The organism is Rhizobium sp. 05L429 (assembly GCF_056397645.1).
The window spans coordinates 1-57,671 of sequence record NZ_JBFTNV010000028.1 but is presented as its reverse complement, the minus strand read 5'-3'; the positions used below and the strand labels follow the sequence as shown (position 1 = coordinate 57,671).

The 57,671-nt window shown below is 61.9% G+C and carries 53 protein-coding genes (1 of these 53 running past the window's edge); 37 read left to right on the top strand and 16 right to left on the bottom strand.

Features of this window, described 5'->3' with window-relative positions; genetic code table 11:
- Positions 1-282: the 3' portion of a blue-light-activated histidine kinase gene (gene lov / locus AC1DNW_RS25395; RefSeq protein WP_477854763.1), read on the top strand. 768 nt of this gene lie to the left of the window's left edge; the window shows 282 of its 1,050 coding nt (coding positions 769-1,050); its start codon lies off the left edge, out of view; it ends in the stop codon at positions 280-282.
- Positions 283-321: 39 nt separating this feature from the next.
- Entirely contained in the window at positions 322-918 is a 597-nt protein-coding gene (locus tag AC1DNW_RS25390; protein ID WP_477854725.1) for an alpha/beta hydrolase, read from the top strand.
- A gap of 374 nt (positions 919-1,292) precedes the next feature.
- Here the strand turns inward: AC1DNW_RS25390 and AC1DNW_RS25385 are convergent, their stop codons facing one another.
- The gene (locus AC1DNW_RS25385; RefSeq protein ID WP_477854724.1) at positions 1,293-2,243 is read right to left on the bottom strand and encodes an AraC family transcriptional regulator; all 951 of its coding nucleotides are present in this window, start codon (positions 2,241-2,243) and stop codon (positions 1,293-1,295) included.
- Between the two features lie 108 nt (positions 2,244-2,351).
- Between AC1DNW_RS25385 and AC1DNW_RS25380 the strand changes: the two genes are divergently transcribed.
- The 7 genes from AC1DNW_RS25380 (at position 2,352) to AC1DNW_RS25350 (ending at position 13,007) form a co-directional block, all read left to right on the top strand.
- Entirely contained in the window at positions 2,352-3,554 is a 1,203-nt protein-coding gene (locus AC1DNW_RS25380; protein WP_477854723.1) for an MFS transporter, read from the top strand.
- Positions 3,555-4,438: 884 nt separating this feature from the next.
- Positions 4,439-5,164 (top strand): polysaccharide biosynthesis GNAT family N-acetyltransferase UppQ, encoded by a 726-nt coding sequence (locus AC1DNW_RS25375; protein WP_477854722.1) that lies wholly within the window; start codon positions 4,439-4,441, stop codon positions 5,162-5,164.
- Between the two features lie 886 nt (positions 5,165-6,050).
- Positions 6,051-8,471 (top strand): penicillin-binding protein 1A, encoded by a 2,421-nt coding sequence (locus AC1DNW_RS25370; protein ID WP_477854721.1) that lies wholly within the window; start codon positions 6,051-6,053, stop codon positions 8,469-8,471.
- Positions 8,471-10,135 carry a peptidoglycan D,D-transpeptidase FtsI family protein gene (locus AC1DNW_RS25365; protein ID WP_477854720.1) on the top strand — a complete coding sequence of 555 codons (1,665 nt, stop codon included), beginning with the start codon at positions 8,471-8,473 and terminating at the stop codon, positions 10,133-10,135. The genes AC1DNW_RS25370 and AC1DNW_RS25365 overlap by 1 nt, the downstream gene beginning before the upstream one ends.
- Before the next feature lie 454 nt (positions 10,136-10,589).
- A complete protein-coding gene (locus AC1DNW_RS25360; RefSeq protein WP_477854762.1) occupies positions 10,590-11,492 on the top strand; it encodes a helix-turn-helix transcriptional regulator in 903 nt (300 codons plus the stop codon).
- 91 nt (positions 11,493-11,583) lie between these two features.
- Positions 11,584-12,291 carry a YbhB/YbcL family Raf kinase inhibitor-like protein gene (locus AC1DNW_RS25355; protein ID WP_477854719.1) on the top strand — a complete coding sequence of 236 codons (708 nt, stop codon included), beginning with the start codon at positions 11,584-11,586 and terminating at the stop codon, positions 12,289-12,291.
- 26 nt (positions 12,292-12,317) lie between these two features.
- Positions 12,318-13,007: a class I SAM-dependent methyltransferase gene (locus tag AC1DNW_RS25350; RefSeq protein ID WP_477854718.1), complete on the top strand. Its 690-nt coding sequence runs from the start codon at positions 12,318-12,320 to the stop codon at positions 13,005-13,007.
- A gap of 340 nt (positions 13,008-13,347) precedes the next feature.
- On the opposite strand, the gene AC1DNW_RS25345 is transcribed toward AC1DNW_RS25350, so the two are convergent.
- Complete coding sequence (locus AC1DNW_RS25345) at positions 13,348-14,286, bottom strand: sugar-binding transcriptional regulator (RefSeq protein WP_477854717.1); 939 nt, start codon at positions 14,284-14,286, stop codon at positions 13,348-13,350.
- Between the two features lie 84 nt (positions 14,287-14,370).
- On the opposite strand from AC1DNW_RS25345, the gene AC1DNW_RS25340 reads away from it, so the two are divergent.
- From AC1DNW_RS25340 to AC1DNW_RS25310, 7 genes are all read left to right on the top strand, one after another.
- Positions 14,371-15,084 carry an HAD family hydrolase gene (locus tag AC1DNW_RS25340; protein WP_477854716.1) on the top strand — a complete coding sequence of 238 codons (714 nt, stop codon included), beginning with the start codon at positions 14,371-14,373 and terminating at the stop codon, positions 15,082-15,084.
- A gap of 169 nt (positions 15,085-15,253) precedes the next feature.
- Complete coding sequence (locus AC1DNW_RS25335; RefSeq protein WP_477854715.1) at positions 15,254-16,888, top strand: ABC transporter substrate-binding protein; 1,635 nt, start codon at positions 15,254-15,256, stop codon at positions 16,886-16,888.
- A 76-nt stretch (positions 16,889-16,964) separates the two neighbouring features.
- Positions 16,965-17,981 (top strand): ABC transporter ATP-binding protein, encoded by a 1,017-nt coding sequence (locus AC1DNW_RS25330; RefSeq protein WP_477854714.1) that lies wholly within the window; start codon positions 16,965-16,967, stop codon positions 17,979-17,981.
- Positions 17,978-18,961 (top strand): ABC transporter ATP-binding protein, encoded by a 984-nt coding sequence (locus tag AC1DNW_RS25325; protein WP_477854713.1) that lies wholly within the window; start codon positions 17,978-17,980, stop codon positions 18,959-18,961. The genes AC1DNW_RS25330 and AC1DNW_RS25325 overlap by 4 nt, the downstream gene beginning before the upstream one ends.
- Positions 18,962-18,972: 11 nt before the next feature.
- Positions 18,973-19,902, top strand: a complete 930-nt coding sequence (locus tag AC1DNW_RS25320) for an ABC transporter permease (protein ID WP_115039051.1) — start codon at positions 18,973-18,975, stop codon at positions 19,900-19,902.
- Positions 19,903-19,913: 11 nt separating this feature from the next.
- A complete protein-coding gene (locus tag AC1DNW_RS25315; protein WP_477854712.1) occupies positions 19,914-20,792 on the top strand; it encodes an ABC transporter permease in 879 nt (292 codons plus the stop codon).
- 32 nt (positions 20,793-20,824) lie between these two features.
- Entirely contained in the window at positions 20,825-21,568 is a 744-nt protein-coding gene (locus AC1DNW_RS25310; protein WP_477854711.1) for a glycerophosphodiester phosphodiesterase family protein, read from the top strand.
- 141 nt (positions 21,569-21,709) lie between these two features.
- Here AC1DNW_RS25310 and AC1DNW_RS25305 read toward each other — a convergent pair whose 3' ends face one another.
- The 3 genes from AC1DNW_RS25305 to AC1DNW_RS25295 form a co-directional block, all read right to left on the bottom strand.
- On the bottom strand, positions 21,710-22,003 hold the full coding sequence (locus AC1DNW_RS25305; protein ID WP_477854710.1) for a hypothetical protein: 294 nt from the start codon (positions 22,001-22,003) through the stop codon (positions 21,710-21,712).
- Positions 22,004-22,135: 132 nt separating this feature from the next.
- Positions 22,136-22,330, bottom strand: a complete 195-nt coding sequence (locus tag AC1DNW_RS25300) for a hypothetical protein (protein WP_113310440.1) — start codon at positions 22,328-22,330, stop codon at positions 22,136-22,138.
- A 14-nt stretch (positions 22,331-22,344) separates the two neighbouring features.
- Complete coding sequence (locus AC1DNW_RS25295) at positions 22,345-22,542, bottom strand: hypothetical protein (RefSeq protein WP_477854709.1); 198 nt, start codon at positions 22,540-22,542, stop codon at positions 22,345-22,347.
- Positions 22,543-22,849: 307 nt separating this feature from the next.
- Here AC1DNW_RS25295 and AC1DNW_RS25290 point away from each other — a divergent pair, with 307 nt between their 5' ends.
- Positions 22,850-23,869, top strand: coding sequence for an MDR family NADP-dependent oxidoreductase (locus tag AC1DNW_RS25290; protein ID WP_113300551.1), 1,020 nt, complete (start codon positions 22,850-22,852; stop codon positions 23,867-23,869).
- Positions 23,870-23,982: 113 nt separating this feature from the next.
- Here AC1DNW_RS25290 and AC1DNW_RS25285 read toward each other — a convergent pair whose 3' ends face one another.
- Positions 23,983-25,077: a rhodanese-like domain-containing protein gene (locus AC1DNW_RS25285; protein ID WP_113335614.1), complete on the bottom strand. Its 1,095-nt coding sequence runs from the start codon at positions 25,075-25,077 to the stop codon at positions 23,983-23,985.
- Between the two features lie 240 nt (positions 25,078-25,317).
- Here AC1DNW_RS25285 and AC1DNW_RS25280 point away from each other — a divergent pair, with 240 nt between their 5' ends.
- The 12 genes from AC1DNW_RS25280 to AC1DNW_RS25225 all read left to right on the top strand — a co-directional run bounded on the left by AC1DNW_RS25280 (position 25,318) and on the right by AC1DNW_RS25225 (position 35,902).
- Positions 25,318-26,337, top strand: coding sequence for an ABC transporter substrate-binding protein (locus AC1DNW_RS25280; protein WP_477854708.1), 1,020 nt, complete (start codon positions 25,318-25,320; stop codon positions 26,335-26,337).
- Positions 26,337-27,236, top strand: coding sequence for an ABC transporter permease (locus tag AC1DNW_RS25275; protein WP_477854707.1), 900 nt, complete (start codon positions 26,337-26,339; stop codon positions 27,234-27,236). The genes AC1DNW_RS25280 and AC1DNW_RS25275 overlap by 1 nt, the downstream gene beginning before the upstream one ends.
- Positions 27,233-28,003: an ABC transporter ATP-binding protein gene (locus AC1DNW_RS25270; RefSeq protein WP_115039055.1), complete on the top strand. Its 771-nt coding sequence runs from the start codon at positions 27,233-27,235 to the stop codon at positions 28,001-28,003. Before AC1DNW_RS25275 ends, AC1DNW_RS25270 begins: the two co-directional genes overlap by 4 nt.
- 4 nt (positions 28,004-28,007) lie before the next feature.
- On the top strand, positions 28,008-29,261 hold the full coding sequence (locus AC1DNW_RS25265) for an acyl-CoA dehydrogenase family protein (protein WP_477854706.1): 1,254 nt from the start codon (positions 28,008-28,010) through the stop codon (positions 29,259-29,261).
- A 3-nt stretch (positions 29,262-29,264) separates the two neighbouring features.
- Complete coding sequence (locus tag AC1DNW_RS25260; protein ID WP_477854705.1) at positions 29,265-30,614, top strand: NtaA/DmoA family FMN-dependent monooxygenase; 1,350 nt, start codon at positions 29,265-29,267, stop codon at positions 30,612-30,614.
- A 185-nt stretch (positions 30,615-30,799) separates the two neighbouring features.
- Positions 30,800-31,360 carry an FMN reductase gene (msuE, locus tag AC1DNW_RS25255; RefSeq protein WP_477854704.1) on the top strand — a complete coding sequence of 187 codons (561 nt, stop codon included), beginning with the start codon at positions 30,800-30,802 and terminating at the stop codon, positions 31,358-31,360.
- Positions 31,361-31,367: 7 nt separating this feature from the next.
- Positions 31,368-31,556, top strand: coding sequence for a hypothetical protein (locus AC1DNW_RS25250; RefSeq protein WP_477854703.1), 189 nt, complete (start codon positions 31,368-31,370; stop codon positions 31,554-31,556).
- A gap of 203 nt (positions 31,557-31,759) precedes the next feature.
- Positions 31,760-31,900, top strand: a complete 141-nt coding sequence (locus AC1DNW_RS25245; protein ID WP_162747232.1) for a hypothetical protein — start codon at positions 31,760-31,762, stop codon at positions 31,898-31,900.
- 39 nt (positions 31,901-31,939) lie between these two features.
- Entirely contained in the window at positions 31,940-32,233 is a 294-nt protein-coding gene (locus AC1DNW_RS25240) for a hypothetical protein (RefSeq protein WP_477854702.1), read from the top strand.
- 82 nt (positions 32,234-32,315) lie between these two features.
- Positions 32,316-33,002 (top strand): gamma-glutamylcyclotransferase, encoded by a 687-nt coding sequence (locus tag AC1DNW_RS25235; RefSeq protein WP_113300553.1) that lies wholly within the window; start codon positions 32,316-32,318, stop codon positions 33,000-33,002.
- 136 nt (positions 33,003-33,138) lie between these two features.
- Complete coding sequence (locus AC1DNW_RS25230) at positions 33,139-34,074, top strand: amidohydrolase family protein (RefSeq protein ID WP_477854701.1); 936 nt, start codon at positions 33,139-33,141, stop codon at positions 34,072-34,074.
- Between the two features lie 220 nt (positions 34,075-34,294).
- Complete coding sequence (locus tag AC1DNW_RS25225) at positions 34,295-35,902, top strand: ABC transporter substrate-binding protein (RefSeq protein WP_477854700.1); 1,608 nt, start codon at positions 34,295-34,297, stop codon at positions 35,900-35,902.
- Positions 35,903-35,963: 61 nt separating this feature from the next.
- Here AC1DNW_RS25225 and AC1DNW_RS25220 read toward each other — a convergent pair whose 3' ends face one another.
- The 4 genes from AC1DNW_RS25220 to AC1DNW_RS25205 are packed head-to-tail and all read right to left on the bottom strand — an operon-like array spanning position 35,964 to position 41,000.
- Positions 35,964-37,124 (bottom strand): acyl-CoA dehydrogenase family protein, encoded by a 1,161-nt coding sequence (locus AC1DNW_RS25220; RefSeq protein ID WP_477854699.1) that lies wholly within the window; start codon positions 37,122-37,124, stop codon positions 35,964-35,966.
- Between the two features lie 14 nt (positions 37,125-37,138).
- On the bottom strand, positions 37,139-38,176 hold the full coding sequence (locus AC1DNW_RS25215; RefSeq protein ID WP_477854698.1) for an ABC transporter substrate-binding protein: 1,038 nt from the start codon (positions 38,174-38,176) through the stop codon (positions 37,139-37,141).
- An 11-nt stretch (positions 38,177-38,187) separates the two neighbouring features.
- The gene (locus tag AC1DNW_RS25210) at positions 38,188-39,366 is read right to left on the bottom strand and encodes an LLM class flavin-dependent oxidoreductase (RefSeq protein ID WP_477854697.1); all 1,179 of its coding nucleotides are present in this window, start codon (positions 39,364-39,366) and stop codon (positions 38,188-38,190) included.
- Between the two features lie 29 nt (positions 39,367-39,395).
- Positions 39,396-41,000 carry an ABC transporter substrate-binding protein gene (locus AC1DNW_RS25205; RefSeq protein WP_477854696.1) on the bottom strand — a complete coding sequence of 535 codons (1,605 nt, stop codon included), beginning with the start codon at positions 40,998-41,000 and terminating at the stop codon, positions 39,396-39,398.
- Positions 41,001-41,282: 282 nt separating this feature from the next.
- Here AC1DNW_RS25205 and AC1DNW_RS25200 point away from each other — a divergent pair, with 282 nt between their 5' ends.
- The 7 genes from AC1DNW_RS25200 (at position 41,283) to AC1DNW_RS25170 (ending at position 49,116) form a co-directional block, all read left to right on the top strand.
- Positions 41,283-42,272, top strand: a complete 990-nt coding sequence (locus AC1DNW_RS25200; RefSeq protein ID WP_113300525.1) for an ABC transporter permease — start codon at positions 41,283-41,285, stop codon at positions 42,270-42,272.
- Complete coding sequence (locus AC1DNW_RS25195) at positions 42,269-43,273, top strand: ABC transporter permease (RefSeq protein ID WP_477854695.1); 1,005 nt, start codon at positions 42,269-42,271, stop codon at positions 43,271-43,273. The genes AC1DNW_RS25200 and AC1DNW_RS25195 overlap by 4 nt, the downstream gene beginning before the upstream one ends.
- On the top strand, positions 43,273-44,268 hold the full coding sequence (locus AC1DNW_RS25190) for an ABC transporter ATP-binding protein (protein ID WP_113310425.1): 996 nt from the start codon (positions 43,273-43,275) through the stop codon (positions 44,266-44,268). The genes AC1DNW_RS25195 and AC1DNW_RS25190 overlap by 1 nt, the downstream gene beginning before the upstream one ends.
- Entirely contained in the window at positions 44,246-45,181 is a 936-nt protein-coding gene (locus tag AC1DNW_RS25185) for an ABC transporter ATP-binding protein (RefSeq protein ID WP_477854694.1), read from the top strand. The genes AC1DNW_RS25190 and AC1DNW_RS25185 overlap by 23 nt, the downstream gene beginning before the upstream one ends.
- Positions 45,182-45,193: 12 nt before the next feature.
- Entirely contained in the window at positions 45,194-46,252 is a 1,059-nt protein-coding gene (locus tag AC1DNW_RS25180) for an aldo/keto reductase (protein ID WP_477854693.1), read from the top strand.
- Between the two features lie 69 nt (positions 46,253-46,321).
- On the top strand, positions 46,322-47,566 hold the full coding sequence (locus AC1DNW_RS25175) for an acyl-CoA dehydrogenase family protein (RefSeq protein ID WP_477854692.1): 1,245 nt from the start codon (positions 46,322-46,324) through the stop codon (positions 47,564-47,566).
- 131 nt (positions 47,567-47,697) lie between these two features.
- Positions 47,698-49,116, top strand: a complete 1,419-nt coding sequence (locus tag AC1DNW_RS25170; RefSeq protein ID WP_477854691.1) for an FAD/NAD(P)-binding protein — start codon at positions 47,698-47,700, stop codon at positions 49,114-49,116.
- 91 nt (positions 49,117-49,207) lie between these two features.
- Here AC1DNW_RS25170 and AC1DNW_RS25165 read toward each other — a convergent pair whose 3' ends face one another.
- Together AC1DNW_RS25165 and AC1DNW_RS25160 are read right to left on the bottom strand one after the other, a co-directional pair.
- Positions 49,208-50,827 carry an ABC transporter substrate-binding protein gene (locus AC1DNW_RS25165; RefSeq protein ID WP_477854690.1) on the bottom strand — a complete coding sequence of 540 codons (1,620 nt, stop codon included), beginning with the start codon at positions 50,825-50,827 and terminating at the stop codon, positions 49,208-49,210.
- Between the two features lie 14 nt (positions 50,828-50,841).
- Positions 50,842-52,449 carry an ABC transporter substrate-binding protein gene (locus tag AC1DNW_RS25160; protein ID WP_477854689.1) on the bottom strand — a complete coding sequence of 536 codons (1,608 nt, stop codon included), beginning with the start codon at positions 52,447-52,449 and terminating at the stop codon, positions 50,842-50,844.
- A 298-nt stretch (positions 52,450-52,747) separates the two neighbouring features.
- On the opposite strand from AC1DNW_RS25160, the gene gcvA reads away from it, so the two are divergent.
- The gene (gcvA, locus tag AC1DNW_RS25155; protein ID WP_477854688.1) at positions 52,748-53,758 is read left to right on the top strand and encodes a transcriptional regulator GcvA; all 1,011 of its coding nucleotides are present in this window, start codon (positions 52,748-52,750) and stop codon (positions 53,756-53,758) included.
- Between the two features lie 34 nt (positions 53,759-53,792).
- On the opposite strand, the gene AC1DNW_RS25150 is transcribed toward gcvA, so the two are convergent.
- Genes AC1DNW_RS25150 through AC1DNW_RS25135 form a run of 4 tightly spaced genes read right to left on the bottom strand, consistent with a single transcriptional unit; the run spans position 53,793 to position 57,588 of the window.
- Positions 53,793-54,644 (bottom strand): NADPH-dependent oxidoreductase, encoded by an 852-nt coding sequence (locus AC1DNW_RS25150; RefSeq protein ID WP_477854687.1) that lies wholly within the window; start codon positions 54,642-54,644, stop codon positions 53,793-53,795.
- A gap of 35 nt (positions 54,645-54,679) precedes the next feature.
- On the bottom strand, positions 54,680-56,005 hold the full coding sequence (locus tag AC1DNW_RS25145) for an LLM class flavin-dependent oxidoreductase (RefSeq protein ID WP_477854686.1): 1,326 nt from the start codon (positions 56,003-56,005) through the stop codon (positions 54,680-54,682).
- Entirely contained in the window at positions 56,002-57,234 is a 1,233-nt protein-coding gene (locus AC1DNW_RS25140; RefSeq protein WP_477854685.1) for an acyl-CoA dehydrogenase family protein, read from the bottom strand. Before AC1DNW_RS25140 ends, AC1DNW_RS25145 begins: the two co-directional genes overlap by 4 nt.
- Before the next feature lie 12 nt (positions 57,235-57,246).
- Entirely contained in the window at positions 57,247-57,588 is a 342-nt protein-coding gene (locus AC1DNW_RS25135) for a DUF3088 domain-containing protein (protein ID WP_477854684.1), read from the bottom strand.
- Between the last annotated feature and the right edge of the window lie 83 nt (positions 57,589-57,671).

Sequence of the window (57,671 nt, the reverse complement as noted above, 5' to 3'; positions counted from 1 at the left end):
GCCAATGCCGCAGTTCATGGCTCGCTGTCGCGTCGCGGCGGCAGCCTCACGATCGACTGGAAAAGGGAAGGCGAAGGTCTCATCCTGATTTGGCACGAACGCGGAGGAACTGGGTCGAAGGCGACCCGGGGCAAGGGGTTCGGCAACGTGTTGCTCAGCGCGGTTCTCGAAAAGCAGCTCGGTGGCAAGATCGCCCGCGACTGGCGGAACGACGGCCTGCGGCTCGTTGTCGAGCTGCCGTCCCTCGACCGCGTTGGCCGAGGTCTGAAGGCTAAACCGTGAACGTCGAGCATCCTCTGTGTGTTTAGCGACAGGACCCGAATGCCAAGCAGATCATCGCTCGTCATCTTTCTCCATGGGATCGGCGCCTCCGGTGCGCAGCTTATGCCGCTTGTAGCCTCTTGGCGGGCGAGCCTTACGAATACCCGCTTCGCGGCCCCGGACGCACCGATCCACCATTGGCGCGGTCATCAATGGTTCTCGACGGAGGGCGACCCGTTGGATCCGGCGCGCATCCGTTTAGCGCGTGAGGCATTCGACGCGTTGATGAAAGACGTCGTTCATCGCGAAGGATTCTCCGACGCCCACGACAGGATTGCCTTCGTCGGCGTTTCCCAGGGCGCCATCGTCGCACTTGATGCAGTGGCCTCTGGGCGCTGGAAGATCGGCGCTCTCGTATCCTTCGCTGGGCTCCTGCCGCCGCAACGGATCTCGTCGGCGAGCAAGGCTACGCCGGTCCTTCTCGTTCACGGTCAGAACGACACGACGATTCCTTACATGGCTTCGACGCTTGCGGCTGCTCAGCTCGGGACCGCCGGCTTCAACGTCGAACTCGACGTTGAAGCCGGCGTGGGTCACACGATCTCATCGTCGGGAGCGGAAAAARCTCTCGCCTTCCTCAGACGAACGCTTGCATAGTGCGCAGTCTCGACTGCTTCTGCCCCTTGCGTGGCCATGATCGACAAGCCGCCTCCGGGAGACGCTTTCTTTCGCCTTCGACCGGATGGCGGTCGCGCGAATTCGCGAGGCGAGGGACTGAGGATGGGTTTCTATTTGCAAGCGCTGCCGGATCTACGATCGTGGTTCGTACTCGGACACCGTTTCACGAACAGTCGTCATCGAGGTTCGGCGACCCTCGCGAGGTGGAACGGTGGCAAGGCGGAAGGAGCCGGCAAACGACATCGCCTCTTTCACGCCAACATCGCTGAGCGATCATGAGCGCAATGCGTAACGGGCGGCGGGTGGAAGGTTCTTCGGGGCGTGGATACTATCGCTGCGGAACGGGTAGGAATTCAGGATGCGAGTTGACCTCGGAGCCGGGTCGCATCCAAGGCGCGCGCACGAAATGTTACAGGCGGAGCGCCGATGATGCGCTTGAAGGCTCGGCTGAAGGATGCCTCCGATTCGTAACCGAGTCGTTCGGCAATGGCGGCGACACGCTGTCCTTCGCGCAGCCACTGATGTGCTTGATGCATGCGCATTCGGGCGACGTAGCGGGCAGGCGTCTCTCCAACTGCCCTGGCGAAACGTTCGGCAAAACCGGATCGAGATGCTCCCATCTTCCGCGCGAGCTCGTCGACCGTCCAGTCATGCGCAGGATCGAGATGGATGGCTGCCAGAACGCGCCCGACCTCGGGATTGCGAACCGCCGTCAACCAGCCGGATGAGTCACCGCACCCGTGCTCCACCCATGCTCGAATGAGCGTGGCGGTAAGGACGTCGGCGAGGCGGGCCAGAATACCGCCGGCGCCAACGCGATTCATATCCACCTCGCGCATCATTGCATCGAGGAGCGGAGGGATAGAAGGTTCGCTGGCTGCGAGGTCGGCTGTGCGCATCACATTGGGCATCAGTTGCAACAGCGGATGTTGCTTGTCGACATTGAACCGCATGACGGCAAAGAACAGCAGGTTGCTTGCGTCCGCACAGGGACACTCTAGGTCGACGATCCCGTCGCAGACGGGTCTGCGCGGCATGCGTTCCACCGGCGTCGGCGCGATCCCGGGCTCGCTTGCAAGCACATGTGCATCGCCTCGTGGCAGAAGGACCGCATCGCCCGGATGCATCTCCATCCATTCCCCGTCCGGCGTCTGCACAAAAGCCTTTCCGGCAGCCAGGAAATGAAACTGCGCTTCATCCTTCATCGGAAACGCCGTCGCCCACGGCGCAGAAGGCTGACAGCGGCCGTAGTCGACCCCGTCAAGACGAAGTCCCCGCATCATCTCGGTTAATGCATCGCTCACGGCCAGCTTTCACTTTTTGGACGAATAGTCATGTCTTATAGATTTTGCAGCATAGAAACACCAGGGCGACCCGTCTAGCCTTTCCGTAGCAACTTTTGGAGACGGCATATGAACATCAGCCCCGACGCCGACGGCTTCCACAAGGAGATCCGAACAATGGATCCCGCCTGGGCTGGCGTCGTCTCTCTTTCGCTTGGCGTCTTCGGTCTTGTCACGGCCGAATTCCTGCCGGCCAGTCTGCTCACGCCGATCTCTCATGATCTCAATGTCAGCATCGGCGCTGCGGGTCAGTCCGTAACAATGACAGCTGTCGTCGGTGCTTTTGCCGGACCCGCCGTGGTCATCGGCACGCGCCGGATCGACCGCCGCATTACGCTTCTCGCCCTGACGAGCCTGCTGATCGTGTCAAGCTTGCTTGCAGCCTTTGCCGACGGGCTTACCGCGCTTCTCATTGCTCGCGCGCTGCTTGGTATCGCCCTCGGTGGCTTCTGGGCCTTGTCGCTTGCGCTTGCCATGCGGCTCGTTCCGGAGCAGTTGATGCCGCGAGCGATGGCAATCATCATGACTGGCGTATCCGTCGCGACGGTTTGCGCTGCGCCCGTCGGCGCATGGGTTGGGGAGGCCTATGGGTGGCGTTCCGCTTTCCTGATTGCCGCCGGCGTCGGCGGCCTTGCACTCATCGTCCAGATCCTCACCTTGCCCGCCATGCCAGCCACGGGCTCTGCCGGATTAGCCACAATGGCCGCGGTGCTGCGCCGTCCCTCGATCCGGCTTGGCCTGCTCACGGTGCTGCTGGTCGTGGCCGGTCATTTTGCAGGTTTCACATTCATACGGCCATTCCTGGAGACAGTTCCGCATCTAGGGGTCGAAGGCATCTCGGGCGTACTCTTGGCCTTCGGCATCGGCGGCTTTCTCGGCAATCTGTTCGGTGGCTTTGTCTCCGAACGCAGCACCCGCCTGTCAATCGTTATCGCAGCCGGCGGGATCGCCGCAACCACCTTGCTTCTCGCGCTCGCTGGCGTCCTCCCGGTCGTAGCTTTGATTGCCACTGCTCTTTGGGGTTTCGCGTTCGGGGCCCTGCCGGTGAGCGTTCAGAGTTTCGTGACGCAAGCGGCATCCGACGAGGCAGAAAGTGCTGGCGCTCTGATGCTGACGACTTTCCAGGTTGCTATTTCCAGCGGTGCTGCAATCGGCGGCCTGATCGTCGAGGCCCAAGGGCTTGAAGGGGTATTCGGCTTCGCTGCCGTGTCCGCACTCTGCGGAGCAGTCGTAATCGGTCTCCGCAGCCGAGGAACCGTGGAGACGGCATAAACTCCCGCGACCAGTTCCGCTGTCAAACGGATTGAGCCTTGTCCGCGTCTGCAAGGACGCGAATGGGTGCTGGCCACCAATGCAGGCAGCCGGGTCGCAAATTTTGCCTCGGGCTGCGAAAACTAGGACCTTCAGCTGATCGAAATTGCGGACACCCTGTCGGTAAAGTTCGATAGTGATTGCCGCGCTCCTTGATGTTTCTTCGTCACCGATCAGCAGGTCGCCGAGACGTCGCGGCCGATTGCCGTTGCGTCTGAACCGACAAAGAACGAACAAATCCGCGCCGCGCTTCTCAAGCGGCGGCCCACTCGTTGACATAACTGCACGCGCTTCGCAGTTCCCCTTGCGTGGATCGTCATATGCCGAGCAGGCACGAACGGACTTACGGTGAGCGGGGAACAGATGGCCGGYACTGGCGGAGATCTCCCAATTGCCAACGCCCTGGCATCGAAGTGACAGTGATTCCACGCGTCGTGTTCCCGCCGTCGAAGCCACTTTCCATTTGGCCAGGCGGCGCGAATGTGCGCATTCGTGACCGGATCACATGTTGAAGTTGGGGAGGGTGTTACTGTTTGCCCTGAACAGAATGGAATGGAATTCCGTTAGAAGTGAGGCCATCCAGCGTTTTGCCGATGCGCGCAACTGACGTCAGGCACTAGAAGACGATGATCTTGTTCCTCGCAACCCATCAATAAAAAGTAGCAGAAAATTAACCATTTACGCGTGGTAGCATGGAACATTCGATCTTGCTAATAAGTTGATGATCCGCAGATCCTCAACCTCTAGTCCCGCACTGGGCGGATGCGGATCGCAGGAGAGCGCGCGCCTCCTTCATTGTCATGTCGCCGGAACGTGTTCCRGCCAATTGGTCTTGGAGGACTTCAATGTTGTCTTATAAATTGGGCGTCGCCGTGACTGCCCTTGCGTGCGCAACCATTGGCATGTCGAATGCGGSAGTTGCACTCGATATCGGTGGACAGAACGGCATCAGTGTCGGCAGTAATGGCAGCGGCGGCCTCGGCGTATCCGTCGGGGGCCGCACTGGCGTTAACGGCAGTGTTGGAAGCAGACCGAGCGGCGCGCTCGGGGTCGACGCTTCCGTCGGCGGCTCGAGCGGCCTCAACAGCAACACCTCGGTCGGCGGCAGTAAGGGCGGGCTCGGCGTCGGGACGCGGGCAGGCATCGGTGGGTCGAACAATGTCCGTGCCACTGTGAACGCCACTMTCGGTGGATCGAGCCTCGCAACGACGAGAACCGATGCCACGGTCAATGGTTCTCGGGGCGTGGCGGCCGACGTTGACGCGACGGTCGGGGGAACAAGGCTTGGGAGCGCGCGTGCAACGGCCGGTTCCACTGGCACCACGCTTGCAGATATCCTGCTCGGCTCTCGCGACGCGAATGGCGGCAATGACACGGGCGAATCCGGCATTGCAAGCTCCAGCGGTTCGCGGATAGGCAATCCCGCAACGGAGCGTCAGGTCAGGGCGATCAGAGACATGTCTTCCCTTGAGCGCGCCAAGGCAAAGGTCCGATGCAAGGATGTGCTGCGTTCCGGTGGCTATGATGCGGGTCTGACAAGCCTCTGCAAGATAGTCGTCTCGATGCGGTGAGAGGCACGGCGAGCGCTGCGCTGCGGGTATGCCCGACCCTTGATCTCGAATGATAAGATGGGAGGTCCTTCGGACCTCCCTTTCCGTTGGGAAATGTGGACAGACCGTTGCCCCATTGGTGCTCGTGGGGGCATACATAGAGATAATCCTGTGAAAAGCGCATCGCCGAAAGGCGTCCCAGGGCCGGCGCTATAACGTCTCTCAATGGGCTGAATGAAGGCATGGCAGCGAATAGATATTCGCCCTTTGCGCCGATCGAGCTCACATTCCATAACAATCGGCCGACAATGATCATCCGCACTCAGACGCGGCGCGCGTCCTCATTCAGATATGGCCTCTGGACGATGGCGAGGAATTATCACCGCCGGCAAGGCCCGCGCCAATGCCCTCATTGGCGGGCCAGCCCTGAGGTGCTTCGACGGGTGATCCTGCGCGCCGCGAACGAAGCCGGGATCTCTGCTCTGTTGCTCGTCCATGACGCCCATCGCGAGAAGCCTCAGCCGACCCGCGTCCGTCGTTGTGTGGGCAATGACGGCGCAATCATCATAAAGTTCTGCCCAGCGCCTTTATCACGTCTTTAATGCTGCCACATGCCGGCCTGCTGAACAAATAGAGAACTTCAGCAAGGAGGGGCCCGCGATGCACGTGCGGACGGACCACGATGCCCTAACTGAATTTATGCCTGATACCAAATAACGTCGTTTGTGTGTGGTTTTGAAGAACTGTATCGAAGCTCGTCAGACCATGCCTGATGCCGTTCGGAGGCGTCGGTCATTCCAGCCAAGCATGAGATCAGGTCGCAGGTTCCGGTGCGTGCATCCGCGCGCCAGGGCATCCGTATCATGGCCAGGTCTCGTTGCTTGCAGGGGCAGCGGGAGTCCGGAACGTGCTAAGATTATTCACCTCGCTCTTGAATGTGCTCACCAATCTMGTGCTTGCCGCGGCCATCGTGGCATTCGTGCTGTTGCAGGGCGCGACGGCAAATTTGCCGGATTACCGGGCGCTTGCCGAATGGCAGCCGGCGCTGACCTCGCGGCTCTATGCGAGCGACGGCTCGGCACTTGCCGAGTTTGCCAGGGAAAAGCGGTTGTTCCAGCCGATCGGCTCCGTGCCGTTGCGAGTGAGGGGTGCATTTCTTTCCGCCGAGGACAAGAATTTCTACCAGCACGGCGGCATCGATGTCGAAAGCATTGCGCGCGCTTTGATGTCCAACATCGCCAAATCGGTCTCCGGCGACCGGCTCGTCGGCGCTTCCACCATTACCCAGCAGGTGGCGAAGAACTTTCTGCTGACATCTGATCGCACGGTGGAACGCAAGCTGAAGGAGGCGCTACTGGCGATCCGCCTCAACCAGAGTTTCAGCAAGGACCAGGTGCTCGAGCTTTATCTCAACGATATCTATTTCGGCTCGGGCGCCTATGGCCTGGCGCAGGCGGCGCTCACGTATTTCGGCAAGAGCGTCGGCGAACTCGATATAGCCGAAGCCGCCTATCTGGCAGCGCTTCCCAAGGGGCCGAACAATTACAATCCCATCCACTCCTATGAGAAGGCGCTGGCCCGGCGCAACTGGGTGATCGGCCAGATGCGCGAGAACGGCTTCATCAGTGCGGCGGAGGCCGGCAAGGCTGTCGATGAACCGCTGAAGGTGGTGCTGAAAGAGCGGCGGGTACAGATTGCCGAGAGCGAATTCTTCACGGAGGAGATCAGGCGTTTCCTTCTGGCCAGATATGGCGAGGAAGGACTCTACCCGGCTGGCCTGACGGTGCGCACCAGCCTCCATCCCGCCCTGCAGCGGGCTGCAATGAAGGCGCTGCGGCGCGGGCTTGTCGAATACGATCAGGCGAGGGGATATCGCGGGCCGGTGGCACAACTTGCTCTAGGCGAGAGTGCCGAACAGGTTTTCCAGAGGGTGCAGGGGCTTGCCGACGTTCCAGAGTGGCGGCCAGCGTTGGTGACAGGTGTGACGGCCGATGGGCTGGAGCTTCGGATCGATGGGCAAGCCGGTAAGTCGCTGCGCATGGATAAGGCGAATAGCTGGACGCTTTGCAAGATCTCCGAGGCCGGTCGGCGCTGCTTCAAGACGCCGGGCGAGGTGTTTGCCTCGGGCGATATCGTCTATGTCGAGGAGACGCCTGCGGGCCTCCGCCTGCGCCAACCGCCTGATGTCCAGGGCGCGCTGGTTTCGATGGAGCCGCGTACGGGCCGGGTCGTGGCGATCGCGGGCGGCTTTTCCTTTGCGCAGTCGCAGTTCAACCGGGCGACGCAGGCCTTCCGGCAGCCGGGCTCGGCCTTCAAACCATTTGTCTATGCGGCAGCGCTCGATACCGGCTATACGCCCTCGACACTGGTGCTCGATGAGCCGCTCGCCATTCCCGATGGCGCCGGCCATATCTGGAGCCCGAAGAACTACGATGGCAAATCCGACGGTCCGTCGACCTTGCGCGTCGGGCTTGAAAACAGCCGCAATCAGATGACCGTGCGGTTGGCGCGCGCGGTCGGCATGGAGGTCGTTGCCGATTACGGCGAGCGTTTTGGCCTTTACGACCAGCTGACACCTTATCTGCCGATGGCGCTCGGGGCGGGTGAGACCACGCTGATGCGGMTGGTGGCCGGCTATTCGGTCATCGCCAATGGCGGGCGGGAGGTGCGGCCCTCGATGATCGACCGGATCCAGGACCGGACGGGCCATACGGTTTTCCGGCAGGATGACCGGGGGTGCCCGGATTGCCGCGCCGCAAATTGGCAGGGCCAGGCCGAGCCGGGTGTCATCGACGACAAGGATTACGTTCTCGACCCGATGACTGCCTACCAGATTACCTCCATGTTGCAGGGCGTGGTTGAGCGGGGCACGGCGCACGGCGTCAGCGTGCTTGGCGTGCCTATTGCCGGCAAGACGGGCACAACGAATGACGAGAAGGACGTCTGGTTCGTCGGCTATACGCCCGATCTCGTGACCGGTGTGTTCATCGGCTACGATACGCCACGGCACCTCGGCTCGGGTGAGACGGGCGGCGGGCTTGCTGCGCCCATTTTCATCGATTTCATGAAGGTGGCGCTCGCCGGGCGTCCTGCTTCGAAGTTCATTCCGCCTAACGGTTTGATCTTCCACAGGGTCGACCGGAAAAGCGGGCAGGAGGTGGCCGATGGGGCCGGGATCTCCGAGGCCTTCAAGCCGGGCACGGCGCCCTGCAGGGGCGCCTGCGCGTTCATCGGCGATGAGGAGCAGGTAAATATTGCCAGCGATCCCGGCGGTCTCGACGATACGACGCGGGCCGAACTTCTGCGCAATACAGGCGGCCTCTACTGATGCGGCAGGCCTCCTTCCACGCGTCCAGGCGCACTGCCTCTGCGAGCTCTCGTATCCTCATCCTGATGATCGGCTTTTCCGTCGCTTTCTTCATCGTGGTGGGCCGGCTCTTCTATCTCGGCTTACAGGTGTTCCAAGAAGCGCAATGGATGCCGAAGGGCAATATCAACGGCCGGCCGGCCATTCTCGACCGTAACGGCGAGGCGCTGGCGATGGATATTCCGATTACCAGCGTTTATGCCTCGCCGAAACTGATCGTCGATGTGGACGAGGCGGTCGAGCGCATCACCGCCATTCTGCCAGAGCTTGACCGGCGTCAGCTCTATCAGCGGCTTTCTTCCGGCGCGCAGTTTGCCTGGATCAAGCGCCATATCAGGCCGCGCGAAGAGCAGGCGTTGTGGAATGCCGGCATTCCGGGCCTGAACTTCCAGAAGGAGAAGAAACGCTTCTATCCGAAGGGGACGCTGGCAGCGCATGTGCTCGGCGCCGTCAACATCGACAATATTGGCATTTCAGGCCTGGAAAAATGGATCGAGACCGATGGTCTGGCAAACCTGCGCCAGAGCGGCATGGAGCTTGCGAGCGAAGATCTCAGCCCCGTCGTGACGACGCTCGATATCAGGGTGCAACACGCGCTCGAAGACGAGATCGCCAAGGCGATCATTAAACATGATGCCAAGGCCGGGGCCGGCCTCGTGCTTGATGTCGAAAACGGCGAGGTTCTGGCGCTGGCATCGCTGCCGACATTCGATCCGAACGAGCCAGCCGATGCGCTGGAGCCCGACAGAATCAACCGTATCGTGGCGGCCGATTTCGAGATGGGATCGACCTTCAAGGCGCTGACGACGGCGATGGCGCTCGATTCCGGAATGTTTTCTATCCACTCGGTCATCGATGCCAGTAAGCCGCTCGCCTTCGGGCGGATGCGCATCCATGATTTCGAAGGCAAGTACCGGCCTCTCTCAGTGCCCGAGGCCTTCATTTACTCCTCGAATATCTCGATGGCGAAAATGGCGATCGCCGTCGGCAAGGAGCGCCAGCAGCAGTTTCTGCGTCAGTTCGGGCAGATGGACGCGCTTCGCACCGAACTGCCGGAGACAGCGATGCCGATCCTGCCGAGACGCTGGAACGAAGTCGAAACGGCGACCGTGTCCTTCGGGCATGGCATTGCCGTCACGCCACTGCAGGCGAGCATGGGCGTTGCCGCGCTTGTCAATGGCGGGCGGCTGATCCGGCCGACATTCGTGAAAGACACGCCGGTCGAGGCCCGCACATTTGCCGCCGGCCTGGTCGCGGCGCGGACGAGCCAGGCGATACGCTATCTGATGTCGCTGAATGCCACGGCAGGTTCGGCCAAAAAGGCCAGGGTCCCCGGCTATTTCATCGGCGGCAAGACCGGCTCGGCCGAAAAGGTGGTAGCCGGGCGCTATTCGAAGGAGCTGAACATCACTTCCTTTATGGGCATCGTGCCGGCCGACAATCCGCAATACCTACTGCTGACGCTGCTCGACGAGCCCAAGGGACTGCCGGAAACATACGGGTTTCGCACGTCGGGCTGGAATGCCGCGCCGCTCGGCGGGGCGGTGTTCAAGCGCGCGTTGCCGATGCTGGGTGAGCTCCCGTCTTTCGAGGCGCAGACCGACCCGTTTTCGGGTGTCCGCTGAAGCCCACGTGTCAGCGAAAGATCTTGCAAGGAAGCCTGAATGCCGATCGCATGCCAGGTCGTCAGAAAAGGCGTGAACCGTGCCGAGAGCGACGCCGCCTTCCTCACGATTTCGATGCCGCTTCATCATAAAACCGACATATGGTGCCGCCCGGTAGTCCGCAAACCCCGCCTTTACGCCTGACTTGAGCGCGAGAGAGTGGCCGTGATCGGGAAACATGTTCGTTTCCAGCGGGCGATCAGTCCGTCGATGTCGCCTGGCTGCCCGGTTGCGGACATCGACGGTTCGTCAACATCGAGAAGGCCTTGCTTCTCAAGGCGGCCGAAATGACGGATCGGTCCACAGACGGCAAAGGCATCAGTACGAGGGTCGCGGGCTGAATTTACGCGTGTGAACGGCTTTTCCTCGCCTTCCGCCAGCGTATAAAGGCCTGGAGAAACAGCGAGTGTTCGACATGACAGGTACACCAGGAGGCGCTTTGCGCAGTGCCGCTATCACCGCGAGGCTGTTGACGCTTGCTAAATGCGACACGCGGGCTGCGCCGCAGTGGCAACACCAGCCTCCTGTCATCTCTGCGTTCGTCGCCCGCAAACGTGAAACGATAACGCAGCTTGCCATGTCGACGACCGGTCTTGTCATCATCCTTGAGGGAGCAAAGGAGCTCACCTCCGGTGCAGAACGCCGGGTCTACAGGAGCGGCGACATCTTCGTTCTTTCGGCCAACGAACATTTCGACGTTGTCAATGAACCAGATGACAAGACGGGTTACTATCGGGCCTTGTTCATTCGCTTCGACCGCGCACTCATCATTGAGGCGGCCCGGCTGTGGCCGCAGTTCGTAAACCAGGAGACACGTTCGACGGAGCCTCGGATCACCGATGATCTGTGTTCAGCGATCCTTCATGCTGCGCAAGCATTAGCCCATCGCTTCCCGGTGTCGCGTCGGGTGGTCGAGCACCGCCTTCTCGAGGTGGTATTGGTGCTGGCCGAACAGGGAGTGCTTTCGCTCGCGCCCAAATACATTGAGGATTCGGTTGTGGCGGCGGTGCGTCTCCTGGTGCGGCATCGTCTTCATCTGAATTGGACCACGGCAGCGGTGGCTTCCGAATTCTCCATGTCTGAAGCAACACTGCGCCGGCGGCTTCGAGCGGAGGGCCATACGTTCCAAGGTCTACTGCTCGATGAGCGGATGAAGGCGGCCTTCATCATCCTGAAGGATCGTGACGCGGATGTCGCCGACGCGCTGGCGGCAACGGGATATCATTCGCGCTCGCACTTTTCGAGACAGTTCCAGGTGCGCTTTGGAGCAACGCCCAACGAGGTCCGTCTCGGTAGAGGAGCGCCGTCGAGCTCTTGATTGGAGTCGGCTCAAACCTGATCGGTATCGGATCATCTGCAGACATGATCGTCGCTATCCTCACCTCATCAACCGAGAAGGATAAATCGACATGCATCGATATTTACCGAGAGTGGGTACGGTTTGCGCCCTGGTATTTGCAACAACGGCGGCTGGATCCGACATCAAGAGTTTGAAGGTCGAGATCGAAGGAGTTGAGCAAGGCGGACGCCTGCCGGACAAGGCCGCCTTCTGTCCGCCATCCGCTACCACACAGAGAAACATTAGCCCTGCCATCACCTGGTCGTCAGGACCGCAAGGCACGAGATCTTATGCTCTGTTGATGACGGATCCAGATGTCCCCCGGGATTTCAGCCGGATCAACAAGGCAGCTGTAATGATCCGGCGCGACGACCCGCGAGTTTCGGTCTACCACTGGGTACTTGCCGACATTCCGCCTGACACGAAATCGCTCGCGGAAGGTGTTGAAAGCGAAGGGCTGGTTCCCCACGGAAAGCCTGTTGGCGAGACGGCACACGGACGCCGGGGGACGAATGTCTACTCAAGCTTCCTGGCATCTGATCCGGAAATGGCCGGGACCTATGGTGGCTATGATGGTCCTTGCCCTCCGACAAACGACGAGCGCCCGCACCGGTACGTTGTTCAGGTCTATGCGTTGGACGTCCCGTCACTCGGTCTGAACAGCACCTTCGACGGTTCGTCACTGGAGAACGCAATGCGGGGTCATGTTCTCTCGCAAGGGAACGCCATAGCCACTTATTCCCTCAATCCGAGTGTCACCAAACAGCTCGGCCAATGACAACAATCGCTCCGAGGAACTMTGAGATGACCACAAATGAAACTGCTGCATCCGTACTTTTTACCCGCGATGCTCGAGGTTACGACGATCTGCGCCGCCGCCTGATTCCCTCTTTCGATGAGTTCTACGGCACCGCCGTGAAGCTCATCCAGGAATGGCAATCGGGCGCAAATCTTGAGGTGCTGGATGTCGGCGCCGGGACCGGCCTCTTTTCGGCGATGGTTTTGGAAGCATGTCCGGTCGAGCGCCTCTGCCTGCTAGATGGATCCTCGGCGATGTTGGAGCAGGCCTGCGCACGTGTTGGGCCAAAAGTGGAGGTGGAGCTTCATCATGCTGACATGGCGGTTGCGGATTTGGRTGGGCCGTGGGATCTCATTGTATCGGCGCTGGCGATCCATCATCTTTCCGACGAAGGTAAGCGCTTACTCTATGGCCGCATCCGCCATGCCCTGAAGCCCGGCGGGCTGTTCGTCAACGCCGAACAGGTAGCCGGACCTGGAGCGGCCGCAGATCAACGCTACCAGAAGATATGGCTCGAAGGAATTCGCCGGCTCGGAGTTTCGGATCATGAGATCGATAAGGTTGCTGAGCGCATGCTACACGACAAATGCGCCTCCGTTGAAGATCAACTTCGCTGGCTCCGCGATGTGGGCTTTTCGGACGTCGACTGCAGCTTCAAAGCCTGGCGGTTCGCTGTAATCAGTGGCAGGGCATAGGAAAGCGCGAGGCTGGCAGCTGCGGTTGTTGTGCGCCATGAGGCTCAAGCATGGGCGACGCAACGGCATGGCGCGGTGTTTACGTCCCAAAATCTGTTGCGGCGACGTCCACTCTGACGAAGTATCTCGCGCGCTTCGATCTCCGGTTCGAAGACGTCAAGAAGAGATATCCGAGACGGAAGTAAGYGGGTCGGCGGTCTAAACCCACTCAACAGCTTTAAGATCGGTGCCTTTCGGGCGGCCGAAGGGGTGGAAGGCACACGTCCCACATTCCACCTACCATCCTCAAACCCTGCACGCAGGCCGGTCGCCTCCCATAGACGCAGGCACGCACCTCACCTCATCCACCCGCCAGCAACGCCCTTGCGCTCTCCTCGTCCGTAATCAGTGCGGTTGCGAGTCCGGCGCGTACGGTGGCGGTGAGGATGGCGTGTTTGTGGATGCCGCCCGAGGCGACGATGCGGCAGGGGATCTTGCGATAGTCGGTGAGGTCGGGGGCTAGCACCTGTGCGTTCAGCGGGTGGGCGACGGGGCGGCCCCCGGCATCGATATAGCGGCCGAGCAGGTCGCCGACGGCGCCGACGGCGATGAGGTCACCGACGTCGGTTCCGGCCGGCAGGCCGTAGCGCACCTGCAGGGATTGCCTGGTCACGTCGCCGACGCTCAGGTAGGAAATATCCACTTCGCAGGTCTGGCGGAAGATGCGCTCGAAGACCGATTGCGTGATGATCGCCTCGCGCGATTGCGGGCTCTCGGCATAGATCGGTGCCGCGAAATAGTGGCATTGCGCCTTCAAGACCTGCGCGAAGGCGCGCACGATCTCGAACGTGTTGATCTCCGAGCCGCGTGTCAGCCCGCCCATCATCGAGCGCAGCTCCATCCCGGGCTCGCTTGCCGGCGTCATGTTGGTGACGGTCTCGCGCAGCGTCGCGCCCCAGCCGACCCCGATGGAGCGGGGCTTGCGGGCCTGGATCAGCCGGTCGAGATAGGCGGCTGCGCCACGGCCGAGCGCCTGGTGCAGGAGCTGCGGATCGGCAGGGGTGGGCACGACGACTGCCGCCTCCAGGCCGAAACGTTCCTGCAGGCGCGATTCCAGCTCCATGCCGGCGGCAAGCGGCGAGGCGAAGCTCACCCTGACGATGCCTTCCTCAAGGGCTGCGGCCAGGAACTCGTTCACCCGGCGACGGGTGAGGTACATGCGCTCGGCGATCTGCGCCTGCGTCAGCCCCTCCACGTGATAGAGCCAGGCCGCCCGGATTTTCAGTTCATGCGATTCCATCAATCCCCATCCCCAACGTACCCTAAGTGCCTTGGCGTTACATATTTCACATTGGTGTAACATATGTAACGTAATGCCGTCTGCATGACGATAGAACTTCTGATCTTTGATTGTGACGGCGTATTGATCGACAGCGAGCCGGTGGCGAGCGGCACGCTGGCGCAGGCCCTGCAGCGCGCCGGCATTGCCTTGAGCCAGGCTGAGGTCCACCGTCGCTTCACCGGCCTTTCGGGGGAGGCGGCCGGCCGCCTCTGTCGCGAGGAACTCGGCCTTGCCGATCCGGACCGTGTCTTCGCCGATGCCAAAAGCGCGCTCTACGCGGAATTTTCCCGTTCGCTGCGGCCGATGGCCGGCATGGAAGAGCTGGTGCGGAATGTGAAGCAGCGCAAATGCGTCGCGTCCAACAGCGACATGGAGAGGCTGCGCCGCAGTCTCGGTCTTCTGGATTTGTGGGCTGAATTTGCCCCGCATATCTACAGTGCCGAGATGGTGGCGAGGCCCAAGCCTGCGCCTGACCTTTTCCGTCTCTGCTCCGAAAATCTCGGCGTGGCGCCGCATCGCTGCCTTGTCGTCGACGACAGCGCGCTCGGGATTACCGGTGCCGTGGCGGCCGGCATGGCGGCGATCGGCTTCGTCGACCCGGCCGATCCGCGCAGCGGACGGCACGAGGCGCTGAAGGCGGCAGGGGCTCTGCAAACGGTGGAGGGAGCGGGCGAACTGGCGCGGGCGCTCGACGCGTTTTCGGCGGGAACCGCCGCTTCTTCTGCAGGCAAACCGGCGGTTCAAGCCGCCGGCTGATCTCGTCGCACGGGGCCTTTCCTCGCGTGCTGGAACTGCTCTTCGCGGCATCCGCGACGGGCGCCTTTATTGAAAAATTCATGAAGCCGTCAATGCGGCGACATCTCGCTGATTTTAACAACACAGACCACGAGCGGGGGCTCGTCGGTCAAGACACAAGGAGTTTCCGATGATTTCGATCAATCGACGCGGCGCGCTCGGCCTTATCGGTGCCACCGCCGGCACGCTCGTTCTGCCACGCCTCGCTTTCAGCCAAGGCAAGCGCCCGTCTATCACCATCGCGGTGCAGAAGATCACCAACAACAACTCGCTCGACGTCTATCACGAGCAGTCCAACGTCGGCGAGCGCATCTTCTACCCCAACCTGTGGGAAGGTCTCATCCTGCGCGACTGGATGGGTAATCAGGGCCCGGTTCCGGGTCTTGCCACCGAGTGGAAGCGCATCGACGACAAGACGCTCGAGCTCAAGCTCCGCCAGGGCGTCAAGTTCCACAACGGCGATGAAATGACCGCCGAGGACGTCGCCTTCTCCTTCTCCAAGGAGCGCGTGTTCGGCAATACGGAACCGGCCGGTGGCAAGACCATCTTCGAATCCGATCACAAGCCTGCGACCGCCAAGGAACTGCCGGCAACCGTTCCCGGCGTCGGACGTCGCCTGTGGCCCGCACTCGCCGGCATCGAGATCGTCGACAAGTACACCGTGCGCCTGCACAACACGACGCCCGACGTGACGTTGGAAGGGCGCCTCTATTCCGGCGGCAGCCAGATCACCAACCGCCGCGCCTGGGATGAGGCCGCAAGCTTCACCGAATGGTCGCGAAAGCCGATCACGACCGGCCCCTACATGGTCGGCGAGTACAAGCCGGACGTTTCGCTGACCCTCGTTGCCTTCGACGAATATTGGGGCGGCCGCCCGCCGTTGGAGCAGATCCGCTTCGTGGAAGTTCCGGAAGTCGCCTCGCGCGTCAACGGCCTCTTGTCAGGCGAATATGACTTCGCCTGCGACCTGCCGCCGGATCAGATCGCCGCCGTTCAGGCCGCTCCGGGCTACGAGATCCAGAACTCGACGATCTGGAACCACCGCATTTCGGTCTTCAACACCCAGAACGAGATCCTCGCCAACCCGCTGGTTCGCCGTGCCATGACCCATGCCATCGACCGCCAGGCGATCGTCGATGCGCTCTGGGCCGGCAAGACGGTCATCCCGGCCGGCCTGCAGTTCGAATCCTTCCGCAACAGCGACATGTTCATCGATGGCTGGGCGCCCCCGGCCTACGATCCCAATCTCGCCAAGGACCTTCTGAAGCAGGCCAATTACAAGGGCGATGCGATCCCCTACCGCCTGCTCAACAACTACTACACGAACCAGACGGCCAACGGCCAGATCATGGTCGAGATGTGGAAGCAGGTCGGCCTCAACGTCGAGATCGAGATGAAGGAGAACTGGGCGCAGATCCACGATCCCCAGGGCATCAAGGGCGTGCGCGACTGGTCGGCTGGCAACTCGATCAATGACCCGATCACGCCGATGGTCGTGCAGTTCGGCCCGAATGGCGAAGTGCAGCAGAAGAAGGACTGGACGAACGCGGAGATGAACAAGCTCGCCGTCGTCATGGAAACCTCCACCGACCGGGCGCAGCGCAAAAAGGCGATTGCCCGCATGCTGGAAATCGCCGAGCGCGAAGACCCGGTCTATCAGGTCCTGCACCAGAATGCCGTCTTCACCGGCATGAAGTCGTCGCTGAAGTGGAAGGCCGCTCCGGCCTTCGCCATGGACTTCCGCGCCACCAACTGGTCGATCTGATCGGCTCCTCGGTCTCCGGCGGCTGAAGGGCTGCCGGAGATCCTGTTTTTGATGCAACAAAGAGCGGGGATGAAAGATGGGCACGACCGGCTCCAATCTCGTGGAACTGCGTGACCTGACGGTCGCCTTCGACGGCGTGCAGGTTCTCCACGGCATCGATCTCGATGTCGCCAAAGGCGAGGCGCTCGGCCTCGTCGGCGAATCCGGCTGCGGCAAGTCGGTCACGTGGCTTGCAGCCCTCGGTCTGCTGCCCGGCAAGGCGAGCGTTTCCGGCTCGGTGCAAATCGAAGGTCGCGAACTCATCGGTGGATCGCGCGCGGTGCTCGAAAGTGTGCGCGGCAACCGCATCGCCATGATCTTCCAGGACCCGTCCAGCTCGCTCAATCCGGTGCTGCGCATCGGCCGGCAGATTACCGAGGCGCTGTCGGTCCATCGCGGCCTGCGCGGCGAGGCGGCAAAGGCCGAGGCGCTGCGGCTGATCGATATGGTCGGCATTCCCGATTCGCGCCGCCGCTTCGATCTCTACCCGCACGAGTTTTCCGGCGGCCAGTGCCAGCGCCTGATGATCGCCATGGCGCTCGCCGGTCAGCCCGATCTTCTGATTGCCGACGAACCGACCACCGCGCTCGATGCAACGATCCAGGCGCAGATCCTCGATCTCTTGATCCGCCTGCGTGCCGAAACCGGCATGGCGACCGTTTTCATCAGCCATGATCTCGGCGCGGTCAGCCAAGTCTGCGAGCGCGTCTGCGTCATGTATGCCGGACGCATAGTGGAGGAGGGCAGTGTCGAACAGCTCTTCTCCGAGCCGCGCCACCCCTATACGCGCGGCCTGTTCGATGCCATTCCGCGCCTCGACGCCGGCCGTGAACGGCTGATCCCCATTCCCGGCACCGTTCCCAATCCGAAACATCTGCCGGAGGGCTGTTCCTTTTCGCCGCGCTGTCCGCGCGCCGTCGAGGCCTGTCGCAGCGAGCGCCCGCCGCTCGTTTCCCTCGATGGCGTCCGCAAGCTCGCCTGCACGCGCCCGGTGCCCGTCGCGGGTGCCATCGAGACCCGGTCGTCCCGTATCGCCGAAGGCCTGCTGCAATGACGCCGCTCATCGAAGTCCATGATCTCGTCCGCATTTATCAGATCCGTCGCGGTCTCTTCGGCCGCCCGACACCGGTGCGCGCCGTCGACGGCGTTTCGCTCTCGGTCATGCCGGGCGAAACACTCGGCATCGTCGGCGAATCCGGCTCCGGCAAATCGACGCTTGGGCGCATGCTGCTCGGCATAGATGACGCGGACCAAGGAAGCGTGCGCTTCCAGGGGCAGCCGATGCCGGCGCGCCATACCGCGGAATGGCGGGCACTGCGCGCCAAGATGCAACTCGTCTTCCAGGACCCGCTCGCAGCGCTCGACCGCCGCGTAACGATTGCGAAGCAGATCGCCGAGCCGCTTGATATCCACAAGCTCATTCCCAGGGAGCATCAGGGGTCGCGCGTGATGGAACTGATGCGGGCCGTCGGCCTGCGAGATGACCAGGCCGACCGCTATCCCCACGAACTTTCGGGCGGCCAGCGCCAGCGCACCGTGATCGCCCGGGCTCTGGCTTCGCGGCCAAAACTGCTCGTCTGCGACGAGCCGGTTTCCGCGCTCGACGTCTCCATCCAGGCGCAGGTCGTCAACATGATGCGCGACCTGCAGGAAAAGAACGGCATCGCCATGGTCTTCATCAGCCACGACCTGAAGGTGGTGCGCAACATCGCCGACCGTGTCGCGGTCATGTATCTCGGCCGCATCGTCGAGGAGGCTTCTTCCGACGTCATCTTCCGCGCCCCGCAGCATCCCTACACGAAGGCGCTGGTATCCAGCGTGCCCATTCCCGGCAAGCCGMTCGAAGGCCGCGTCATCCTGCAGGGCGAGCCGCCGAACCCGGCCAAGCGCCCTTCTGGCTGMGCCTTCCATCCGCGCTGTCCGCTGGTCCGCGACATCTGCCGTTCCGTAGTCCCGGAGCTCCAAGGGATCGACGAGTACCGCAGCGCCGCCTGCCATGTCGTGGCAGGCGAGACCACGCCGGTGGCGGCATAGGGGAGGGTTCCATGATCCGTTTTGTTCTCGTCCGCCTGTTCCGTGCGATGCTGACCATCATGGCGGTTGTCACCTTCGCCTTCGTGGTCCTGCGCATGTCGGGCGATCCCGCCATGGTGATGCTCGGGCCTGACGTGCCGCAGGAGTCGGTCGATGCCTTCCGCAAGGCATGGGGCCTCGACCAGCCGCTCTGGATCCAATATCTCGCGTATATCAAGTCGATCTTCACCGGTGATTTCGGCGTCTCGATGCGTGACAAGGCATCCGCAATCCAGCTGGTGCTGGAACGTGTGCCGGCGACACTGCAGCTGACGGTGCCGGCCCTCATCCTTAAGCTCGTTTTCGGCATTCCTGCCGGCGTCTACGCGGCGCTGCACCGGCAAAGCTTCTCCGATCGCGGCGTCATCCTGCTAGCCGTCCTCGGCTTCACCATTCCCTCCTTCGTCATGGGACTGCTGCTCGTGCTGCTCTTCTCGGTCATCCTCGGCTGGCTGCCATCGGGCGGGCAGGATACGTGGGTGCACGGCATTCTGCCGACGCTGACCATGAGCATCGGCGGCATCGGCATCCTCGCCCGCTTTTCGCGCAGTGCCATGATCGAGGTGATGGGCCAGCCCTATATCCGCACCGCCTCGGCCAAGGGGCTGACATGGCGCGACGTGGTCTGGAACCACGCGTTGCCCAATGCGGCAGTGCCGATCGTCACGATCGTCGGCTTCATGGTCGGCTCGCTGATTGCAGGCGCGGTCGTGGTGGAATCGATCTTTTCCTGGCCCGGCATCGGCCGCCTGCTGGTGGTCTCCGTCAGCAATCGCGACCTCGCCGTCGTTCAATGCATCCTGCTGATCATCGCCGCCGTCATGGTCGTATCGAACCTCGTCGTCGACCTGCTCTACGGCTGGCTCGATCCGCGCCTTCGCTCACACGCGGCCGGACATTGAGGAGAAAGCCAATGGCAACTGTCGATCTCGCTGGGACATCGGCTTCCGGAAAGCCGAACCGCCTCGCCTCGTTTCTGCGCCGCAACGTGCCGCTCTCGGTGGCATTCGGCATGCTGTGGCTCGCGGCAATGGTGCTGACCGCCATTTTCGCCGACTATATCCGCCCGTTCAACATCACGGCCATGGATCTCGGCAGCCGGCTTTCAGCGCCGGGCGGCCTCAAGCATCTGCTCGGCACGGACGAACTCGGCCGCGACGTGCTTTCGCGTCTCATCCAGTCGATCCGCGTCTCGCTCGTCATCGCCTTCGGTGCGACGATCCTGTCGGCACTCTTCGGCACGCTGCTCGGGTTCCTCGCGGCGCAGTTACGCGGTTTCGTGGAGCATCTTGTCCTGATGCTCGCCGATTTCCAGGCGGCACTTCCCTTTCTCATCATGTCGCTMGCGGTGCTCGCCTTCTTCGGTTCCTMCATGCTGTTGCTCGTCTGCCTCATGGGTTTTTACGGCTGGGAGCGCTATGCGCGCATCGCCCGGGGCCTTGCCATTGCCGCCGGCGCTCAGGGCTATGCTGCCGCGGTGGTGCAGCTTGGTGCCACACCTTCGCGCGTCTACCTGCATCATATCCTGCCGAACGTCGCCTCGACGCTGATCGTTTCCATGACCCTCACTTTCCCGGAAATCATCCTGATGGAAAGCGGGCTCTCCTTCCTTGGCCTCGGCGTGCAGCCGCCAGAAACCAGCCTCGGCAACATGGTGGGCTTCGGGCGCGAATATCTGACGCGCGCGCCCTGGATCATGCTGGCGCCCGCCGCCGTCATCATGCTGACGACGCTTTCGATCTCGCTCGTCGGCGACTGGCTGCGCGACAAGCTCGACCCGACGATCCGCTAATACTGTCAAATCGATTTACTGAAGGATATTCCATGACGCTGATCACCGGCCACCGCGGCGCCCGCAACCTCTGGCCCGAAAACTCGCTCGCCGGCTTCCGCAATGCGATCACGCTCGGCGTCGACGCCATCGAATTCGATGTGCACCTGACGCGCTCGGGCGAACTCGTCGTCATCCACGACGCGACGCTGGAACGCACCGCCGAAGGTGTCGGCCCGGTGCAGGACCTGTCGGTGGAAGCCCGCAGGTCCGTCAGGTTGAAAGGCACGGACGAGGCCATTCCGACGCTCGCCGATGTGCTCGATGTGCTTGCGGTCAACAAGGGCATCGACCTACATGTCGAGATCAAGATCGACGAGACGGGTACGCCCTATCCTGACATTGCCGCGCGCGTCGCAGCCGAGCTTTTTCGCTTTGGTGTCGACGAACGCTCCTACCTGACCTCCTTCGATACGTCGGTGCTGGAGGAGTGCCGCCTTCACGCGCCAGATGTTTCCCGCCTCGTCTCCGTCAACGCCGCCTGGGCCGAGAAGCAGGGTGGGCTCGCCGCCTTCATTGACCGCCTGGACGGGCTGGTGGAGATCGTTGCCATTCATCACGAGCTGATGGAAGCCGAATGGGACTTGATCCGCAGCCGGCTGCCGCTCGACCGCCTCTGTGTCTGGACCCTCAACGACGAGCCCGGCATCCGCCACTGGCTGGAGCGCGGTATCGGCAGCCTGACCTCGGACAGCCCGGATCTGGCGCTGAAACTTCGCGCCGGTATTGCTGCGTGAGCTATGGATTTGCCTCTGCGCCCTAGCGGGGGAACGGCCCGTTAAGCCTGTGCCATTGGATCAGTGGCGCGGTCATGGCGCTGTGATTTCTGCTGGTCGGCTTGGACACCATGCGAAATGGTCGACGGCCAGCTTTCGTCCTCATATCGAAAGCGGTACCACCGATGACATCATCAGCGCGCTTGCTGCGCCAATGGCCACCGCGTCATCAGCGGCACGGCCGGCGATATCGCCGACGATCTGGCGGCTTGGTTTACGGCGGGTGCCGCCGATGGTTTCGTGCTGATCCCCGCATGGTTCCCAGGCGGCCTGGAAGACTTCATCGACGCAGTGGTACCGGAATTGCAAAAGCGCGGACTGTTCCGCACTGCCTATGAGGGGCAAAACCTGCGCGAGAACCTCGGCCTTCGCGGCCGGCCCTCGACAGGGCATCATGCGGTCAGCTGCGTTCGTCTCGTAATATAAGGCAGGCGGCGGGCGAACGGCGCGGCGCGTCAGCCAGTTGCAGGACGGACGCGGTGTCCGCCGCGATCGGCTTGAGGATCTCGGTCCGCGGTCGTTACATGCTCATCGCCAGCGAAACCGGCGCTCCAGGGCAGAAATCTCGTCGCCGACTTCACGAAGGCTTGTCCGCATGTCCGCCTGCGCGGTTGCTTCGTCGAAATCATCGAGAAACAGACTTCGAAACTCGTTGATGACAAGAGCCCTTTCGAGCTCGTTATGGCGTGCGGACAATCGAAGCATGCGTCGCAGTCGGCCCATCGGACATGTCCCTGTCAGGCTGCCCGTCCCGGCAGCTTCATGCCGGGTGCCATCAAAGCGTGGATGGCACGCAGAACATCCGGCGCGGATGCAAAGCGCTGTTCGTCGAGATCATAGACCTCGTATTTGACGGCAACGAACCGCACACCGGCTCCGTCCGTGACAATGATGCCGACCTGTATTCCGGCATATTCGATAACCTGCTTGGCCATGGCTGCCTCCGATGAGCATCGATAGTTCCGAGCGGGACAAGGTTCATACTCGAGCCGCCGATATCGATAATAGTCTATTAATTTAGTAGATTATATCGTCGATAAGGTGGGAAAGAAATTCCTGCCTGTGCTAGAATTTCCTTCTGAGGTGATAAATCCTTCTAATGTGGGAGGCCGGTTCGACGATCGGGCGTGGGCTATAAGAACCGGCTTCCGTCGGTGCGCTGTGGTCGCACCGTTGGGATGGCCCGGCTGGAAAAGTCGGCGCTTTGCGACTGTTCGATAGGTGACAAGAAGGGAGATCGATATGGCGACCGGAAAACGAATAGTTCTTGCAAGCAGACCGCAGGGGGCTCCGACTTTGGACAATTTTCGCGTCGAGACTTTCGATCTGCCGGAGATCAAGGAAGGCGAGGTCGGTCTGCGCGTGATCTATCTATCGCTTGACCCCTATATGCGCGGCCGCATGAGCGACGCCAAATCTTATGCTGCACCGGTCCCGGTCGATGGGACAATGGAAGGCGAGACCATAGGCGAGGTGACGCATTCGCGGCATTCGGATTTCAAGCCCGGCGACATGGTCCGTGGACGCACCGGTTGGTGCACCGATGCCGTCATCAAGGGTGATGCCATTCGCCACTTTGACACGCATGGCGCCCCCCTCACGTCAGCCCTTGGCGCCCTTGGGATGCCGGGCTTTACCGCCTATGCCGGCATGAAGGTGATCGGTCAGCCCCAGGAGGGCAACACGGTCGTCGTTGCGGCTGCCTCCGGACCGGTCGGCTCGATGGTTGGCCAGCTCGCGAGACTGGCTGGCGCAAGGGCTGTCGGCATTGCCGGCGGGGCGGACAAATGCGCCTATGTCCGCGACGAGCTTGGCTTCGACGCCGTCGTCGATCATCGTTCCGGAACCTTCGCCGACGATCTCAGGCTGGCCTGCCCCGACGGTATCGACGTTTATTTCGAAAATGTCGGGGGCCATGTTTGGGACGCGGTGCTTCCGCTCCTCAATCCGTATGCGCGCGTTCCAGTCTGTGGCCTCGTCGCGACCTATAATGGCGAAAATGCTGCCGGCCATGACCGGCTCGCCGGCACGATGTCGGCGATCCTCCGCCGGAGCCTCAGGGTGCGTGGCTTCATCCAATCCGAGTTCGTGGGCGAACACTACGCTGACTTCCAGACTAAAATCGGCCCCCTCGTCGCATCAGGCAAGATCCGCTACCGCGAGGATATTGTCGACGGCCTGGACAATGCGCCGGAGGCCTTCATCGGCATGCTGAAGGGCCGCAATTTCGGCAAGCTTTTGGTGCGGGTTAAGGAGCTGTGACCGGTCTGATGGTTGCGACCCGACGACTATATGGGCCAGTCGGCCCATATTTCTGGTGTCGTCGGTAGTTCGAGCCTATCTAAACGCCGTCATGGACTGCGCGGGCCTTGGTCTCAGGCTACATTGCTCAATTCCTGCGAATTAAAATCGACAAGCAGGATGGCGATTTCATAGCCGCGCCGTTGCAGCCAATGGGCGACGATGCGCGCGCGTGCGCCAAGAAGATCATCGATGAGGACGATGCGTGCCCCTCTGACCGCGATCGTGCGATAGGCGACGCCGAGCAACTGGCCGCCCTCCGAAGACAGGCTATCCTTGAGATGGCCGCTTTCGAATTCTTCCGGTGTGCGCACGTCGAGCAGGTAGGTGGTGCGGTCGGGGTCGGCAGCCCATGTCCTTGCCGTTTCGATGTCGATCTCGGGGAACCGGTCGGCACTGCCCAAGACCTCGATCTGCCGACGGGCAAATTCGACGGCCGTTTGGCTGACCTCGCCATAGGTGCGCGTCTTGCCGGTCTCCAGGCTGAGGCCGGCCGCAGTCCATGCCTTCGTGCCGTCGTGGAGATAGGAGACCTTGTTGGGAACCTTGGCGTCGATCAGTGTCTGCGCCCCAAGGATGGCGCGTGGCAAACCGGCGCAGGAGACGACGACCCGCGTCTTTTCGGAGGGCACCACATCCTTGAAACGCAGCACCAGTTCTGCACCGGGAACGCTGATGGCGCCTGGCACGTGTTCGCGCGCAAATTCAGGCACGGTGCGGGTATCGATGACGATAAGATCCTCCCCTTCATCGCGAAGCCGCTTCAACTCTTCGGCCGACGTCACCGGCGTGCCCTTCTCGTCCTTGACCGCGAGAGTGAAATCGACCCCGGGCGTATCGAATGTCGGCAGGGCGATGCCGTCGCCGCCCGCCGTCCAGGCCGGAATGCCGCCCTCGAGCGCAAAGACGTTCGGCCAGCCGGCATCGGCAAGGTCTGCCGCAAGGCGCTCGGCAGCACCGTCGCCACCATCGGCAAGCACGGTGCGTACGACCTTGCGGGGTACGAAGCGCGACAGGTCGCCTGTAACCTTCTCGGCCGGCAGGTTGGTGGCAAAGAGCGGCGAGGCGTAACCGACGACGTCGGGGGCTCTAATGTCGAGAACGGCGAGTTCGCTTCCGTCTGCAAGCCACTCCTTGAACGTGTCGCGGGAAATCGTCTTCTGGCTCATCGTCAGTCTCCTTGTTCACGGTGGGTCATGGCGCAAGACTAGCGGCAGGACGAGGTGCTTTCGAAGTCGCTCGATGCGGTGAGGGCCCCGGATCGGGAAAAGCAATTCCATTATCTATAAAATCTATAGAGATTATTTTCTTATCTCTGTTTCTGCGCTCTCGTAGGCTTCCTGCCGTCATTGAAGGACGCCACGTCAATCTACGCGGGGCCAGGCCGCTCGGCCAGGAGGGAAGAAATTATGAAGTTCAGCAGCATTACCGGGCTCATTCATCGCGCCGGCATCGGCATTGCCCTTGCGGGCTTGTTCGCGACAGTATCACTGGCGCAAAGCGGCCCTGATCTTTCGAACCTCACGCTGACGGTCGGCACGCCCAACAAGACCGGGCTGCATCGGCAGCTGATTGCCGCAAACGAGATCGAAAACCTTCCCTACAAGATCAAATGGGCCGATTTCGATTCCACCCCGCCTCTCGTCGAGGCGCTGCGTGCCGGTCACGTCGATATCGCCGCCGGAGGGGACACCGGCGTGCTTGCGGCGATCGCCAACGGGGTCAAGGTGACGATCCTTGCCGCCACCCTTGAGCGCAAGGAGAGTGGCAGCGCCATACTGGTGCGCGGCGATTCAACGCTGCAAAGCGTCGCTGATCTCAAGGGGCACAAGGTCGCCTTGCCGTATTTCACCAAGCAGCACTATCAGTTCGCCAAGGCGCTCGAAGCGGCCGGTATCGCCTTTGACGGCAAGCTGATCTTGAACCTCAACACGACGGACGGACTGTCGGCGCTGGTCAACAGCCAGGTCGACGCCTTCGTCGTCTGGGATCCGAACACGGCCATCGCCCAGCAGCAGCACGGCGCGCGCATCCTGCAATCTCTCAGCAAGGTGATCGACACGGCAGGCGTGCTCTATGCGCCGACGTCCTCCGTCGAGGACCCGGCCCGCAAGGCAGCGCTCCAGGACCTGACACGCCGCATTATCAGGGCCCAGGCCTGGGTAAATGCCCATCCGGCCGAGTGGGCCGAACAGGTCGCCAAGCTGTCGCAGATCTCGCCGGACGCAGCCAAGCTGCAGGCGAGCCGCTCGCGGGTGGAATATGTTGCCGCGACCGATAGCGACGTGCTCGCCGGCTGGCAGAAGGAGGTCGCCTATTTTCATGGGACCGGCCAGTTCAAGCGCGAATTCAAGGTCGACGACTATGTCGTCAAGGACTTCGGCGACCTGATCGGCGACGAGAACAAGAAGCTGGCAAAGACGAACTGATGGCGACGGTCACGCGGTTTTCAAACGCGCATCCGGTCGTTCCCGCAAGGGGAGCGGCTCCACCGCAGCCGCTCCTTTTCGGCCTGGAGCGCATCGTCCCGGCGGGGAGGAGCAGGGCCGGCAGGAAAAAGAGTAGCAGTGTCCCGCGCGGTCTTGGCAAGTGCCTCGGCCCCGCGGCGCTCATTGTCCTCTGGTGGCTCAGCATCCGCTACGGCCTGGTTTCCGAGGACCTGCTTCCAGGTCCGGCGACACTCTTTGCGACATTGCTCGAGATGATTTCAAGCGGCGAACTTGCAGAAGCGCTTCTCCTGTCGCTCCAGCGCGTCGTGATCGGCTTCGGCATCGGCTTCGTTACCGGCGTCGGTCTTGCCATCATCTCCGGTCTGTTGCGCCTTGGTGAGGATATGATCGACGCGCCGATGCAGATGGCGCGAACGCTTCCCTGGGCCGGCCTCGTGCCGCTGCTGATCATCTGGCTCGGGATAGACGAGACGCCCAAGGTCACGCTCGTCGCCTTTGCCGTCACGTTTCCCCTCTACATCAACACCTTCGCGGGCATCCGCAATGTCGACAAGACCCTGGTCGAGGCTGCGCGCACGCTATCCTTCGGCCGTGCAGCGCTGATCCTAGAGGTCATCCTGCCGGGTGCCTTGCCCAACCTGCTTGTGGGGCTGCGCTATTCACTCGGATCGGCCTGGCTGGCGCTCGTCTTTGCCGAGACCGTCAACGCTCAGGGCGGCCTCGGCTACCTGATCACCCATGCGCGCGAGGTCTATCGCGTCGACATCATCATTCTTTGCCTTGCCATCTACGCGCTTCTCGGCCTCGGCGCGGACCTCGTCGTCCGGCTCCTGGAACGTTTCCTGCTCAGCTKGCGCCAGAGTTTCGACGGAGCATGAACATGTCGCTTCCCGCTTCGACCCCGACGGGGCTTTCGGTCAGTGTGCGCGGGCTGGTGCGCCGTTTCGGAAAGCGCAACGTCATCGATCGTCTCGATCTCGATATCCGTCGGGGAGAATTCGTTGCCCTGCTCGGGGCAAGCGGCTGCGGCAAGAGCACACTTTTGCGGATCCTCGCCGATCTTGACCACGACATCGAGGGTGACGTCTTCGTTTCACCGCGTCGCGGCGTGGCCTTCCAGTCGCCTCGGCTGTTTCCCTGGAAACGGGTCTGGAGCAATGTCGTTGCCGGACTCCCACGCGGCGCTGACCGGGCAAGTGCAAATGCGGCGCTCGAGGAGGTCGGACTGACCCACCGCGGCGATGCCTGGCCGAAGGATCTTTCGGGCGGGGAAGCGCAGCGGGCGTCGCTGGCGCGCGCACTCGTGCGCAACCCGGATCTCCTGCTGCTCGACGAGCCGTTCGGAGCGCTCGACGCCCTGACCCGCCTCAAGGCCCAGGCGCTTGTCGCCGATCTCTGGCAGAAACATCGCCAGGCCGTGCTGCTCGTTACCCACGATGTCGACGAGGCGCTTCTGCTTGCAGACAGGGTTCTCGTGATGCGTGACGGCGTGCTGGCCCATGAGGTCGTTGTCGACCTGTCGCGGCCACGCTCGCCCGGCGATGCGAACGTCAACCGCCTGCGCGTGCAACTGCTGGACTGGCTCGGCGTGATCGAGCCGGCTGTAAAATCAACATCAGAGCAATCGATGACAGTGAGAAAGTAGACCCATGACCAGGATCGATGAAGGCTGGGGTCGCGGCCCTTCGGCGCGCTACGAGGAGATCGCGGGGCCGTTCCGTCCCATCTTCCGTGAGATAGGGCAGGCTGCGATCGAGAGGGATCAGCAACGGCGCCTGCCTTTCGAGGAGGTCCGGTGGCTGCGGGATGCCGGCTTCGGCGCCCTGCGGATACCGTCGACCCATGGTGGCTTCGAACTCACCTTGCCGGAGCTTTTCGGCCTGCTGATCGAACTTTCCGCCGCCGATCCGAACATCACCAACATCTTCCGCAGCCAGCTCGGCTTTACCGAAGACCTGCTCAATGCGCCGAAGGGTGATTGGCGCGACGAATGGCTGACCCGCCTCGGTCGCGGCGAGATGATCGGCAGCGGATTTTCCGAGCTTTCCACCGTCAAGGTCGGCGATCATTCGACGACGATCCTGAATGATGGAAACGGTTATCGCCTGAACGGCCAGAAATTCTATACGACCGGTTCGATCTACGCGGACTGGATCAATCTCGCCGCCGTCGACGGATCAGGTTCTCCCATCGCCGCTCTCGTGCCGACCCGGGCGCCAGGCGTCGATATCCTCGACGATTGGGACGGTTTTGGACAGGCTATGAGTGGCAGCGGCACGGCGCGGTTCAAGGATGTCAGGCTGGAGCCCGACCATATCAAGCCGGACGCAGCCCGCTTTCCCTATACGCCGGCCTTCTTCCAGCTCGTGCATCTGGCAAGCCTTGCCGGGATCGSCCGGGCCGCCGCCGGCGAGCTTGCCCAGCATGTCGGCGCCCGGGCACGCATCTATCCGCGCGGCAACGGCGCGACCAGCGCCGACGACCCACAGGTGCTCGAAGTGGTCGGGCGCGTCAGGGGGCGAGCCTATTCGGCCGGCGCGATCGTGCTGAACGTCGCCGAGGCTTTGCAGCGCTCCTTCGAAGCCAATGTTTCGGGCATCGACCCGGAGCAGACGAATCTTCATCTCCTCGCAGACATCGAAACGAGCCAGTCCGTCACGGTCGTCTCGACACTGATCCTCGAGGCGACGACGATCCTTTTTGACGCCCTCGGGGCCTCCGCCGCCAAACGTGCCACCGCGCTCGATCGCCATTGGCGCAACGCCCGCACGATCACCTCGCATAATCCGCGCATCTATCACGACCGTGTGGTCGGTGAATACGCGGTTTCCGGAAAGAAGCCGGCGGCCGTCGGCTACCGCAAGATCATCACGCCTTTCGGCACCACGAGCGAGGTTGCCTGAGCCATGACGTCCATCAACCGCAAACTCAATCTGAATGTCGGCATCAACACGACCGGTTATCTCGCCAATGCCTGGAAATACAGAAGCGGCAGCCGCCATGACATCAACGATCCGGACTATTATCGCCGGCTGACCGAGCTCGCACATAGGGGACGTTTCGATGCAGTGTTCTTTTCAGACCATCCTGCACTGATGACCGATCCGGCGAGCCGGCCCTTCCACACGATCGATCCTCTGATCCTCTGTACCGCGCTTTCGGCACAGGTTCCCGATATCGGTTTCGTTGTCACCATGTCCTCGACCTACAATTCGCCGTATAATTTCGCACGGCGCGTGCAATCGACCGATATCATCTCGGGAGGCCGGTTGATCGTTAACGTCGTGTCTTCCTTCAACCCGAATGTCGCCGCCAATTTCGGCTCCGAGCCGTTGCCGCCACGAGCCGAACGCTACGCCAAGGCCTCCGAGTTTCTCGATGTCGCCAAGGAGCTCTGGGCGAGCTGGGATCCGGCGCGCGACGGAGAGGTGCCGGAAAACCGCTTCTGGAATGCAGCAAGCGCCCACCCGATTGAACATCAGGGTGCCTACTTCTCCGTCAGAGGGCCGCTCAATGTGCCAAAAGGACCGCAGGGCCACCCGGTCATTGCACAGGCCGGCGCATCCGAGGGGGGCATCGAGCTTGCCGCACGCCACGGCGAAATCATCTACTGCAACATCCTTTCACGCGGTGCCGGCCGGGTCTTCGGCGCGAAGGTGAGGGATCGCGCGGCCGCGGTCGGCCGCGATCCCTCCGGCATCCGCATCGTCCCTGGTCTTGTTGTGATCCTCGGCGAAAGCCGGGAGGAAGCGTTGCGCAAGCACGAGCTTTATAGCGGCGCCGGCTCGGAAGACGGATTGCTTGCACGCTTCGCCAAAGAGCATGGCATCGATCCGGAGGGGTTCGATCCGGACGCTGTGCTGGATGCCGAACGCTTCATTCCAGATCCCAATCGCCTCCAGGCTGTCGGTATGGGGCTTGGCCTTTCCGATCTGCTGACACATGAGAAGCTCACCGCAAGACAGGCGGTACGCCGGTCGGAAGGGCACCATCGCTTGCTGCTTGGGACTCCGGAACAGGTGGCCGACGATATCATCGATCTCTGGGCGGATGGGACCGTGGATGGCTATACGCTCCAGCCACCCCGCGCGCCCGACGATATCGAGGAATTTGTCGAGAAGGTCGTTCCGATCCTGCAGGATCGCGGCGTCTATCGCCGGGAATATGACGGCAAGACGGTTCGCGATCGATACGGACTGCCTTATCCAGTCGAAACGTTCGAGGGGATTGCCGAACGTCAGGTGCAAGCAGGCTAAGACTGCGGATGATGGTGGCGCATGAGGCTTGGTGCATGGGTTCCCGCCGCGTCCGTGGCCTGTTCGGTGTTGGCGGTCGAGTTTTAACGCAGCAAAGTTTTTTCCGCATGCCTGCGATTGCGAACCGTCATTCCTTTAGTCCACTAAATTTATAGACAATACTGCCTCAGATGAAAGGAAGACCCATGGCCGTTCCCAGACTTGTTGGTATTGCAGGCAGCTTCAACCGTCCGTCCAAGACCCTGGCCCTCGTCAGCCACATCGCCCGCATTGCGAGCGATAGACACGGCTTCGCCACCAAGGTCTACGATATGCTCGATGTCGGCCCTTCGCTCGGTGAAGCCACATGGCGCAAGGATCTGAATGAACAGGCCGAAACCGTCGTTTCCGAGATCGTCAATGCGGATCTGCTGATCATCGGCTCGCCCACCTATAAGGGCTCCTATCCAGGGCTCTTCAAACACCTGATCGATCTGATCGAACCGCATGAACTGCGGGCCAAGCCGATCATCATCACCGCAACGGGCGGCGGTGACCGACACGCGCTAATGGTCGAACATCAATTGCGCCCCCTGTTCGGGTTCTTCATGTCCCACACCCTGCCAACTGCAATCTATGCGTCGGATCGGGATTTTGCCGACTACACCGTTTCCTCCGAGCAGCTTTCACGACGCGTCGACGAAGTCATCGGCGAGATCGACGCATTTTTCCCGCACTCCCGGCCGGCGCTCAGCGCGGCAGAATAGAGCGGCCATGTATCAGAGCTTGCAGGAAAAGACTGAAGCCAAGCCGGTGGGCGAGGAATTCTGGAACGTCTCTGACTTCGCGCGGCGCTATCGCCTAGCAAAGTCCGAGGAKAACCGTCTGCTGACCCTGTTTGGAACGACGGCATCGCCTCGCGACCTGTTGTTGAGCGCCAGGCGAGCGGAACTGTTTTCCTAGCGCAGATAATCAAAGAGGCTCGCCATGAAACGACGCATGCTTCGGCTTTTGGCCACAGGACTTAGCCGATTTCGCAACGGGCGAGGGATTAGGCAGATGATCGCGCCGGGCGTTCTTGCGGGCGACGACCGCCAGACGGCTCTCGACTACGAACTGTCCTTTTGGCGAGCAGCAGCTCCGATCTGGTACTAGTGGAGGCGACAATGGCAATTGCCAACGATCATCAGCGTTTCCTGCCCCGACATCATGGCAGTTGGCTTACTCCCCTCTGTCTGCGCCTGCATCAGGCCGCGGCAGCCGGTTCGTTTGCCTTCATTCTGGCACTTGTCCTCGGACTGGTTTGATCGACGGCGATGAAGCGGCGGGCCATGATGGATGGGGACTTGGAAGACACGGTCCTGGACGCGGCGGGCGATCCGCCTGCAGGTCAGGTGCGTCGCCGCGAAATCATCGGCGAGATTGTGAGAACGCTCGGCGCTCTTGCCGAGGGGCTGGAAGGCCAAAACGAGGTGTCCCGGGACTCGGTCGGACGCCTGATCGGAATTCTCCAGACCATGTCGGGCAGTATCGCATCGGCCGACGATGCGACCTTCACCGCAATCATGCGTGAGGCGGGCTTGCTCATCCGGGCAGTGCGTGAGCGACAAACCTATTTCAGCCAGTTCACGGTCCATTAGGATGCAGGTGCTCTTGTCGACGGTCTCATCGATCCAGGAGGCGGGCTCGGAAGAAAAGGGCCATCCTGCGGGCTTACGGACGATGGCGCTGACGGCCGATCTCGTTTCACTCAGCTTGAGGCTGGAAGCCGACCCCGGACCGGATCCCCATCGTGTTCCGCTGAGCGACGAGGAACTTCAGACGCTCTCGGAGCGACTGTTTCATGAAGCGGCGGGCGAGCCACTGTGGGTCTTTGCCTATGGCTCGCTGATCTGGAAGCCGGACTTCGACGCGGTGGAATGGTGCCGCGCCCGAGCCCACGGGTGGCACAGGTCCTTTTGTCTGCAGATGACGCGATGGCGGGCAACCGATGCCGTACCGGGCCTGATGATGGCGCTTGAGAAGGGTGGACAATGCAACGGCGTCGCCTACAGGCTCTCGGAGGAGGACCGCATGGGGCAGATCCGTCGCATGATCCGCAGGGAGATCGGCACGATCACCGACTCGTCCTTCATCCGCTGGGTAGTGATCGAAACTCCACAGGGGCCTTTGCGCGCCCTGGCGTTCTGGGCCGGGCCGAGAGGCAAGCGTGTGCTGCGCAGGCTACCGCTCGAAAGCGTCGCGCAGGTCCTGGCAAGGGCTTGCGGACATATGGGATCGTGCGCCGAATATCTCTATCTCACCGTCAAGCATCTCGAAGAGAAGGGTATCCGCGATCGCAATCTCTGGCGGCTCCAGGCCCTGGTCGCCGAGGAGATCAGGCGTATCCACGGGCTTGAGGCCGCTTAGAAGCATGGGGCCTGCTCATCGCCCGCAAGTTCTTCAGCCTCGTCTTTGAGATCCATCATCGCACGAGGCTCCCAAGAGCCCGAGGCCGGAACACAATCTACCACTGAGAATCGTTATTCAAGGAGAGCGGCAGCATATGAGCAATGAACTGGATATCGTCGACATTCATACACATCTCTGGCCCGCAGAATGGGGTGCTGATGGCAGCAGGCGTATATCCGCCGGGCTTGCAGATACCGTGTTGAAGAAGATTGTCGATCCGGCCTCCCTAATCGACGAGTTTTCCTCGGCCGGTGTCTCGCTAGCCGTTCTGAGCACGACCATCGAAAGTCTGTTCGGGATGGAGGGCGCTGCCGATCCGCATGTGATCGCCGAGGTCAACGACTGGCTTGCCGGACTGGTCAAGGCCCATCCCGATCGCTTGGCCGCGCTGGCGACGATCGATCCCTTTTCCGGTGAGGCAGGCGCGCGCGAGGCGGAGAGGGCGCTTGGCGAGCTCGGATTGGCGGGCCTCGTCGTCGATTCCTACCGGGACGGCAAGTTCATCGGAGATCCGGTTGCCCGACCCGCGCTCGCGGTTGCTGCCCGTCTCGGAAAGCCGGTATTCGTGCATCCCGTCAATGCGCCGCAAGCCGACATTCTCATTGCCGGCGCCGGCAAGCTCGGCAATTCCCTCGGCCGCGGGCTGATGAATGGCGTGGCGTTTCTGTCGGTTCTGGAAAACGGTCTGCTGGACGAATTTCCGGATCTGAACTTCGTCTTCGCAACCCTTGGCCTCGGGGCGGTCGTGCAGGCTGCGCGCGGCGGCCATTACTCACGGCAAAACCGCGCAGCTGGGCACCGTCCGAACGTCTATTTCGATACGATGGGCGACGATCCGTCGATCATCGCCATACTTGTGGAGTTCTTCGGCGCGGAGCGCATTCTTGCCGGAACGGACTGGCCGATCCTATCCGCCCTTTCGCAGCAGGCTCTGGCCCAGAATCTCGCGGCCGCCGGTCTGGACGCTCCGGCGCGGTCCCTTGTCGCCKGCGGCAACGCGCGCCGGCTTTTAGGTCACCTCGGTCGATAGACCTCTTATTTCAGCAATCACTGTCGTCGCGCACGTCCGCTGTCACTTGCAGCGGACGCAATTGACGTTCGAACTTGACGCTCCTCCGTGACAAGCTTTGCTTCTCCGCGCGGATAGAAAATCTGCCTTTGCTTCAGCGGGTCGCAAAGGGATCATTCTGGCAGCGGGGCATGGGGCTCCGTGCACGCTTTTTCGAGCGTCACCGCCTTAGGAGCCTTCAATGTCGATCAATCGCCGCCAGTTCAATCGATTCCTCCTTGCGGGTTCAGCCGGGCTTGCATTGGGAGGCGTTCCCCAGTTTGCCGCTGCCGCAGCAACCGAGACGCCAGTCAGAGGCGGTACGCTCAACTGGGCCTACTATCCCGATCCAAGCGCCCTGATCGCCATMAATACGTCCTCGGGCACGGGGCAGGCGATCGGACCGAAGATCAACGAAGGCCTCTTCGACTTCGACTATGATCTCAATCCCATCCCGCTTCTCGCAACGGAGTGGTCCGTCAGCGACGATCAATTGCGTTATACGTTCAAGTTGCGCGAGGGTGTCAAATGGCATGACGGCGCCGACTTCACATCGGCGGATGTCGCCTTCACCATTTTCCGACTGAAGGAAGCTCATCCGCGCGGCCGGATCACCTATCAGAATGTGACGGCCGTCGAGACGCCCGATCCGCGTACCGCAATCGTGGTTCTCACCAAGCCYGCTCCCTACCTCATCACGGCGCTCTCCAGCTCGGAATCGCCGATCGTGCCAAAACATGTCTACGAAACCTTCAAGCCGCAGGAGCAGCCCAAGCTTGCCCAGACGATCGGAACAGGCCCCTTTCTTCTGAAGGAATGGGTTCCGGGCAGCCATCTGATCTTCGAGCGCAACCCGAATTACTGGGACACAGGAAAGCCCTATCTGGATCGTGTCATCCTGCGTGTCATCCTCGATCCGTCCGCTCGCGCTGCAGCACTCGAGACCGGCGAGATCGACATCGGGGCCAATCCGGTTCCATTGGCCGACATCGAGCGCCTCAAGGCCAATCCCAATCTGGTGGTGGACACGACGACCTATGCCTATTCCGGGCCTCAGCAGCAGCTGTTCTTCAACTACGAAAACGAAATTCTCACCAAGCGCAATGTCCGCCTGGCGATCGCGCATGCCATCGACCTGCAGAAGCTCGTCGATATCGCGCTCTTCGGCTATGCGAATGTCTCACCGAGCCCGATCAGCACGGCATTGCCGAAATGGTATGATCCGAGCATCAAGGCGCGCGAGYCGGACGCCAAGCTTTCCGAAAAGCTGCTCGATGAGGCGGGTTACCCACGCGGGGCAGACGGCGTGCGCTTCAAGCTGCGCCTTGCCTATAATTCCTTTCTGCAGCCCTCCTATGCCGATTTCATCCGCCAGTCGCTGGCGGCCGTCGGCATCGACGCGGAGATCCTCAAATTCGACCTCGCGACCTTCCTGAAGACTGTTTACACGGATCGCGCCTTCGATCTGGTGATTGAATCGCTGTCCAATACCTTCGATCCGACGCTCGGCGTGCAGCGCGCCTACTGGTCGAAGAACTTCAAGATCGGCCTCGTGTTTTCAAACGCCAGCCACTATGCCAACCCGGAGGTCGACAGGCTGCTCGAAGCCGCCGCCGTCGAGCCCGACGAGGCCAAGCGGCGCGATTTCTGGTACCAGTTCCAGCGCATCATTCACGAGGATGTCGTGTCGGTCGATCTCGTAGCCGCCGGGGCGCAGATCGTCGCCAGCAAGAAGGTCAGGAATTTCGCGCCCGGAGCGCAGGGTATCAACAACAGTTTCGGCCAGATCTGGCTGAGCCCGGATGCCTGATTTTTCCGGATGCCCGGCCAGTTCAGTGCGCTGGCCGGGCGCTCCCGTCTCGTGTTGAGTTTCAGATACGCCCCGCCTCCAGACGGGCGAGGGCGTTTTTCGCAGCGATCGCCCGGACCATGTGGTTCTGTGGTGCATGCGAGCGGCCGGTGATGGCATCGCGATGCTGGCGCTCCAGCCCGAAATCCCTGTTGAGCCCGGGATTGCCGGCAAGATCGAGCGCCAGACTGGTGACGGCCACCGCATTGTCGATCACCACATGGCGCACGGCCATGGCGTCGACGCCGACGGGCCTGCCGGCATCGACATCGTCGCCGAGCGAGCGCAACAACCTGGCGTTCGTCGACAGGCGGACCTCGATCTCGCCAAGACCATCCTGGATGCGGGGCACGGTCGCAATCGGCGCCCCGAGGCTTGCCGGTGCATGGTGTGCCGAAAAGGCGAGCACCTTGTCGCGGGCCGATAGCGCCACCCCATGGTAGACGGCGCCGATCAGCGAGAAGAAGAAGGCCGTCGCATGCTCCTCGCGCCGGATCGGCTCTGAAGCGGGTTGCGCTTCGATCAGGTCTTCGAAGGGGATGGTGACGTCCTCAAGAATAATGTCGTCGCTGGCGGTCGCGTGCATCCCGGTGGCGTTCCAGGTCTTCTCGATCGTCAAGCCGGGGCTGTCGGTCGGCACGAGGAAGGAGGCAAGCCGTGGCTCGGCTTCATCGGTCAACGCCAGAAGCGACACCCATTTGAGGATCGGAATGCCGGTCACATAGGTCTTGCGACCGGTGATACGCCAACTGTTGCCCGCGCGCCTTGCAATCGTCTCGGGCAAGGCGCCGTGGGCGGGAGAGCCGATACGCGGCTCGGCCTGAGCGGCATTGATCAGGGCTGGCCCCTGCCGGTTGGCGAGAAGCACCCGTTCGGCAAGGTGGGCCGGCCATTTTCCGAACCGTCGCAGCGTATAGTGGCTGTTATAGTGCATGGCGAGTACCAGCGCCGTCGATGGCTCGCMGCGGGCGATCTCGCTGATCACTGCCTGCGCATCCGCAAGGCCGCCGCCATGACCGCCATGCTCGGATGCCGTCACCAATCCGAGCAGGCCGGCCTCGTAGAGCCTGGTGAAATTCTCGAAGGGAAATTCGCCGCTTGCATCGAAATGGTCGGCGCGTTCGGAAAAATCCTTGGCAAGTCTTCGTGCCCTGTCGAGGGGATCAATCTTTTCCTGCAGCATGATTGCACCTCCTATCAGGCGACGGCGCGGGCATCGAAGCCGTCGATATGACGGCGGTCGACCCAACTGGCGATGTCGAAATCGGCCGCGAGGAAGCCGAAGTCGCGCAGGAAGTCCTTGTAGTGGCCGACCGCTTCGACCAGTTCGGGCTCCAGGCCGAGGCCAAGATGGCGGTGGATCTCAAGCCCGTTTGCCGCCAGCACCTGCTCCTCGGTTGCGCCGGCCTCGCGTGCAACGAAGCGGCGCGTTTCGTCCGGATGGGCTTGCGCCCAGTCGGCCGCCTTGTAGATCGCTTCCAGAAGCCGGTGGACGAGATCAGGGCGCTMGTCCGCCAGGAGTTCGTCGACTGTCAGAATTCGGGGTGAACCGGAATTGATGCGGATCTTCGGGTCGGGGTGAAAACCGAACTCCGCCACCTGAACGGCGCCAATCAGATTGGCGACATTTATGCCGGCCGTCCCCTTCACATAGATCGCATCCACCTCGCCGCGAACGAGGGCGGCGATCTCCTCGCCATAGGCCTGACGGCGCTTCAGGCCAAAGAGCGACGGCCCTTCCTGGTTGGCGAGCACGGAATCGGCAAGCGCGATGTCGATGATCTCGACGTCGTCGAGCGCCAGGCCTTCCAGCGACAGAGCCGACAGGAGACCTTTCAAGGCCGTCGCGCGCATGAAATCGACGATGCCTTCCGGCCGTCGCGCGATGCCGAAGCGGCGTCCCTTCAGATCCCTGGTCGTGTTGATTCCGGCTCCCGGCAAGGTGATGATCGCCTGAAACTCATCTGTCCAGGTGATGCCGACGAGCCTTGTCCTTCGGCCTTCCGAGCGGGCGCGGATCGGCGGCACATTGCCGCCGTGGCGGAAGGACCAGTCGAGCGTATGGTTGAAATGGCTTTGGCGGATGGCGCGGTCGGGAGAGTCGATGATCGACTTCAGCGTCACGCCTTCCTTGCGGAAGCCTTCCTCGAGATAGCCGAGCTGGGCGGCAAGCCCGACCGGCGTTGGCACCGGGCAGCGCGTATACCAGATTTCGGAAATGGCATTGCTGGTCATGATCATCCCTTTCAGTGGCGCAGGCCGGCCTGCTTCATCAGCGGCAGCACGTCGGTGCCGAAGAATTCGAGCTCGTCACGGAAATCGAAGAAGCTGAGCTGCAATCCGTCGATACCGGCGGCTTTCAGTTTCAGGAACTGGTCGACCACGCTTTCGGGCGAGCCGATGACGCGGATATTGCCGCCGACGAAGCGGTAGGGATCYTGCGGATCGCGGCCTTTCCAGGCATGCGCATCCGAGTTCAGTGACGAAAATCCCTGCGGCGAGCGCTGGTCGCCATGGGCGACGATCCGGTCGGCAAGCTCCCAGGCCTCCTTGTCGGTCGGCCGGCAGATGACCATCGGATTGAGCAGAGTGCGCACCGTGCGTCCGACGTCCCTGGCCGCATCCTTCACTCTTTTCGTGTGGGCCGGCAGCGATTGAAGCGCGCTGTTGATATCGGCGCCCGTCGGACTGGTGATGAAGACAATGTCCGAATAGCGGCCGGCGAAGGCAATGCCGGCATCCGAACCCGTGGCGTTGACGAGGATCGGCCGGCCGAAATTCGGCTTGGGCGTCACGAACCCCCCACCGAGCTTCCAGCTGCTCTCGCCCTCGAAGGAGAAATTCTCGGTATCGCTCCAAAGACGCTGGACGACTTCGAGGAATTCGGCCGCCAGTTCGTAGCGCCTGTCGTGCTCGATGCGTGGCCAGCCGAACATTTCATGCTCGACGGCACGGTGACCCGTCACGACATTGATCCCCCAGCGGCCACCGGTGATGTGGTCGAGCGTCGCACCGAATTTTGCCAGATGCAGCGGATGCCACGGCCCGTAAAGAACATGCATGGTGGAGATCAGCATGATCTTCTTGGTCAGGCCGGCAAGCGCTGCCGTCGTCGTGAAACTGTMGAGCGCCTGACCGTTGAAGACACCGCCGTAACCGCCTTTCGGCAGCCATTGCGACAGGGCGAAAACCAGATCGAAGCCGAGTTCTTCGGCCTTCAGCGTCAGCGCCTTGTTGTAATCGAAGCTCCAATCCGTGGATCGCTCGAGCGTGGATTGCGTCCAGCCGCCGGCCTGGATCGGCAGGAACAGGCCGAGCAGCACCGGCTGCTTGAGCGCCTGCGACAGTGGGCTTTCGGCAAAGTCGGTGGGGGCGGAGAACTTCGGGAGACCCACGATAGAGCCGGGAGGGTGTTGAATGGACATGACGGATCCGTGTTCCTTTTCCTCTTGGCTCAGGCTGTGGCGAGATAAGCGTAGGCAAGGCTGCCCGAGACGCCTTCTCCACCCACAGTGTGGTCGGCGATGCGCTTGTTGTAGATGGTCAGCTCCGGCTGGCTGGCGATGTCGATCGCCGGCAGGTCCTCGACAAGGATCTGCTGGATCTCGCGCCATTGATCGACACGCTTCTTGGCATCGACCTCGATTGCCGCGGCCTCGAGCAAGGCATCGACCTTCGGATTGCTGTAGGCCGAGCCGTTGGAGAAGGGCACGCCCGGCTTGAAGTTCTTGCTCCAGTAGAGGCGCTGAACGCCGACGGTCGGATCGAAGAGGTTGCTCATTCCCTCGAAGGCGAAATCGAAATCGCGATCAGTATAGATGCGCTTGGTATAGGTGGCGAAGTCCTGGCTGCKCACCGTTGCATCGACGCCGACCTTAGCAAGCGCCTGGCGGATATATTCGGAGCCACGCGGATAGGTTTCGCCGCTCGGCACATAGTCGAGATTGATGCGGATGCGCACGCCGTCGCTGCCGCGCGGATAGCCTGCCTCGTCGAGCAGCTTCTCGGCGGCGGCAAGATCGATCGGATAGGTCTTCAGGTCGCCATCATACCATTTGGCAAGATTGGGGTTGATGGGGCCGGGAATGGCTGCGCCGTAGCCGTAGTTGATGGTGTTGAGGATCACCTTGCGGTCGATCACATGGGCGAAGGCCTGGCGAACGCGGATGTCCTTGAAGAAGGGCCGTTCGAGGTTGAACTCGATACGGCTGACACCGTTTGCATATTGATAGCCGCGCTCCTCGAAGGCGATGCCGGGGACCGTCTTCAAACGTTCCAGATCGCTGAGCGGAACAGGTGTCGAGGGCGCAAGATCGATTTCGCCGGTTTCGATTGCAATCGAGCGCGCCGCCGCGTCGGGAATGAAGCGGACGATGAGCTGGTCGAGATAGGGACGCGGCTGGTCCCAGTAATCGGGGTTGCGCTCATAGACGAGGTGGCTGCCGCGGACCCATTCCTTGAACTTGAAGGGACCTGTGCCGATCGGCGCGAGATTTGCAGGATTTTCGGCAACCTTCGTCCCCTCATAGATGTGACGCGCTACGATCGGCGTCTCCGAGGAGGCAAGGGCGGTGATGAGATAGGGCGCCGGCTTGGAGAGTTTCAGGATCGCCGTCAGCGGATCCGGCGTTTCGACGTCGACGAGGTTGAGGAACGTGTTGCGGCCACGCGGATGAACCTCCTTCAGCGTCTTGATMGAGAAAGCAACGTCGGCCGAGGTAAAGGCCTGGCCGTCATGCCATTTTACGCCGTCGCGCAGGTGGAACGTGTAGACGAGCCCATCCGGGCTCACCGACCATTCTTTGGCCAGTAGCGGCTGCGGGTTCAGCTCGAAATCATAAGTCAGAAGGCCTTCAATGACCTTCGGCGAGACATAGACGGAATTGAAGGCAGTGTTCGCAATGGTCGTCAGCACCGGCGGCTCAGCCGACAGGAGCAGCGTCGCTGTGCCGCCGCGCACCGGAGCGGCAAAGGCCGGCAGGCGTGTTGCCGACGCCACGGTGAGCGCAACGGAAGCAAGAAGGAAATTGCGGCGTGTCGGAGCAGGAAATGCTGGCATGGTCGGTCCCTCGATGATTGTGCGTGCCCGTTGCCGGGCGTTCTGGGTTCGCCTTTCCATACTTCGGCGCAGCCGTAGAGTTTTTTACCCAATTCCGGACCTGCTTCGGTAAGAAATTCGAATGTATGCTCATGTGGCGTTAAATAATTTCAAAAGACTTCGATATTCGATCTCTTCTTGGAATTATTTACTAATATGGATTTGACAAAACCCACAGATTTAGTCAACTACTATCGCAACGCAACACGATGAAATTCTTCCGGCGACGCGAGGTGGAAATCCATGTCGGCACTCAAGCGGGTCGCCCGCACGATCAGAAAGACCGTCATTCAGGCCGTGCCGACCATGCTCGGCATCGTCATACTGAGTTTCTTCCTGCTCAAACTCGCGCCGGGCGATGCAGCCGACGTGATGGCGGCGGAATCCGGTTCGGCCACTGAGGAAACCATGGCGGCTCTGCGCCAGCGTTTCGGGCTCGACAATCCTCTTCTCGTGCAGCTCGCCAACTATCTGGACAACCTGGCGCATTTCAGCCTCGGCTTTTCACCGCGCTACGGGATGCCGGTTGCCGATCTCATCGGTCAGCGGCTGCCCGGAACACTGACGCTGATGCTGGCCGCGCTGCTGATCGCCATTGCCGTCGGTCTGCTGCTCGGCGCGTTGATGGCAACCTTTTCCGGCAGGCTTGCCGACCGGGTGATATCGGTCGTCTCGCTGTTGTTTTATTCCATTCCCGGCTTCTGGATTGGCCTAATGCTGATTCTGTTTTTTTCCGTCAAGCTCGGGTGGCTGCCGAGCGGCGGCGACAGCACGATCGGATCGCGGCTCACCGGGCTACCGGCACTCCTCGACCGGATCCGCTACATGGTGTTGCCGGCAACCTCGCTCTCCCTCTTTTATCTGGCAATCTATGCGCGACTGACGCGCGCGGCGATGCTGGAGGTCAAGTCGCAGGATTTCGTCCGCACCGCCCGCGCCAAGGGCGTGTCGCCATTCTTCCTGACCACGCGTCACGTGCTGCGCAATGCGCTGATMCCGATCACGACAATGGCCGGCATGCATTTCGGTGGTATGCTTGGCGGAGCTGTCGTGGTCGAGACCGTCTATAGCTGGCCGGGACTCGGCCGGCTTGCCTTCGAAGCCGTGATGGCCCGCGATTTTTCCGTGCTGCTCGGCATCCTGCTCTTGTCCTCCTTCCTGGTGATCGTCGCCAACGCGGCCGTCGATCTGCTGCAGGCATGGATTGATCCCAGAATCGGAGCCAGCCGATGACCAGTCAGAAGCTTCATACCTATGCCGGCAGCGCAATCGATCTGGCCGAGCACGACAGCGACGCCTCGCGGCCACTGTCCGAAAAACCAGCCGAGCCGCGCTGGACGCATATCCATGCGCCTGACGTGCGCGCCGCCGCCGTACCCGGGATTGCCTGGCGCGGTCTGCGCCGTGAGCTCAAGGTCTTTCTGTCCAACCCCACCGCATTATTCGGCGTCCTGTTCCTGATCGCCACCGCACTCGCAGCCCTTCTTGCCCCCGTCTTTTATCCAGGCGATCCGATGGAGATGGTGGCGCGACCGTTCCTCTGGCCGGGCCAAAACCCGTCCTATCCGCTCGGTACGGATTCGATGGGACGCGATGTTCTCGCAGGCATCCTGCACGGGGCGCGCATTTCGCTTACGGTCGGAATCGCGGCGACCGCCCTCGGGCTTTCTGCCGGCATCACGATCGGCGCGATGGCGGGATATTTCGGCGGGATCGTCGACGACATCCTGGTGAAAGTCATCGAGATTTTCCAGACAATCCCGAGCTTCGTGCTGCTCGTGGTGCTGGTCGCCATCGCCCAGCCGACGACCTCGACCGTCACCATCGCAATCGCCATTGTCAGCTGGCCGACGGTAGCGCGCCTGACGCGGGCCGAGTTCCGCTCCATCCGCGAGAAGGACTATGTGCTTGCGGCGCGAAGCCTCGGCTTCGGCCATGCACGCATCATCTTTCGCGAAATCCTGCCGAACGCCCTGCCGCCGCTGATCGTCACCTCTTCGGTCATGGTCGCCAGTGCCATCCTGATGGAATCGGCGCTATCCTTCATGGGGCTCGGTGATCCCAATCGCGTCTCCTGGGGATCGATGATCGGTGCCGGTCGCGACGTGATCCGCACAGCCTGGTACMTGACGGCGCTGCCGGGCCTCGCGATCGTCTTTACTGTACTGGCACTCAATCTTTTGGGCGACGGTCTCAACGATGCGCTCAATCCGCGCTTTTCGGAGGAACGCTGATGAGCCATCTTCTCGAAGTCCGCGATCTCTCCGTCCGCTTTGCGACCGCAGAGCCGGTCAAGGGCGTCAGCTTTAACGCCAATCCCGGAGAGATGCTGGCGATCGTCGGCGAATCCGGCTCCGGAAAATCGCTGACGGCCCTTGCCCTGATGGGCCTCCTGCCACGGCACGCCCGGGCGGGCGGCGAGATCCTGTTTGACGGTCGCAGCCTGCTGACGCTATCGGAACGGCAATTGCGGAAGGTTCGCGGGCGCGACATCGCAATGATCTTCCAGGAGCCGATGACTTCGCTGAATCCGGTTCTGTCGATCGGTGACCAGATCATCGAGGTACTGCGGATCCATGAGGATCTCAGCCGCCGCCAGGCGCGTGCCCGGGCGATCGAGCTTCTGGACCTCGTCAGTATTCCGGAGCCGGCCCGCCGCATTGACGACTATCCCCATCAGTTGTCGGGCGGCATGCGCCAGCGCGTGATGATCGCGATTGCCGTTGCCTGCAACCCGAAACTTCTGATCGCCGACGAGGCGACGACCGCGCTCGACGTGACCATCCAGGCGCAGGTCCTGCAGCTTCTCGATAATCTGCGCGCCAAGCTGAATATGGCGGTCATCCTCATCACCCACGATCTTGGCATCGTGGCGCAATGGGCCGATCGTGTCGTCGTCATGTATGCCGGCCGCAAGATCGAGGAGGGGCTTCCCGGCCCGGTCTTCGACACGCCTTATCATCCCTATACACGCGGCCTGCTGGCGGCCTCGCCGCGGCTGACGGCCGATTATCATTATCGCGATGGGCCGCTAGCCGAAATTCCGGGCTCCATCGTCTCGGCCGCCGGCGAGAAGGGCTGTTCCTTCCGCCCGCGCTGTCCGGTCGCCCGTCCCGCCTGCGCCCAGGCGGTGCCGACGCTGTTTTCCATCTCAGCGGGCCGCGAAGTCGCTTGCCCCTATGTTTCAGTCCATGCGGAGGTCGCTCATGTCGCTCCTGTCGGTCGATAGGCTCTCCACCCACTATCCAGGCAGCGCCGGCACGGTGCGTGCCGTCGATGGCGTGTCACTGGAAATCGCTGAAGGCGAGACAGTTGCGCTTGTCGGCGAATCCGGTTGCGGCAAGTCGACGCTCGGCAAGTCGCTGACGCGCCTCGTCACGCCGTCTTCCGGGCAGGTCCGCTTTCGCGGCCGCGACGTTACGGCCATGTCGAACAGAGAGCTGCAGTCGATMCGCCGCAGCATCMAGATGATCTTCCAGGACCCCTTCGCCTCGCTCAATCCGCGTCAAACCATTCGCACGATATTGACGGCGCCGCTTGCCGTGCATGGCATTGGCGATCGCAGGAAACGCGATGCGATCGCTGCAGGAATGGTCGAGCATGTCGGCCTGCCACGCGATTCCCTGGAGCGCTATCCGCACGAATTTTCCGGCGGCCAGCGCCAGCGCATCGGCATTGCCCGGGCTTTGATTTTGCAGCCCGAGCTCGTCATCTGCGATGAACCGGTCTCGGCACTTGACCTGTCGATCCAGGCCCAGATCCTCAACCTTCTGGTCGAGATGAAGACAGAGCTGTCGCTTTCCTATCTCTTCATTTCGCATGATCTGTCCGTCGTTCGTTATTTCGCCGACCGTGTCCTCGTCATGTATCTCGGGCGTATCGTCGAAAGCGCCTCGACCGCCGACCTCTGGAACGGCGCCAAGCATCCCTATACGCAGGCCCTGCTTGCCGCCGTGCCCGACCCGTCGCGCCGCAAACAGGCCGCCCCGATCACGGGCGACCTGCCAAGTCCGCACAATCCACCGTCCGGCTGTCGCTTCAACACGCGCTGTCCGTTTGCCACCGATATTTGCCGGGCCGAGGATCCGGCATTCCGCCAGTTCGGCGCCGGCCATGCCGTCGCCTGTCACCACGCTCAATGAATGGAGAATGAAATGGTCGATTATCGCTATCTTGGGCGCAGCGCGCTCAAAGTGTCACCGCTCAGCCTTGGAACCATGATGTTCGGCGGGCCGACGCCCGATGAGGTCGCCTTCCGCATCATCGACAAGGCCCGCGACCAGGGGATCAACTTCATCGACACGGCCGATGTMTATCACGACGGCAAGTCGGAAGAGGTTGTCGGCCGCGGCATCAAGTCAAGCCGCGATCATTGGGTATTGGCGACCAAGTTCGTAAACTCGCACACCAAGGGCCCGAACCTTGGCGGCCACTCGCGCAAATGGGTGATCGAGACGGTGGAGAATTCGCTGCGCCGCCTGAACACCGACTATATCGACATCCTCTATTTCCACCGCGCTGTCTTCGACGCGCCGCTCGAAGAGCCGGTGCGTGCCATTGCCGACCTTATCCGCGCTGGCAAGCTTCGTTACTTCGGGGTCTCGAATTTCCGCGGCTGGCGCATCGCCGAGATCGCCCATCTTGCCGATCAGCTCGGCATCGACCGACCGGTCGCAAGCCAGCCACTCTACAACATCGTCAACCGCACGGCCGAAGCCGAACAACTGCCGGCCGCCCACCATTACGGCCTCGGCGTTGTCTCCTATTCGCCGCTCGCCCGCGGCGTGCTGACCGGCAAATATGAGCCGGGTAAGGAACCGGGTGCCGATACGCGTGCAGGCCGTGGCGACAAGCGCATCCTCGAAACCGAATGGCGTCCGGAATCGATTGCGATCGCCAAGGAGATCGCTGCCCATGCCAACCGCAAGGGCATTACGCCGACTGAGTTCGCGCTCGCCTGGGTGCTGAACAACAAGCTGATCTCGGCCGCCATCACCGGTCCGCGCACCGAAGAGCATTGGGATAGCTACATCCGCGCGCTCGACGTCAAGCTCGATGCCGAGKACGAGGCCCTGGTCGATAGGCTGGTGACGGCCGGTCATCYGTCGACGCCGGGCTTCAACGATCCAAGCCATCCGGTCGAAGGGCGCGTTCCGCGTGTCAGCGAAGTAGGGACCGACAATGTCGTGTCGCTGACGCGCGCCGTCGCCTGAGGCCGTCAGGGAGGATCCGCTCGCGTGGATCCTCCCCATTCTCAAAAATCCGCCGTTGAAAGCTTGACCATGGCCACTCCGACCTCTTCCGTGCTGTTATCTGCAGGTGGATCAACGCCCGATTCCGATCTTGCAGCCCTGCTTTCGACAGTACCGGCGCTCGCAGCCGAAATCGGCAAGGAAGCGGCACGGCGCGATCTCGATCGCGAGCTTCCGTTTGAGGCTTTCCGCCTGTTCAAGCAGGCCGGTCTCGGAGCGTTGCGCATTCCCGTCTCGCTTGGCGGACCGGGCGGCAGTGTCCTCGACTATATCGAGACAATCATGGCGATCGGTGCGGCCGATTCCAATGTCGCACATGCGCTTCGCAGCCATTTCAATTTCACCGAGAGCCTCATTCTCAATTCGAATACTGCGCTCGATCGCACACAGCTTGCCAGAGTGCTTGCCGGCAAGCTGTTCGGCGGCGCTCACACGGAACAGGGCACAAAGCGGCCCGGCGAGGTGACAACAAGGCTTTCGAAATCCGGCGACAGCTACCGCCTCAACGGCCGCAAATGGTATGCGACGGGCACGGCCTTTTCCGATTTCGCTTCCTTCAGCGCGAAAGGTGACGAGGACCAACTCGTCAGCGTTCTCTTGCCGGTCGACCGCAAGGGCATCACCATTCTCGACGACTGGGACGGCATGGGCCAGCGGCTGACCGCAAGCGGCGGCGTGTTGCTTGAGGACGTCGAGGTCCTGCGCCACGAGATTTCCACGCGCGGCCTCAATTCGCTTGTCGGGCGCCATACATCGACCCTGCGTCAACTCCACCTTGCCGCCTCCATGGCCGGTGCGGTGCGCGGCGCAGTGGCGGAAGGTACCGATTACGTGCGCAGGCAGGCGCGTTCGGCCGCCCATAGTGCGGCCGAGACGGCCAATGCCGACCCCTTTGTGCAGAAAATCCTGGGCGAGATCGCCAGCGGCTCCTTTGCGGTCGATACGCTGATCCGCGAGGCGGCCCGTGCGCTTGACCGTTCCGTCGCGGCGTTTGGCGCAGGAGATCCGGAAAGCTTGGAAGCGGCTCTTGTCGAAAGCGCCCTGACGACGGCGCGTACGCAGATCGTTGCCTCTCAGATCGCGCTTTCTGCCGCAACCAACGTCTTCGAGCTCGGCGGCGGTTCGGCGACATCGAGACATCTCAACCTTGACCGCCACTGGCGCAATATCCGCACCGTGCTCAACCATAATCCGCTTTTACACAAGGCGCGTGTGGTCGGCGATTTCTACATCAACGGAACGACGACGCATCTGGAGGAAGGCAAGGTCTTCTAGAACCCGGCCCGTCGCGTCGCTTCCATTTATCACTTGAGGTCATCCTGATGTCCGGCCGCCGCGCCGACAGGAGATCTGTGCGCCTTTCTTGCTGTCATCCCCCGGATCTGTGTGACGGGGAGGKAGGTCTCATGCATTTCGATCCAAAGCCAGGCCATTCCGTCATCATTATCGGCGGCGGCTTCGCCGGCGCGTTGACGGCGCTCAAACTGCTTGACCGGACGACGGTGGGGCTGTCGATCACCATCATCGAGCCACGTACCGAGCTCGGTCGCGGCGTTGCCTATAGCACCAGCGACCCGGCCCATCTCGTCAACGGACCGGCCGAGATCTTCTCGCTCTATCCCGAGGATATGGGTCATCTGGCCCGTTGGCTTGCCGAAAACGGCCCCGCCAACGGCTGGCAGCCGCCCGCAGACGTTGCCGCAAGCAGCCCGCCGCGCCATCTCTACGGGACCTATGTGCGCGACGAACTGAAGCGCGCGGTTGCACAGGCACGCTCCGGATCGAGCCTGCAGCATGTCCGCTCGTCGGCAGCACATCTGTCATCATCGCCACACCGGGTCCGTGTAGCGACCAAGGGCGGCACTGTCTTGGAAGCGGACGAAGCCGTACTGGCACTCGGGGTATTCCAGCCCGATCTGCGCCCTGCCGAGGCGGCTGTGGCAGGACATCCGCGCTTTGCCGAAAACCCCTGGAACCTGGCAGCGCTCGACCGGTTGAGCGACAGTTCCGATATCCTCATCATCGGTGCCAGTCTCTCGATGGTCGATGCGGTCGCGAGCATGGAGGCGAGGGGCTTTCGTGGACGCTACCGGGTGATTTCGCGGCGGGGCCAGTTCGTCGAGGGTCGCAGGAATGCCGATCCGGCCCGTGACTTTCTCGCCGAGGGACCGCTTCCTTCGACGGMGCGCGACCTGCTTGCGCGCGTCAAGGCGGAACGGCGCGAGCTTGCCGCCGCCGGTGGGGACTGGCAGGGGCTGCCGCTTGCCATTCGCCCCCACATCCTGCCGCTCTGGCAGAATGCCAACGATCGGGAAAGACTGCGCTTTGCCCGTCATCTGAGGGCCTTCTGGGACGTGACGGCACATCGATCCGCGCCGGAAAGCCACCGCAGCGTCGAAGAAGCGCGGTCGCAGGGGCGGCTCGTCCATGGGACGGCCCGCTTGCTGGCGCTGAGGCCTGATGAAAACGGTATTGCAGCAACCTTGAAGACCGCGGCAGGCCTCGAGGAGATTGTATTCGGCGGTGTGATCGATTGCCGCGGACATCAGCTGCATGACTGGCGGCAAATCGCTGATCCGTTCGTTCGCCAGCTTCTTTCAAGCGGCGAGGTGCGCCCGCATTCGACCGGCTTCGGCATCGATGCCACCGCCGACGGCGACCTCATCAATGAGGAAGGGCGCGTTCACCGCAACTTGAGCGCCATCGGCCATCCGCTACGTGGCGTGGCCTGGGAATCGAGCTCGATCACCGAGCAGCGCACGCAGGCGATCGCGCTCGCCGACCGCATCCTGGCGAAATTCACGCCGGCCCGCGCCGCCTCTTGAGCGGCCATTCGTGCGATAGACCGGAAAGGATCAGGGGCGCATCTGACGATGCGCCCCTGATCCGTGAAGGCTGGTCGTGACCCCCGAACCGTCAGCCTTCGCCGTCCTTGATATAGACCTCGGCGAAATTAGCCTGGACCCCTTCGGCGCCGATCGTGTGGTTCTTCACCCGCTTGTTGAAGACCGTGACATTTTCTAGCGCGATCAGGTTCACCACCGGAACTTCGTCGGCGATGATCTTCTGGAAATCGTTGAATTCTTGCTTTCGCTTCTGCTCGTCGATTTCGACCGATGCCGCCTCCAGCAGCCGGTCGACCTCCGGATTGGCGTAATGGGCCGCGTTGGAAAAGGGCAGGCCGAGCTTGAAGTTTTTCGACCAGTAGATGCGCTGGACGCCGAGTGTCGGATCGAACTGGTTGCCGAGATATTCGGCTGTCACGTCGAAGACGCGTTCGGTATAGACCTTCTGGATATAGGTCGAGAAATCGTATGAATCGATCGTCGCGGCAATGCCGATGCGGGTGAGGTTCTGCTTCAGATATTCGATGACCCGCTTGAAGCCTTCATTGTATGAATTGTGGGTGAGCCTGAGGGCAAAGCGGGTGCCGTCGGCGCCGCGCTTGTAGCCGGCCTCGTCGAGAAGCTGTTCGGCTGCCTTGAGGTCGTAAGCATAGGGCTTGATCGACGCGTCGTGGTAGCGTGACAGGAAGGTACTGATCGGTGTCGGCGAGATATGGCCGTAACCGTACCAGACAGTGTTCAGGATGACGTCGAGATCGATCGCGTGGGCGATGGCGCGGCGAACCTTCACATCCTTCAGATATTCGTTGTCGAGATTGAAGATGAGCTGCGTCTGGTCGCCCTTGGTTTCGTAGCCGCGGGAGTCGACGCTGATATTCGGCAGCGCCTTGATGCGCTCGAGATCGCTGAGCGGGATCGGATTGTCGCCGCCGATATCGAATTCGCCAGTCTCGAATCCAGCTGCTCGTGCTGCTCCATCGGGCACGAAGCGGATGACGATCTGGTCGAGATAGGGTTTGCCTACATCCCAGTAGTCGGCATTGCGCTCCAGGATGATATGCGAGCCGCGCGTCCATTCCTTGAAGACGAAGGGGCCGGTTCCGATCGGTGCGCTGCCGTTCTTGTTGAGCGGCACGTCGGCGATCGCGACATTGTCGTAGATATGCTTCGGCACGATCGGCGATTCCGCCGCGTAGAGCGCGCTGAGCAGATAAGGCGCGGGCTTTGACAGGCGGATGACCGCCGTCAACGTATCGGGTGTCTCGACCTTGACGACATTGGCGAAGGTGCCGCGCCCGCGCGGATGGACCTGCTTTAAGAGTTCGATCGAATAGGCGACGTCATCGGCGGTGAAGGGCTTGCCATCATGCCATTTCACATTGGGTCGTAGCTTGAACGTGTAGCTCAAGCCATCCTCGGAAATCGACCATTCGGTTGCAAGCTGCGGCTTCGGCGTCAGGTCGAAGTCATAGGTCAGCAGCCCCTCGGTGATCTTCGGACTGACCTTCTGGGTGCCGCCGGCGGTGTGCGCCAGCGCCAGGATTGTCGGCGGTTCGGGCTCGACGATGAAGTTCAGCGTTCCGCCCGGCTTCGGCTTGTCCTCAGCGGCCCTGAGGCCGAACGAGGGCACAAGCGTGCTGGCGGTGGATAAGAGCAGCAGCTGGTTGAAGGTGCGACGATTAATGCTCATGAGGATCGTCCCTGTCAGGCGTTCTTGAGGAGATAAGCGGAGGAGAGGCTGCCCGAGAGACCGTCGGCAACCACCGTATGGTCATGGACCTTCTTGTTGAAGATAGTCAGCTGCCGGAAGGAGACGAGCGTGATATCGGGCAGGTCGCGGGCGATGATCACCTGCATGCGGTTGAAGAGTTCGACGCGCTTGGCCCTGTCGTTCTCGACCGCGGCCTGTTCGAAGATCGCGTCGATTTCCGGATTGTTGTAGCCCGAGCCGTTCGAGAAAGGCACGCCCTTCTTGAAGTTCTTCGACCAGTAGAGACGCTGCACGCCGATGGTCGGATCGAAGGTATTGCCCATGCCGTTGGTGACGAAAGCGAAATCGCGGTCGGTGTAGACGCGCTTCAGCCAGGTCGGCACATCCTGTCCGCGCAACGTCACCTTGACGCCGATCTTGGACAGCGCATCGCGCAGGTAGTCACCGATACGGGTATAGGTGTCGCCGTAGGGCATGACATCGTGCGGCACCTCGAAGCGCACACCGTCTGGCCCGCGTGGGAAGCCGGCTTCGTCGAGTAGCTGTTCGGCCTTTGCCGGATCATGGGCGTAGACCGGGACATCAGGATTATAGAAAGCCTTGAGGAAGGGGCTGATCGGGCTCGGCGCCGGGACCGCATAGCCGTAAAAGGCGATATCGGCGACGGTCTGCCGATCGATCGCATGCGCCACGGCCTGGCGGACCTTGTCGTGCTTGAAATACTCGTTCTGTAGGTTGAATTCGATGCGATAGACAGTCGGCGAATAATCGTTGCCGCGATCATCGACGGCAAGCGTGGGCGAGGCTTTCAGCCGGTCGATTTCGCTCAGCGACACCGGTGTATCGGGAGCAATATCGACTTCGCCGGTCTCAAGTGCTGCAAGTCTGGCGCTGGCATCGGGAATGAACTTGACGACGATGCGGTCGAGATAGGGCTTGCCCTGGTCCCAATAGTCGGGATTGCGATCCAGGATCACATGGCTGCCGACCGCCCATTCACGGAAGATGAAAGGACCGGTGCCGATCGGGGCGCGACCGTTTGCATGCCCGGCAAGATCGGTGGCGCGCTCATAGACATGTTTGGGGACGATCGGGGATTCGCTCGCCTGCAAGGCGCCGATCAGATAGGGCGCCGGCTTCGACAGGCGGATGATGGCGGTATGGGCATCCGGTGTCGCCACTTCCTTGACACTGGAGAAGGTGGCTCGGCCGCGCGGATGCACTTCCTTCAGCGCCAGGATCGAGAAGGCAACATCCTCGGCGGTAAAGGGTTTGCCGTCATGCCATTTGACGCCTTGCCTGAGTTCGAAACGATATTCCAGCCCGTCGTCGCTGACGTGCCAGGCGGTCGCAAGTTGTGGAATCGGCTTGAAGTCCAGCCCGTAGGCCAGCAATCCTTCCGTGATCTTGCCGGACACGCGTGTGGTCGGGCCTGCCGTATGCGCAAGGGTGACGAGTGTGGGCGGCTCCGGCTGGACGAGCAGATTGAGCGTACCGCCGGCGACCGGCTCCGCTGCCTCTGCAAAGCGGCCGATGGGCACGACGGCGCTGAGCGCCGTGAAAGCGAAGAGCTGATTGAGCTGACGTCTGTTGATATCCATAACGACCCTCCGTGTCCGTTTCGGCCTACTGAGGCCCAAGCCTTGGTGAGCGCGCATGATCGGTCGGGGGAGGGGAAATCGAGAAGAATGTTTTTCTCGCAGCGCTCGAAAGAAAAGCTTCGCGCAAATCGGCGGGCGTGCCGGGGCAGCAATAATCTAGTCTTTTGGTAGACAATTTTTGGATTTTAGTTTTTGCTTCCCCGGCGGGGTGGTCACGCGCAAGGAAATGTTTCCGGCCGGGTTATCGGCGCAAAGCGGGTTCTCGTCTTGGCTGGTCTGTTTGTGGTGCAATCAGCTCATGAACACGCTCGCGCCCCACCGCAGGAAGACCATCAATCCGACGCTTGCCCGTCTGCCGCCGCTGACGTCGCTGCGCGCCTTCGTGGCGACGGCGCGTCATCTCAATTTCATCCGTGCCGCCGAAGAGCTGCATGTCACCTCGGCCGCCGTCGGCCAGCAGATCAGGCTCCTGGAAAACTACCTTGGCCAGCCGCTGTTCAACCGTGTGCGCGGCCAGCTGCAGTTGACACCGGCAGGCCATGCCCTGATGCCAGGACTGACGGATGCCTTCGATGCCGTCCTTTCGGCCATGACGCAATTTGCGACGAGCGATCACGAGCAGCCGATCCGGGTGTCCGTCGCGCCGTCCTTCGCCAGCAAATGGCTGATCCCGCGGCTCGATGCGCTCCGACGCGCGGCACCMGGCCTGCAGGTTCTGGTCGAAGCCTCGACAGATCTGACGGACCTCGACGCGGGTGACGCCGATTGCGTGATCCGCTTTGGCAGCGGCGCCTATCCCGGCCTTGCAGTCGATCATCTGTTTTCCGAGGCGGTCGTGCCGGTCTGCAGTCCGCAATTTGCCGACCACCACGGGCTCTGGGAGCGACCGGAGGCGATCGAAGACGTGCCGCTCCTTCATGAGGAGGGTGCTGAGCATGACCATGCCTGCCCCGACTGGCATGCCTGGCTACGCGCCGAGGGACTTTCCTATCGCCCGGCGCGCGGTGGCTTCCGGTTAAACCAGTCCTCTCTGGTGCTCGATGCGGCTGTCGCCGGCCAGGGGCTCGGCCTTGGCAAGATAAGGCTCGCGGAAGCCGAGATCCGCAGTGGGCGGCTCGTCTGCCCCTTCGGTAGCCCGCAGGCGGTCGGCTCTTCCTATTTCTTCGTCACATCGGCCCACAAGGCGCGGCTGATGCGGGTCGATCTTTTCCGCAATTGGCTGCTTGCCGAGGCGCGCGCCGCGCAGACGATCGAGGTCGCTTCATCCCGCGGCCCTCGATCCGATTTCGACATGATCGCCGCCGAGTGAGATTGTGCGTCGTGCAGGGGTAGGCCGGGACGGCCTATTTCAGCCGGAACCCCAGTTTGCGCACCACCTCGCCAAGCACATGGCGACCCTTGAGCGCTTCTACCGTGCCGATGCGATTGCGAACCTGATCGGTCCAGTCGATCAGAGGCATTGTCTGTTCTGTCTGGAAGGTTCTGAGAATATGATTGTAACCGGCGAGATCGTCGGCCGGTGCGCTGTCCTGATAGCGTTCGCGGTGCAGGACGCTCGTTTGCGGCAGGCGGGGCTTGACGCCGGCGGGCACCGCCGGATCGGGATAACCGACCGTCAGGCCAAAAACGGGAAAGACCCCGTCCGGCAGGGCAAGTTCGCGGGCGACCGTTTCAGGGTCGTTGCGGATCGCTCCGATATAGCAGGTGCCGAGGCCAAGAGATTCCAGGGCGACGACGGCGTTCTGGGCGGCGAGTGCCGCGTCGATCACGCCAAGAAGAAAGCTTTCCACATAGTCGAGCCCTTCGGCCGTCGCGCCACGCTCCGTTGCAATCTTGCGCGGTCGGGCAAGATCGGCGAGCCAGACGAGCAGAAGCGGAGCCTGGGCGATCTGCCGCTGATTGCCGGCAACCGCGTTCAAACGCCTGCGACGTTCCACATCTTCGACGGCAACCACGCTCCAGGCCTGGAGGTTCGAGGAACTCGGTGCCGACTGGGCGGCGGCAACGGCAAGCTCGACAGCCTCCGCCGGTACCGGGTCCGGCAGATAGTGACGCACGCTCCGATGTGAGAGGATGGTCTCGACGGTTTCGGTCCAATCGCCCGAAAGCTGCTGCTTATTGCGATAGCGCTCGCCGGCAAGCGCCTTCAGCCTGTCATTGCCGACGTTTCTTTCCGCTGCTGTTGATGGCGTCATATCGATTTTCTCCTGCCTGCTGTCATTGCCGATCGCTATTCCGCCGCGGCCGCATAAGGATTGGCCGGGCGGGCAAGACCGAGATGTTCGCGAAGCGTCCGGCCGCTATAGGCTTGCCGGAATAGTCCGCGTTTGCGCAAGATCGGCACGACTTCGTCGACGAAGACCTCGAGTCCGTGCGGCAGCACGTCCGGCATCAGGTTGAAGCCATCAGCTGCACCGGCGACAAACCACCGTTCGATGTCGTCGGCAACGTCTTGTGGCGTGCCGACAATGGTGCGATGGCCGGTGCCCCCGTTCAAGGCGCGGATCAGGCCGCGCACGCTGAGCCTCTCCCGTTTGGCGAGCGCCAGCGTCGCGCGGAAGAATGTATGGCCGCCATCCGGTGGCAGCGGAATTTCGTCCGGCAGCGGCGCGTCGAGGTCGAGGTTCTTGGCGTCGAGCTGCAGCACGCCAGCAAGTCGTGCGAGGCTATATTCGAGCGGTATCAGCTCGCTCAGCTCCTCCTGGCGGCGTTTGGCCTCGATCTCGGTACTGCCGATGATCGTTGCAAGGCCGGCAAGCACGAGAATGCTACCGGCCGGCCTGCCGAAGCGGGCAGCACGCCGGCGCAGGTCGCCGGCATAATCGAGCGCCTCCTCCAAGGATTGCGAGGCGGAGAAAACGGCTTCGGCATGTTCGGCCGMAAGCTCTCTTCCATCGTCCGAGCCGCCGGCCTGCACGAGAACCGGATGCCCCTGTGGCGGGCGGGGAATATTGTGCGGTCCATGCACCTGGAAATGCTTGCCGCGATGGGCGATCGCATGGACGCGTGCCGGATCGACGAAACGGCCGGTCGCGACATCGCCGATGAAGGCATCTTCCTCCCAGCTGTCCCACAACGCCTTGACGACGGCGGTAAATTCGCCGGCGCGCTCGTAACGGCTGGAGTGGGCGACCGGCTTTTCGAGGCCGAAATTACGGCTCTGCGACAGGTCGGCACTGGTGACGATGTTCCAGCCGGCCCGGCCGCCGCTCGCATGGTCAAGTGTCGCAAAGCGGCGGGCGATATTGTAGGGCTCGTTATAGGTCGTCGAGGCTGTGGCGATGAGACCGATATGTTGCGTGTTGGCGGCGACCAGCGCAAGTACGATCGTCGGTTCGAGGGAGGTTAGCGGCCTGAAATCCACCCGGTCCGAAATCGCCGCCTGATCGGCGAGGAATACGGCATCGAACGTGCCGCGTTCGGCAATCCTGGCGACATTGACATAGTGGTTGACATCGAAGGAGGCGCGGGGATCGCTGCCTTCCATCCGCCAGGCCGCGGGCGAAAAGCCGGAATGCAGGATATTGATGTTGAGATGAAGTTCGCGTCCGCTCACTGGAATATTCCCGGCTCGGGATAGTCGCCGGTCAGGAACCATGCCCCGACATTGCGTGTCTTGTATTCGGCCGGATTGTGCAGCGTATGGATGCGCACATTGCGCCAGAACCGGTCGAAACCATGAGCGCGCACCGCCGAACGCGCGCCCATGACCTCGAAGATCTCGCTTGTGACCTCGAGGGCCACCTTGCCGGCCAGCACGTTGGCGGAAGCAACGGCAATTGCCGTCTGGCCGCGCTCATCCGCCGTCAGCGCAGCACCTTTAGCGTATGCGGCGTCAATCGCCTGCGCTGCGCGGTCGGCAAGCGCGGTTGCAGCCTGCACTTTCGTCCAGAGCTCACCATATTGCCGCTTGATCCAGGGATCGTCGACGTGTCGCTCGGCGCCAGAATAGATCCAGGGCCGTGATTTCGTGACCGTATAGTCGCGAGCTGCCGCGAGCGCGCCCTGGGCAGTGCCGATAAAGACGTTGAGGAGCACGCTCTGCTGCTGCTGGGGCGCCAGAAGCGCGATCGGATCGCGCGGACGCTCCGCCAGGATCTCGTCACCGTCGATCCGGACATCCTTGTAAAAAACCTTGCCGCTGCCCGTCTGGCGCTGGCCAATTCCGTCCCAGTCGTCCGCGATGATAATACCCGGACGATTKGCCGGGATATAGGCAAAGCTGCGCTGGTTGGTTTCCTCGTCTTCCCAGGCGACCATGAGATAGTCAGCGACATGCGAGCCGGAGGCGAAGGGGCGAAAGCCGTTCAGGATGGCACCACCGGCGGTCTTTCGGCCGAACAGGCTCTTCGAAAAGCTGTTGGTCGTATTGCCCCAGAACCAGCGGCCGTCCGCTGAGCGGCGCAAGATCTCCTGCGAACGCTTGTCGCCTGCCGTCGCCGCGTTCATGAGCGGGCTGAAGTGATAGCCGAAGAGATGACCAAGCGAACCATCGACCTTGGAAAATTCACGCAGAACTTTAAGCGCGGTCGAATAGGGTTGACCCTCGCCACCGAATTCCTTCGGGATCAGCAGATTGACGAGGCCGCTCTCCTTCAGAAGCCTGATCTGTTCGAGGGGTCGGCCGCCAAGCTGGTCGCGTTCGACAGCATCATTGGCAAAGATCTCCGTGAGTTCGGCCGCCTTGGCGAGATAGGGGTTATCGAGGTCCGCCTGGAAGAGGGCGGGCGGCTTTGAGGTCGGCTCCGGCTGACTAGGCTCGAACGTTCCAGGCTTCACGGTCATGGTGCTCTTCCTTCAGTTATGAAGCCGCGGGAAACCATGGCGCTCGGCAAGCAGTTCGAGGATGCGGTCGGTCTTATTGACGAAATGCACGCCATTCCAATGTTCGGCATCTACAGGCGCGCTCTCGGCGAGAACCAGCACCGGCAACGACTGGTGCTCCTCGCCGACGGCGGCGATCACGCTTGCGCGCGGCCGGGGAAAGGGAACCCGCTCCACCTCGATCTTGCTCGCAAGATCCGGGAAGGACGCCAGCAGTCCCTCGATGGCGTTGCAATAGGGGCAGACGAAGCTGACGCCCGGCTTTTTGGGGTCGGAAAAACCCGGTTCGATGAGATAAAGCTTGTCGTGGCTCATTCATTTCTCCTTATTCGGCGGCCGCAGCACTGCCGGCATCTGCGAAGCGGTTGGCCGGGCGATTGAGGCCGAAATTCTCGCGC

What these genes read in the sequence shown, in the direction of transcription:
- AC1DNW_RS25380 (WP_477854723.1), top strand. Translation starts at nt 2,352, where the DNA reads ATGAACATCAGCCCCGACGCCGACGGCTTCCACAAGGAGATCCGAACA.
- AC1DNW_RS25365 (WP_477854720.1), top strand. Translation starts at nt 8,471, where the DNA reads ATGCGGCAGGCCTCCTTCCACGCGTCCAGGCGCACTGCCTCTGCGAGC.
- AC1DNW_RS25360 (WP_477854762.1), top strand. Translation starts at nt 10,590, where the DNA reads ATGACAGGTACACCAGGAGGCGCTTTGCGCAGTGCCGCTATCACCGCG.
- AC1DNW_RS25355 (WP_477854719.1), top strand. Translation starts at nt 11,584, where the DNA reads ATGCATCGATATTTACCGAGAGTGGGTACGGTTTGCGCCCTGGTATTT.
- AC1DNW_RS25345 (WP_477854717.1), bottom strand. Translation starts at nt 14,286, where the DNA reads ATGGAATCGCATGAACTGAAAATCCGGGCGGCCTGGCTCTATCACGTG.
- AC1DNW_RS25340 (WP_477854716.1), top strand. Translation starts at nt 14,371, where the DNA reads ATGACGATAGAACTTCTGATCTTTGATTGTGACGGCGTATTGATCGAC.
- AC1DNW_RS25335 (WP_477854715.1), top strand. Translation starts at nt 15,254, where the DNA reads ATGATTTCGATCAATCGACGCGGCGCGCTCGGCCTTATCGGTGCCACC.
- AC1DNW_RS25330 (WP_477854714.1), top strand. Translation starts at nt 16,965, where the DNA reads ATGGGCACGACCGGCTCCAATCTCGTGGAACTGCGTGACCTGACGGTC.
- AC1DNW_RS25320 (WP_115039051.1), top strand. Translation starts at nt 18,973, where the DNA reads ATGATCCGTTTTGTTCTCGTCCGCCTGTTCCGTGCGATGCTGACCATC.
- AC1DNW_RS25310 (WP_477854711.1), top strand. Translation starts at nt 20,825, where the DNA reads ATGACGCTGATCACCGGCCACCGCGGCGCCCGCAACCTCTGGCCCGAA.
- AC1DNW_RS25305 (WP_477854710.1), bottom strand. Translation starts at nt 22,003, where the DNA reads ATGATGCCCTGTCGAGGGCCGGCCGCGAAGGCCGAGGTTCTCGCGCAG.
- AC1DNW_RS25300 (WP_113310440.1), bottom strand. Translation starts at nt 22,330, where the DNA reads ATGGGCCGACTGCGACGCATGCTTCGATTGTCCGCACGCCATAACGAG.
- AC1DNW_RS25295 (WP_477854709.1), bottom strand. Translation starts at nt 22,542, where the DNA reads ATGGCCAAGCAGGTTATCGAATATGCCGGAATACAGGTCGGCATCATT.
- AC1DNW_RS25290 (WP_113300551.1), top strand. Translation starts at nt 22,850, where the DNA reads ATGGCGACCGGAAAACGAATAGTTCTTGCAAGCAGACCGCAGGGGGCT.
- AC1DNW_RS25285 (WP_113335614.1), bottom strand. Translation starts at nt 25,077, where the DNA reads ATGAGCCAGAAGACGATTTCCCGCGACACGTTCAAGGAGTGGCTTGCA.
- AC1DNW_RS25280 (WP_477854708.1), top strand. Translation starts at nt 25,318, where the DNA reads ATGAAGTTCAGCAGCATTACCGGGCTCATTCATCGCGCCGGCATCGGC.
- AC1DNW_RS25270 (WP_115039055.1), top strand. Translation starts at nt 27,233, where the DNA reads ATGAACATGTCGCTTCCCGCTTCGACCCCGACGGGGCTTTCGGTCAGT.
- AC1DNW_RS25260 (WP_477854705.1), top strand. Translation starts at nt 29,265, where the DNA reads ATGACGTCCATCAACCGCAAACTCAATCTGAATGTCGGCATCAACACG.
- msuE (WP_477854704.1), top strand. Translation starts at nt 30,800, where the DNA reads ATGGCCGTTCCCAGACTTGTTGGTATTGCAGGCAGCTTCAACCGTCCG.
- AC1DNW_RS25245 (WP_162747232.1), top strand. Translation starts at nt 31,760, where the DNA reads ATGGCAATTGCCAACGATCATCAGCGTTTCCTGCCCCGACATCATGGC.
- AC1DNW_RS25235 (WP_113300553.1), top strand. Translation starts at nt 32,316, where the DNA reads ATGGCGCTGACGGCCGATCTCGTTTCACTCAGCTTGAGGCTGGAAGCC.
- AC1DNW_RS25190 (WP_113310425.1), top strand. Translation starts at nt 43,273, where the DNA reads ATGAGCCATCTTCTCGAAGTCCGCGATCTCTCCGTCCGCTTTGCGACC.
- AC1DNW_RS25175 (WP_477854692.1), top strand. Translation starts at nt 46,322, where the DNA reads ATGGCCACTCCGACCTCTTCCGTGCTGTTATCTGCAGGTGGATCAACG.
- AC1DNW_RS25165 (WP_477854690.1), bottom strand. Translation starts at nt 50,827, where the DNA reads ATGAGCATTAATCGTCGCACCTTCAACCAGCTGCTGCTCTTATCCACC.
- AC1DNW_RS25160 (WP_477854689.1), bottom strand. Translation starts at nt 52,449, where the DNA reads ATGGATATCAACAGACGTCAGCTCAATCAGCTCTTCGCTTTCACGGCG.
- AC1DNW_RS25150 (WP_477854687.1), bottom strand. Translation starts at nt 54,644, where the DNA reads ATGACGCCATCAACAGCAGCGGAAAGAAACGTCGGCAATGACAGGCTG.
- AC1DNW_RS25135 (WP_477854684.1), bottom strand. Translation starts at nt 57,588, where the DNA reads ATGAGCCACGACAAGCTTTATCTCATCGAACCGGGTTTTTCCGACCCC.